Origin of the sequence: Actinomadura syzygii, assembly GCF_008085905.1 — a bacterium.
Classification (GTDB): Bacteria; Actinomycetota; Actinomycetes; order Streptosporangiales; family Streptosporangiaceae; genus Spirillospora; species Spirillospora syzygii.
This window is the reverse complement of sequence record NZ_VSFF01000001.1, coordinates 788,346-843,792: the sequence shown is the minus strand read 5'-3', so window position 1 is coordinate 843,792 and position 55,447 is coordinate 788,346. Positions and strand designations below refer to the sequence as shown.

General features: G+C 72.8%; 51 protein-coding genes, 1 tRNA gene, 1 pseudogene and 1 riboswitch (2 of these 54 only partly in view). Of the genes and pseudogenes, 23 read left to right on the top strand and 30 right to left on the bottom strand.

The annotated features are described in order from the left end of the window. Positions 1-908: the 5' portion of a glycosyltransferase 87 family protein gene (locus FXF65_RS04090; RefSeq protein ID WP_246198331.1), read on the bottom strand. It extends 427 nt beyond the left edge of the window; the window shows 908 of its 1,335 coding nt (coding positions 1-908); the start codon lies at positions 906-908; its stop codon lies off the left edge, out of view. 54 nt (positions 909-962) lie between these two features. On the opposite strand from FXF65_RS04090, the gene FXF65_RS45055 reads away from it, so the two are divergent. Beyond that, positions 963-3,218 carry a hypothetical protein gene (locus FXF65_RS45055; protein ID WP_246198330.1) on the top strand — a complete coding sequence of 752 codons (2,256 nt, stop codon included), beginning with the start codon at positions 963-965 and terminating at the stop codon, positions 3,216-3,218. 568 nt (positions 3,219-3,786) lie between these two features. On the opposite strand, the pseudogene mptB reads toward FXF65_RS45055, so the two are convergent. From mptB to FXF65_RS04070, 3 genes and pseudogenes are all read right to left on the bottom strand, one after another. Beyond that, a pseudogene (mptB, locus tag FXF65_RS45050) lies at positions 3,787-4,458 on the bottom strand (polyprenol phosphomannose-dependent alpha 1,6 mannosyltransferase MptB); the annotation flags it as partial. A 155-nt stretch (positions 4,459-4,613) separates the two neighbouring features. Then, a complete protein-coding gene (locus FXF65_RS04075) occupies positions 4,614-5,363 on the bottom strand; it encodes a glycosyltransferase family 2 protein (protein WP_148348284.1) in 750 nt (249 codons plus the stop codon). Positions 5,364-5,481: 118 nt separating this feature from the next. Continuing rightward, a complete protein-coding gene (locus tag FXF65_RS04070) occupies positions 5,482-5,817 on the bottom strand; it encodes an STAS domain-containing protein (protein ID WP_148348283.1) in 336 nt (111 codons plus the stop codon). Positions 5,818-6,039: 222 nt separating this feature from the next. Between FXF65_RS04070 and FXF65_RS04065 the strand changes: the two genes are divergently transcribed. After that, a complete protein-coding gene (locus FXF65_RS04065) occupies positions 6,040-6,417 on the top strand; it encodes a hypothetical protein (RefSeq protein ID WP_148348282.1) in 378 nt (125 codons plus the stop codon). A 30-nt stretch (positions 6,418-6,447) separates the two neighbouring features. Here the strand turns inward: FXF65_RS04065 and FXF65_RS04060 are convergent, their stop codons facing one another. Together FXF65_RS04060 and FXF65_RS04055 are read right to left on the bottom strand one after the other, a co-directional pair. Beyond that, positions 6,448-7,563, bottom strand: coding sequence for a sensor histidine kinase (locus tag FXF65_RS04060; protein ID WP_148348281.1), 1,116 nt, complete (start codon positions 7,561-7,563; stop codon positions 6,448-6,450). Further along, positions 7,560-8,351, bottom strand: a complete 792-nt coding sequence (locus FXF65_RS04055) for a response regulator (protein ID WP_281288864.1) — start codon at positions 8,349-8,351, stop codon at positions 7,560-7,562. The genes FXF65_RS04060 and FXF65_RS04055 overlap by 4 nt, the downstream gene beginning before the upstream one ends. Before the next feature lie 122 nt (positions 8,352-8,473). Here FXF65_RS04055 and FXF65_RS04050 point away from each other — a divergent pair, with 122 nt between their 5' ends. The 3 genes from FXF65_RS04050 (at position 8,474) to FXF65_RS04045 (ending at position 11,091) form a co-directional block, all read left to right on the top strand. Then, positions 8,474-9,214 (top strand): hypothetical protein, encoded by a 741-nt coding sequence (locus FXF65_RS04050; protein ID WP_148348280.1) that lies wholly within the window; start codon positions 8,474-8,476, stop codon positions 9,212-9,214. A gap of 62 nt (positions 9,215-9,276) precedes the next feature. Further along, entirely contained in the window at positions 9,277-9,447 is a 171-nt protein-coding gene (locus tag FXF65_RS43480) for a hypothetical protein (RefSeq protein WP_187412075.1), read from the top strand. 87 nt (positions 9,448-9,534) lie between these two features. Continuing rightward, positions 9,535-11,091 carry a long-chain-fatty-acid--CoA ligase gene (locus FXF65_RS04045; protein ID WP_148348279.1) on the top strand — a complete coding sequence of 519 codons (1,557 nt, stop codon included), beginning with the start codon at positions 9,535-9,537 and terminating at the stop codon, positions 11,089-11,091. A gap of 18 nt (positions 11,092-11,109) precedes the next feature. Here the strand turns inward: FXF65_RS04045 and FXF65_RS04040 are convergent, their stop codons facing one another. The 3 genes from FXF65_RS04040 to FXF65_RS04030 form a co-directional block, all read right to left on the bottom strand. Beyond that, positions 11,110-11,991 (bottom strand): endonuclease/exonuclease/phosphatase family protein, encoded by an 882-nt coding sequence (locus tag FXF65_RS04040; RefSeq protein WP_148348278.1) that lies wholly within the window; start codon positions 11,989-11,991, stop codon positions 11,110-11,112. Between the two features lie 222 nt (positions 11,992-12,213). Further along, positions 12,214-13,398, bottom strand: a complete 1,185-nt coding sequence (gene tuf, locus FXF65_RS04035; RefSeq protein ID WP_148348277.1) for an elongation factor Tu — start codon at positions 13,396-13,398, stop codon at positions 12,214-12,216. 236 nt (positions 13,399-13,634) lie between these two features. Next, positions 13,635-14,852 carry an MFS transporter gene (locus tag FXF65_RS04030; protein ID WP_187412074.1) on the bottom strand — a complete coding sequence of 406 codons (1,218 nt, stop codon included), beginning with the start codon at positions 14,850-14,852 and terminating at the stop codon, positions 13,635-13,637. Positions 14,853-14,906: 54 nt separating this feature from the next. On the opposite strand from FXF65_RS04030, the gene FXF65_RS04025 reads away from it, so the two are divergent. After that, entirely contained in the window at positions 14,907-16,133 is a 1,227-nt protein-coding gene (locus FXF65_RS04025) for an arginine deiminase (RefSeq protein WP_222868360.1), read from the top strand. 166 nt (positions 16,134-16,299) lie between these two features. Here FXF65_RS04025 and FXF65_RS04020 read toward each other — a convergent pair whose 3' ends face one another. The 4 genes from FXF65_RS04020 to FXF65_RS04005 all read right to left on the bottom strand — a co-directional run bounded on the left by FXF65_RS04020 (position 16,300) and on the right by FXF65_RS04005 (position 21,278). After that, positions 16,300-16,851, bottom strand: coding sequence for an ATP-binding protein (locus tag FXF65_RS04020; protein ID WP_246198329.1), 552 nt, complete (start codon positions 16,849-16,851; stop codon positions 16,300-16,302). Positions 16,852-17,260: 409 nt separating this feature from the next. Next, positions 17,261-19,282 carry a sensor histidine kinase gene (locus FXF65_RS04015; RefSeq protein WP_246198328.1) on the bottom strand — a complete coding sequence of 674 codons (2,022 nt, stop codon included), beginning with the start codon at positions 19,280-19,282 and terminating at the stop codon, positions 17,261-17,263. A gap of 93 nt (positions 19,283-19,375) precedes the next feature. Continuing rightward, positions 19,376-20,710 (bottom strand): purine-cytosine permease family protein, encoded by a 1,335-nt coding sequence (locus tag FXF65_RS04010; RefSeq protein ID WP_148348274.1) that lies wholly within the window; start codon positions 20,708-20,710, stop codon positions 19,376-19,378. Then, a riboswitch (TPP riboswitch) is annotated at positions 20,705-20,822 on the bottom strand. (Overlaps the previous gene by 6 nt.) 120 nt (positions 20,823-20,942) lie before the next feature. After that, complete coding sequence (locus FXF65_RS04005; RefSeq protein ID WP_148348273.1) at positions 20,943-21,278, bottom strand: rhodanese-like domain-containing protein; 336 nt, start codon at positions 21,276-21,278, stop codon at positions 20,943-20,945. Between the two features lie 46 nt (positions 21,279-21,324). On the opposite strand from FXF65_RS04005, the gene FXF65_RS04000 reads away from it, so the two are divergent. Then, positions 21,325-21,786 (top strand): SSI family serine proteinase inhibitor, encoded by a 462-nt coding sequence (locus FXF65_RS04000; protein WP_148348272.1) that lies wholly within the window; start codon positions 21,325-21,327, stop codon positions 21,784-21,786. A gap of 90 nt (positions 21,787-21,876) precedes the next feature. Here the strand turns inward: FXF65_RS04000 and FXF65_RS03995 are convergent, their stop codons facing one another. Beyond that, positions 21,877-22,746, bottom strand: a complete 870-nt coding sequence (locus FXF65_RS03995) for an LURP-one-related/scramblase family protein (RefSeq protein ID WP_148348271.1) — start codon at positions 22,744-22,746, stop codon at positions 21,877-21,879. Between the two features lie 109 nt (positions 22,747-22,855). Next, positions 22,856-23,719 (bottom strand): Fpg/Nei family DNA glycosylase, encoded by an 864-nt coding sequence (locus FXF65_RS03990; RefSeq protein WP_148348270.1) that lies wholly within the window; start codon positions 23,717-23,719, stop codon positions 22,856-22,858. A gap of 410 nt (positions 23,720-24,129) precedes the next feature. On the opposite strand from FXF65_RS03990, the gene FXF65_RS03985 reads away from it, so the two are divergent. The 3 genes from FXF65_RS03985 (at position 24,130) to FXF65_RS03975 (ending at position 27,736) form a co-directional block, all read left to right on the top strand. After that, positions 24,130-24,336, top strand: a complete 207-nt coding sequence (locus FXF65_RS03985) for a heavy-metal-associated domain-containing protein (protein ID WP_148348269.1) — start codon at positions 24,130-24,132, stop codon at positions 24,334-24,336. Positions 24,337-24,413: 77 nt separating this feature from the next. After that, on the top strand, positions 24,414-25,382 hold the full coding sequence (locus FXF65_RS03980; RefSeq protein WP_148348268.1) for a DUF4198 domain-containing protein: 969 nt from the start codon (positions 24,414-24,416) through the stop codon (positions 25,380-25,382). A 41-nt stretch (positions 25,383-25,423) separates the two neighbouring features. Next, the gene (locus FXF65_RS03975; protein ID WP_148348267.1) at positions 25,424-27,736 is read left to right on the top strand and encodes a heavy metal translocating P-type ATPase; all 2,313 of its coding nucleotides are present in this window, start codon (positions 25,424-25,426) and stop codon (positions 27,734-27,736) included. A 69-nt stretch (positions 27,737-27,805) separates the two neighbouring features. Here the strand turns inward: FXF65_RS03975 and FXF65_RS03970 are convergent, their stop codons facing one another. Beyond that, complete coding sequence (locus FXF65_RS03970) at positions 27,806-28,246, bottom strand: MarR family winged helix-turn-helix transcriptional regulator (RefSeq protein WP_148348266.1); 441 nt, start codon at positions 28,244-28,246, stop codon at positions 27,806-27,808. A gap of 103 nt (positions 28,247-28,349) precedes the next feature. Here FXF65_RS03970 and FXF65_RS03965 point away from each other — a divergent pair, with 103 nt between their 5' ends. Further along, positions 28,350-29,426: an alkene reductase gene (locus FXF65_RS03965; protein WP_148348265.1), complete on the top strand. Its 1,077-nt coding sequence runs from the start codon at positions 28,350-28,352 to the stop codon at positions 29,424-29,426. A 55-nt stretch (positions 29,427-29,481) separates the two neighbouring features. On the opposite strand, the gene FXF65_RS03960 is transcribed toward FXF65_RS03965, so the two are convergent. From FXF65_RS03960 to FXF65_RS43475, 4 genes are all read right to left on the bottom strand, one after another. Continuing rightward, positions 29,482-30,672 carry an MFS transporter gene (locus tag FXF65_RS03960; RefSeq protein WP_148348264.1) on the bottom strand — a complete coding sequence of 397 codons (1,191 nt, stop codon included), beginning with the start codon at positions 30,670-30,672 and terminating at the stop codon, positions 29,482-29,484. A gap of 71 nt (positions 30,673-30,743) precedes the next feature. After that, on the bottom strand, positions 30,744-31,346 hold the full coding sequence (locus tag FXF65_RS03955; RefSeq protein ID WP_148348263.1) for a TenA family protein: 603 nt from the start codon (positions 31,344-31,346) through the stop codon (positions 30,744-30,746). 178 nt (positions 31,347-31,524) lie between these two features. Continuing rightward, positions 31,525-33,741, bottom strand: a complete 2,217-nt coding sequence (locus tag FXF65_RS03950; protein WP_222868359.1) for a bifunctional polysaccharide deacetylase/glycosyltransferase family 2 protein — start codon at positions 33,739-33,741, stop codon at positions 31,525-31,527. Further along, on the bottom strand, positions 33,738-34,271 hold the full coding sequence (locus FXF65_RS43475) for a hypothetical protein (RefSeq protein WP_187412073.1): 534 nt from the start codon (positions 34,269-34,271) through the stop codon (positions 33,738-33,740). Before FXF65_RS43475 ends, FXF65_RS03950 begins: the two co-directional genes overlap by 4 nt. Before the next feature lie 126 nt (positions 34,272-34,397). On the opposite strand from FXF65_RS43475, the gene FXF65_RS03940 reads away from it, so the two are divergent. Together FXF65_RS03940 and FXF65_RS43470 are read left to right on the top strand one after the other, a co-directional pair. After that, positions 34,398-35,111, top strand: coding sequence for an RNA polymerase sigma factor (locus FXF65_RS03940; protein ID WP_148348262.1), 714 nt, complete (start codon positions 34,398-34,400; stop codon positions 35,109-35,111). After that, on the top strand, positions 35,108-35,818 hold the full coding sequence (locus FXF65_RS43470) for a hypothetical protein (RefSeq protein WP_187412072.1): 711 nt from the start codon (positions 35,108-35,110) through the stop codon (positions 35,816-35,818). The genes FXF65_RS03940 and FXF65_RS43470 overlap by 4 nt, the downstream gene beginning before the upstream one ends. Here the strand turns inward: FXF65_RS43470 and FXF65_RS03930 are convergent. The 4 genes from FXF65_RS03930 to FXF65_RS03915 form a co-directional block, all read right to left on the bottom strand. After that, the gene (locus FXF65_RS03930) at positions 35,815-36,777 is read right to left on the bottom strand and encodes a DUF5996 family protein (RefSeq protein ID WP_148348261.1); all 963 of its coding nucleotides are present in this window, start codon (positions 36,775-36,777) and stop codon (positions 35,815-35,817) included. The two genes, FXF65_RS43470 and FXF65_RS03930, sit on opposite strands and share 4 nt — an antisense overlap. A 68-nt stretch (positions 36,778-36,845) precedes the next feature. After that, positions 36,846-37,256, bottom strand: coding sequence for a phosphoribosyl-AMP cyclohydrolase (locus FXF65_RS03925; RefSeq protein ID WP_222868357.1), 411 nt, complete (start codon positions 37,254-37,256; stop codon positions 36,846-36,848). 60 nt (positions 37,257-37,316) lie between these two features. Then, positions 37,317-38,252, bottom strand: coding sequence for an AraC family transcriptional regulator (locus FXF65_RS03920; protein WP_148348259.1), 936 nt, complete (start codon positions 38,250-38,252; stop codon positions 37,317-37,319). Between the two features lie 45 nt (positions 38,253-38,297). After that, entirely contained in the window at positions 38,298-39,296 is a 999-nt protein-coding gene (locus FXF65_RS03915) for an NADPH:quinone oxidoreductase family protein (protein WP_148348258.1), read from the bottom strand. A 111-nt stretch (positions 39,297-39,407) separates the two neighbouring features. Here FXF65_RS03915 and FXF65_RS03910 point away from each other — a divergent pair, with 111 nt between their 5' ends. Both FXF65_RS03910 and FXF65_RS03905 read left to right on the top strand, forming a co-directional pair. Beyond that, on the top strand, positions 39,408-40,034 hold the full coding sequence (locus tag FXF65_RS03910) for a TetR/AcrR family transcriptional regulator (RefSeq protein WP_148348257.1): 627 nt from the start codon (positions 39,408-39,410) through the stop codon (positions 40,032-40,034). A gap of 79 nt (positions 40,035-40,113) precedes the next feature. Continuing rightward, positions 40,114-40,953 (top strand): NAD(P)H-binding protein, encoded by an 840-nt coding sequence (locus tag FXF65_RS03905; protein ID WP_148348256.1) that lies wholly within the window; start codon positions 40,114-40,116, stop codon positions 40,951-40,953. Positions 40,954-41,052: 99 nt separating this feature from the next. Here the strand turns inward: FXF65_RS03905 and FXF65_RS03900 are convergent, their stop codons facing one another. Then, a complete protein-coding gene (locus FXF65_RS03900) occupies positions 41,053-41,853 on the bottom strand; it encodes a helix-turn-helix domain-containing protein (protein ID WP_148348255.1) in 801 nt (266 codons plus the stop codon). Positions 41,854-41,940: 87 nt separating this feature from the next. Between FXF65_RS03900 and FXF65_RS03895 the strand changes: the two genes are divergently transcribed. From FXF65_RS03895 to FXF65_RS03885, 3 genes are all read left to right on the top strand, one after another. Continuing rightward, positions 41,941-42,375, top strand: a complete 435-nt coding sequence (locus FXF65_RS03895) for a TerD family protein (RefSeq protein WP_148348254.1) — start codon at positions 41,941-41,943, stop codon at positions 42,373-42,375. A gap of 76 nt (positions 42,376-42,451) precedes the next feature. Continuing rightward, positions 42,452-43,462 carry an MDR family NADP-dependent oxidoreductase gene (locus FXF65_RS03890; protein ID WP_148348253.1) on the top strand — a complete coding sequence of 337 codons (1,011 nt, stop codon included), beginning with the start codon at positions 42,452-42,454 and terminating at the stop codon, positions 43,460-43,462. Between the two features lie 36 nt (positions 43,463-43,498). Beyond that, positions 43,499-43,873 carry a MerR family transcriptional regulator gene (locus FXF65_RS03885; RefSeq protein ID WP_148348252.1) on the top strand — a complete coding sequence of 125 codons (375 nt, stop codon included), beginning with the start codon at positions 43,499-43,501 and terminating at the stop codon, positions 43,871-43,873. A 113-nt stretch (positions 43,874-43,986) separates the two neighbouring features. Here the strand turns inward: FXF65_RS03885 and FXF65_RS03880 are convergent, their stop codons facing one another. Continuing rightward, positions 43,987-45,033: a S1 family peptidase gene (locus FXF65_RS03880; RefSeq protein ID WP_187412071.1), complete on the bottom strand. Its 1,047-nt coding sequence runs from the start codon at positions 45,031-45,033 to the stop codon at positions 43,987-43,989. 207 nt (positions 45,034-45,240) lie between these two features. Here FXF65_RS03880 and FXF65_RS03875 point away from each other — a divergent pair, with 207 nt between their 5' ends. Next, positions 45,241-46,047: an ATP-grasp domain-containing protein gene (locus FXF65_RS03875; protein WP_148348250.1), complete on the top strand. Its 807-nt coding sequence runs from the start codon at positions 45,241-45,243 to the stop codon at positions 46,045-46,047. A 112-nt stretch (positions 46,048-46,159) separates the two neighbouring features. Continuing rightward, the gene (locus FXF65_RS03870) at positions 46,160-47,395 is read left to right on the top strand and encodes an APC family permease (protein WP_148348249.1); all 1,236 of its coding nucleotides are present in this window, start codon (positions 46,160-46,162) and stop codon (positions 47,393-47,395) included. A 66-nt stretch (positions 47,396-47,461) separates the two neighbouring features. Here the strand turns inward: FXF65_RS03870 and FXF65_RS03865 are convergent, their stop codons facing one another. Next, positions 47,462-49,207 carry an alpha/beta hydrolase gene (locus tag FXF65_RS03865; protein ID WP_222868356.1) on the bottom strand — a complete coding sequence of 582 codons (1,746 nt, stop codon included), beginning with the start codon at positions 49,205-49,207 and terminating at the stop codon, positions 47,462-47,464. A gap of 230 nt (positions 49,208-49,437) precedes the next feature. Continuing rightward, complete coding sequence (locus tag FXF65_RS03860) at positions 49,438-50,337, bottom strand: hypothetical protein (protein WP_148348247.1); 900 nt, start codon at positions 50,335-50,337, stop codon at positions 49,438-49,440. Between the two features lie 269 nt (positions 50,338-50,606). Here FXF65_RS03860 and FXF65_RS03855 point away from each other — a divergent pair, with 269 nt between their 5' ends. After that, on the top strand, positions 50,607-51,362 hold the full coding sequence (locus tag FXF65_RS03855) for a hypothetical protein (protein ID WP_148348246.1): 756 nt from the start codon (positions 50,607-50,609) through the stop codon (positions 51,360-51,362). Between the two features lie 62 nt (positions 51,363-51,424). On the opposite strand, the gene FXF65_RS03850 is transcribed toward FXF65_RS03855, so the two are convergent. Then, the gene (locus FXF65_RS03850; RefSeq protein ID WP_187412068.1) at positions 51,425-52,741 is read right to left on the bottom strand and encodes a pentapeptide repeat-containing protein; all 1,317 of its coding nucleotides are present in this window, start codon (positions 52,739-52,741) and stop codon (positions 51,425-51,427) included. A gap of 153 nt (positions 52,742-52,894) precedes the next feature. Between FXF65_RS03850 and FXF65_RS03845 the strand changes: the two genes are divergently transcribed. Continuing rightward, the gene (locus tag FXF65_RS03845; RefSeq protein ID WP_148348244.1) at positions 52,895-54,643 is read left to right on the top strand and encodes a DEDDh family exonuclease; all 1,749 of its coding nucleotides are present in this window, start codon (positions 52,895-52,897) and stop codon (positions 54,641-54,643) included. A 419-nt stretch (positions 54,644-55,062) separates the two neighbouring features. Here FXF65_RS03845 and FXF65_RS03840 read toward each other — a convergent pair. After that, positions 55,063-55,145: transfer RNA gene (locus tag FXF65_RS03840), tRNA-Leu, on the bottom strand. Positions 55,146-55,272: 127 nt separating this feature from the next. On the opposite strand from FXF65_RS03840, the gene FXF65_RS03835 reads away from it, so the two are divergent. Continuing rightward, positions 55,273-55,447 carry the 5' end (the start) of an FHA domain-containing protein gene (locus FXF65_RS03835; protein WP_067905231.1) on the top strand. Its footprint extends 581 nt past the window's final position, so 175 of the gene's 756 nt are visible here — the first part of the coding sequence; the start codon lies at positions 55,273-55,275; its stop codon lies off the right edge, out of view.

Below are 55,447 nucleotides of genomic sequence, written 5' to 3'. Positions count from 1 at the left end.
GCCCGCCGCGCCCACCGGAACCCGAGATACGCGACGGTCAGCGCCACCGCCAGCCACAGCAGCGTCCGCGCCGGGCCCTCGGGCAGCATCCGCGCGACGATCCCCTGGACGGCCTGGTTGGTCGTGCCGTCGACGGCGCCCGTCCGGTCGCCGCCCTGGAGCAGCGCCCCGAACCAGTAGTCGGACGAGTCGGACGGCAGCAGCGCGAACCCGCCGAGCGTCGCCGCCGCCGCGGTGAGCAGCGAGTTGACCAGGGCGTCCCGGCGTCCGGTGAGCAGGAAGTAGATCAGGAAGACGCCCGGCACCAGCTTGATCGCGACGGCGAGCCCGACGAGGACGCCGCGCGGCCAGCGGGGCTCGCGGGCGCAGCAGTCGGCCAGGCACATCGCGAGCAGGAACAGCCCGACCTGCCCGAAGCGGAACTGGTTGCGGACGGGGTCGAGCCACGCCATCGCCGCCACCAGCGCGCCCGTGGCGAGGGGCGCCCAGCGTCCGGTCCGGCGGATCAGGTCGCGGAAGGCGTACCAGACCGAGATGGCGAGCGCGACGCAGATCAGGCCCGTCCAGACGAACTGGGCCGCGCGCCACGGCAACACCGTGAACGGGACGGCCAGCGCCGCCGCGATCGGCGGATACGTGAACGGCAGCAACTGAGGCGGCTGCGTCAGGAAGTCGTAGAGCGGGGCCCCGCGCAGCACCGCGCGCCCGCCCTCCCGGTACACCTCGAGGTCGACGAGCCGTTGGTCGGGCTGGTTGCCGAGCCAGCGCGTCACGATCGGCGCCAGCGCCACCGCGGCGACCGCGATCCCGGCGAAGATGATCAGCCCCTGAACCCACGTCCCGCGCCGCGTGAGGGCGTGCGAGAACCCGGCCCCGGGCAGGGCTCGGCGCGCTTCGGGACCGTCCACAGCCCGCAGGATATTGCCACTCAGTGGTCGAAAGCCTCTTGTAACCTTTGCGCCATGACTTCGCGGGGGCGCAGGATCGCCATGTTCCTCGGCGTCCTGGGCACGGTCCTCGCCGGATTCGTGTGGCCCGCCGGCGCCCAGGCGGCCCCCGCACACGCCCCCGTGAACGCGCCCGTGCAGGCTCCCGCGCGGGGCGCGGTCGGCGGCCAGGTCGTGATCATCGGGGTGCCGGGCCTGATGTGGAGCGACATCGACAGGGAGAAGACGCCCGCGCTGTGGGGGCTGGCGGGCGCGGGCTCCACCGCGGGGCTCAGCGTCCGGACGACCCGTGTGAACACGTGCCCGACCGACGGCTGGCTGACGCTGTCGGCGGGGCAGCGGTCCCGGCTGCCGCACGGCGACTGCGCGCTCCCGGCCGCCCCGGTCCTGCCGGGCCAGCGGTCCCCCACCGTCCCGCCGGAGGGCGGGGCCGTCGCGGCGGGCTGGCCCGCCATCAAGAGCGACAACGCCGACACCAACTACCACGCGCAGATCGGGCTGCTCGGCGACGCCGTCCACGCGGCGGGCGGCTGCACGACGGCGGTCGGGCCCGGCGCGGTGTTCGGGGTCGGCAACGGCGGCGGGCAGGTCGACCACTACGTCGCCTCCCCCGACAAGGTCACCGCGGCCGACTGGGCGCGCTGCGCGCTCACCGCCGTCGACGTGGACGACCTCTTCCGCGCCTACATCAACGCCGGGGTCGACCCGAAGGGCGAGCAGGTCCCGCTGTCGGAGCACAAGCGCGCCGCCGCCGCGACCGCCGCCGACCGCCGGGTCGGGCAGGTCCTGAGCGGCCTTCCGGCCGGGACGACCGTCCTCGTCGCGGGCCTCTCCGACATCGGCGTCGACCCGCACCTGCGCGTCGCCATCGCCAAGGGCGCCGGATTCGGCCCCGGTTACATGCGCTCCAGCGCGACCCGGCAGGACGGCCTCGTCACGCTCACCGACCTGTCCGCGACGACGCTGAAACTGCTCGGCGTGCGGCAGCCCAAGCAGGCCGTCGGGTCGGCCTGGCGCGACCAGCCGTCCGGCGACTCGACGCAGGACCGGGTGGAGTCCCTCGAAGACCAGGACGTGGCGGCGCAGGCGATACGCAGCGTCCAGACGTCCTTCTACTGGGTGCTGTTCGCGACGCAGCTCGTCCTCTACGGGATCGCGGCGCTGGTGCTGCGGCGGCTCGGCGGCGACCGCCGGTCCCGGGCGCGGATCCTCGGCGGCACCCGCGTGATCGCGCTGCTCGGCGGCGCGGTGCCGGGCGCGTCGTTCCTCGCCGGGCTGATGCCGTGGTGGCGGGCCGAGCACGCGACGCCCGTGCTGATCTGCACCGTCCTCGGGTTCAGCGGGCTGCTGACCGGGGTGGCGCTCGCCGGTCCGTGGCGGCGCTCGGCGTTCGCCCCCGGCCTGGTGATCACCGGGGTGACCGCGCTGGTCCTCGCCCTGGACGTGATGACCGGCTCGCGCCTCCAGCTCAACACGCTGATGGGCTACACGGCGCTCGTCGCCGGACGCTTCTACGGCTTCGGCAACCAGGCGTTCTCGCTGTTCGCCGTCGCCGCGATCCTCACCGCCGCGTGGCTGACGGAGTTCCCGCTGCGCGCCGGACGCCGCACGGTCGCGGTCGGCGTCATCGCCGCGATCGGCGCGTTCGCGATCGCGATCGACGGGCTCCCGGCGTGGGGCAGCGACTTCGGCGGCGTCCTCGCGATGGTCCCGGCGTTCGCGATGCTCGGCCTGATGGTGACCGGACGCCGCGTCTCCCCGCTCAAGCTCGGCCTGTTCTGCCTGGCGGGCGCCGCGCTCGTGCTGATCATCTCGTACGTGAACTCGCGCAGCGCGAACCCGACGCACCTCGGCCGCTTCTGGCAGGACCTCATGGACGGCGACGCCTGGGGCGTCATCGTCCGCAAGTTCAACGCCATGCTGAACAGCCTCGGGTACTGGCCGTTCACGCTGCCGCTCGCCGCCGCGATCGGGTTCCTGTTCTTCGTCCTGGCGCGGCCGAACCGGTGGCGGGTGTCGCTGCTCCAGCGCGCCTACGAGCACTGCGTGACGATGCGTCCGGCCCTGCTGTGCGCGCTGACGGTCGGCGTCATCGGGATGCTGGTGAACGACTCCGGCGTGGTGATCCTGTCGGTGGCGTTCAGCCTGGCGACCCCGCTGATGCTCGCCGCGGGCGTCCGGGCGCTGGAGATCGACCTGAGGAACGAAGACTCTGGACCACCAGCGCCGTCACGATCGCCACGAGCGTCCACGGAATCACCGTCGGCCTGACGACGGTGAACAGCCAGGACAGGTCGTCCGGCAGGCCGATCCGGGCGGGCGCGCGGGCGGGCAGGTAGGCGAGGCTGAGCGCGGCGGTGTGCGCGAGCAGGATCCAGTCGACGCCGGTCAGCGGCAGCAGCGCCAGCAGCGCCCAGCCGAACCCGTCGTACCAGGGCAGCGCGTAGGGGGCGGCGAGCAGCCAGGCGAGGACGAGCGCGACCGTGACCCGGCGGCTCGCCGCGTCCGGGGCCTCGGGATCGTCCTTCGGCAGAGCGCGGACGAGCAGCGCGAACAGCGCGAGCCCGGCGAGCAGCGCGCCCGCCTTGATCACGTTGCGCTGCGAGCCGCGGCCGAGGCCCTCGTCGAGCAGGTGCCAGGGCGTCGCGAACGACACCATGTCGCTCGCCTCCCGGACCCGGTCGAGCGCGTGCGGCCCGGCGAACAGGTAGGACAGCGCGGCGACCGCCCCGGCGCCGGCGCCGAGCGCGGCCAGCGCGGCGAGCGGCCGGGCCGCCCGCTTCCACGACCCGCGTTTCCACGACCCGCGCTCCCGCCACGTGTCGCGCAGCAGCGCCCAGGCGGGCCCGCCCGCGACGAGCACGGCGGGCAGCTTGACGGCGGTGCCGACCCCGGCGAGGACCCCGGCAGCGAGCGCCCGCGCCCAGCCGGGCCGCGTCCGGCTCCCGAACACGGCGAGCGCGGCGACCACCGGCGCGATCGCGAGGACGTCGTTGTGCGCGCCCGAGATCAACTGGAACAGCACGAGCGGGTTGCACGTCCACAGCAGGGCCGTCCGCAGCCGCCGCTCCTCGCTCCGCGCCGTCCGATAGAGGATCAGCGCCGTCACCGCGAACGCGAGCGTGTTCACCACCGACAGGACGAACACCGTCAGCCGGACCGATCCATCGCCGATCCACGCCGCGACCGCCTGCTCGCCGGTGGCGATCGGCCCGTAGACGGACGGGGTCGTCCGCCATTCCTCGGGCGCCCCGGCGACCGGGTCCTGCGGCAGGTCGACGGCGCGGGTGGCGTACGGGTCGTGCCCGGTCGCCGCCATCCGCCCGTAGGACGCGTAGTTCAGGTGGTCGGTCGACCCGACCGGCGGCATCGCCATGAACGCGACGGCGGCGAGCAGCCCGGCCACGACGACCGGCAGCGCCCGCACCCGCCAGCCCCGCCGGACGGCGACGAAGCACAGCGCGAGGCCCGCCGTGCTCGCCAGCACGCCGGCCACGACGAGCCCGATCACGACGTACGGCGACGGGTGGACGCTCAGCGCGTACGGCGGCTCCGCGCGGGAGCCGTCCAGTTCGGGCTGGAACACCGACGGGCCGAGCAGCGCGGTGCCGAGGAAGCACGCGAGCCCGGCCCCGATCCCGCAGAGCCCGGCGAAGCCGAGTCGGGTCACCGGCGACCGCGCAGGCCGTCCAGCCGCCGGGTCGCCGCCTGGACCAGCGGGGTCACCGCGGGCTCGCGGCCGGCGAGCGCTCTCGCGACGTCCCGGAACTGGCGGGCGCGGTGCAGTTGGGCGCGCCAGTCGGTGCCGGTGGCGCGGTGCGCGAGCGGCACCTCCACCTCGGTCACCCGGAAGCCCTGGCGGAGCAGGTCGATGGTCAGCGCCGTCTCGACGCCGAACCCGGCGGCGAGCGGGAGCGCGGCGTCGAACGCGGCGCGGGTCAGGCAGCGCTGCCCGTTCAGCGGGGCGGTCGCCTCCCAGCCGGTGGCGCGGCGGATGCCGTCCCGGGACAGCTTCACGACGAACCCGTGCCCGCCGAGCTTCACCGTCGTCGTGAACACCGCGATCGTCATGTCGGCCTCGCCCGCCCGGACCGGCGCGACGAGCGGCGCGGCCTCGCGCGCGGTATCGGCGAGGTCGGCGTCCAGGAACAGCAGGTGGCGGGGTTGTTCGCGGCCCTCGTCCAGCAGCCGGACGGCCTCCGCGCCGCTCTCCATCGCGGCGCCCTTGCCGCGGTTGCGGGAGTGCCGGACGACCCGGGCCCCGGCGTCCCGGGCGACGCGCCCGGTGCCGTCGGACGAGCCGTCGTCGACCACCACGACGAGGTCGGCGCCGGGTAGCTCGTGCGCGGCCTTGACGGTCGCCGAGATGCGGTCGGCCTCGTCCTTGGCGGGGATGATCACCGCTACGTCCTGCATATCGGCGATCGTAGTCGGCGGCGGACGTGGAACGGGGCGAGCGGAGGGGAACGGTCTCAGCCGTTACCGCGGCGCCCGACGCACGACAGGCGCACGACAGGCGGCCGTCGGGTGGAGTTCAGCCGGCGTCCAGCGCGGGCGCGGCGTCGGTCACGGTGAACACGGTGTCGAGCCCGGTGACCTGGAGGATGCGCTTCACCGCGGGGCGCGGGGCGGCGAGGTCGAGCGCGCCGCCCTGCTCCTTGAGCCGCTTCATGGCCGCGAGCAGGACGTTCATGCCGGTCGAATCGCAGAACTCGACGCCGCTGAGGTCGACCGTGATCCGGTCGACCCGGTCGCGCAGCAGTCCCGCGAGGGCCGCCTGCAGCCTCGGCGCGGTGTAGAGGTCGAGCTCACCGGTCGCCGTGACGACGGCGTGACCCTCCTGAGACGCGGTCGAAACGTTTAGCTCCACGTCCGGCACACTATCTCGGGAACGGCCCGCGGGCCAGACAGTTCGCCAAGTCCCCTGCCGGACGGGCGTGTCGCCGTGCGGGCGGTCCCGTACGCTTTGTGAACTACGCACCGTGATGCCATTGTTCCGCGCCGGTCGGCGTCCGCGCCGCTCCTCCGCGTCCGGTTCGGCGATATCCCGGTTCCCGTCCCGTGAGACCGCCGATTAGGGGAGGCTGGACAGGTGCAACACCGGCATGGGCAAGAAGCCGATCCCAGAGAGACCCGGCTCCGCGAGCGCCTTGAGACGATCCGGTCACGTTCGGCGAAGTCGAGCCCGTGGCGGTCGTCCACCCAGTACCTGAGCCGCCTGGTGAACCAGAACGGCTTCGTTCCGGTCAAGACCCGCCTGTCCCGCGAGGACATCGCCTTCCTCGCGGGCGCGCGCGAGGACGTCCTCGCCTTCGCCGAGCTGAGCGTCCGGCTGCTCGACCTGCACCGGCCGCAGGAGGCGGGCGGCATCAGCAGCGACCCCGACAACCCGATCCGCCGCTGCCGCGCCTGCATGTCCCGCTGGCCCTGCCCCACCTTCCGCGCCATGGCCGAGACCCTCGACCCCTGATCTCCGGCCCGGTTCCTCCAGGGCCTCGAATCAGGCCATCAGGGGGAGGGTGATCTCGAAGCGGCAGCCGGGGCCGTCGTTGGCTACGCCGATGCGTCCGGCGTGGGCCTCGACGATGCCGCGGGCGATCGCGAGGCCGAGTCCGGCGCCGCCGCCGGGGGTGCGGGCCGCCTCGCCGCGGAACGCGACGTCGAACACGCGCGGCAGGTCGTCCTCGGGGATGCCGCCGCAGGCGTCCGCGACGGTCACCCGCGCCTCCCCGCCGAGGACCTCGCCGATGATCTCGACGGCGCCGTCGCTCGGCGTGTGCCGGATCGCGTTGACGACGAGGTTGCGCAGGGCGCGGCCGAGTTCGCCGGTGTCCACCTGGAGGGGCAGCCCCTCCCGGACGTCGCCGCGCAGCCGGACGCCCTTCGCCCGCGCCAGCGCCTCCGCGCCCGCCACCGCCTCCGCGACGAGGTCGGCGAGGCCGACGCGGCGCCGCGACAGCCGCAGCGCCCCGGCGTGGATGCGGGACAGCTCGAACAGGTCGTCCACCATCTCGGTCAGCCGCTCCGACTCGACGCGGATGCGCCCGTGGTACCGGCGGACGGTGTCCGCGTCGGAGACGACCTCGTCCTCCAGGGCCTCGGCCATGGCGCGCAGGCCCGCGAGCGGGGTGCGCAGGTCGTGGCTCACCCAGGCGACCAGCTCCCGGCGGCTCGCCTCCAGCGCCTGCTCGCGCTCGTGGGCGGCGGCGAGGCGCGCGTAGGCGGCCTCCAGCTCGCGCGACAGCTCGGCCAGCTCGGCGGGCAGCCGCGCGGTCGGCGGACGGAACCGGTCCGCGCGCACGGCCTCCACGAGCGTCCGGTTCGCGGCGACGAGACGCCGTCCGAGCAGCACCGACACCGCCATCGCGACCAGCCCGGCGGACGTCACCACGGCCAGCACCACCGACCGGTCGTGATCGTTCAGCAGCATCAGGAACGAGATCACGAGGATGCCGGAGATCGTCGCGAGCACGGTCGCCGCGCCCACCACGATGAGCTGGGTGGCGACCGACCGGCCGCGCAGCCCGTACAGCACGGCGAGCGCGACGGCCGCGACGGCGAGCGCCGCGAGGGCGGCGCAGAAGACGACGTAGAGCAGATCGTCGAAGGGGATCATGCGCCGTCCTCCGCCGGACTCGCGGGTTCGGGGGCCGCGGGGTCGGGGGCCGCGGGCTCGTAGCGGTAGCCGACGCCCCAGACGGTGACGATCCGGCGCGGGGCGGCCGGGTCGTCCTCGATCTTCTCGCGCAGGCGGCGGACGTGGACGGTGACCGTGGAGGCGTCGCCGAACGTCCACTCCCAGACCCGTTCGAGCAGCTCGTCGCGGGTGAACGCCTGGCGCGGGCGGCGCAGCAGGAACGCCAGCAGGTCGAACTCGCGGGACGTGAGCGCCAGCCGCCCGCCGCGCAGCCGCGCCTCGTGCGCGCCGACGTCCACGACGAGGTCGCCGTCGCGGAGCGGGGGCTCGGGCGCGGCGTCCGGGCGGGCGTCCGGCCGGGCGTCCCGGGACGGCTCCCGGTAGGCGCCGCGCGCCCGGCGGAGCACCGAGCGGACGCGCAGCGCCAGCTCGCGCGGGCTGAACGGCTTCGTGACGTAGTCGTCCGCGCCGGTCTCCAGCCCGACGAGCCGGTCGGTCTCCGCGCCGAGCGCCGTCAGCATCACGATCGGGACGGCCGAGGTCTCGCGGAGCCTGCGGCACACCTCCAGGCCGTCCATGCCGGGCAGCATCAGGTCGAGGACGACGAGGTCGGGCCGTTCGGCGCGGGCCCTGCGCAGCGCGGACGGGCCGTCCGCGACGCAGGTGACCGCGTGCCCGTCGCGGGCCAGGTAACGGGCGACGACGTCGGCCACGGTGGGGTCGTCGTCCACCACGAGGACGCGACCGGCATGGCTCACGGAGTTCACGCCCACACGCTACGGCCGGACGGGCGGCTTCCATCAGCCCCGTCATGACCCTGTAAGAAACGGCCTCGCCGCGCGCCGCGGCGGGTCTCGCGGGGCGGGACGATCATCGCTTTAATGTCCCGATGGCTCCTCCCCCTCCCGCGGCGGCCCGTCCCATGGGCGCCCGTCCCGCGACCTCGGCCTTCGGGGTGATCGCCCTCATCCTGGTCGGGGGCGCGGTCGCCACCGTCATCGGCGCGATCATGATGTACGCCCGCCTCTACGAGTCCCCCACGCTGATCGGGCTGCGGCAGTCCACCGCCTACTACGCGCTGCTGTGCGCGCTGGTCGGGCTCGTCACGGCGGCGGGGATCATGCTGACCCGCCCGCGCGGGCCGGTCGCGCCGATCTTCGCCGTGGTCGCCGGGTACGTCGCGCTGTACGTCGGCATCCGGATCGGCGTCCTCGGGTACGCGTTCGGCCACGGGTCGGTGCCGTTCCGGTTCGTCACCGAGCTGATGAAGCCGCGGTTCGAGGGGTGGCACCTGCTAGCGCCGTTCATGGCCGGGGCGGTCGCCGGGCTCCGGGTGCTGATGGTCGCGGGCGGCACCGCGCCGCGCCCGCCCGCCGGACAGCCCTTCGGCCAGCCGTTCGGCCAGCCGTCAGGGCAGGCGTTCGGGCAGCCGTTCGGGCAGCCCGGCGGGTACGCGCAGCCAGGCGCGTACGGTCCGGGCGGGCAGGGGCAGCCAGCCCCTCGGCTGCCCGCGCAGCCGCCCGTTCCGGGGCAGCCCGCGCCCTACCAGCGGCCTCCCGTCCCGGGGCCGGGTCAGGGTCCGCACCCGGGGCCGCCTCAGGGTGGACCTCGGCCGAACGGCGGGTTCTGACCAGGGTCAGGCTCGTCCCACAGGGTGATGACCGTCCCCGGACCAGCACATAGGTTGTACGCATGGGTAAGACAATCCTGACCGTTCTCGGCGTCATCCTCGCGATCTGGCTCGTGATGGCCGTCATCGGCTCGATCCTGTCGATGCTGAAGTTCTTCTTCTTCATCGGCCTCGTCGCCGTCGTGGTGGTGCTCGCCGTGACCGCGGTCTCCAAGATGACCAAAAGCCACTAGCCAAGGGGCATCCGCCTCTTGCCGGGCCCTCGCCGGTGACCGCATGATGCCTGGACAACCAGGCGGTCATCGGCGAAGGGACCAACCGTGCCGGGTCTGACGGAGACGCTGCGCGAGCGGGCGCGCTCGCATCCCGACCGTGTCGCGTACATCGCGGGCGACACCCAGCTCACCTTCCGTGACTTCGACCGGCGCGCAGACCGGGCGGCCGCCGCGCTCGCCGCCGCCGGCGTCGGCCGCGGCGACCGGGTCGCCGTTCTCGACAAGAACTCCCTCGAATACGCCGAGCAGCTCTTCGGCGCGGGACGCGTCGGCGCCGTCCAGGTCCCGGTCAACTACCGCCTGGCGCCCGACGAGGTCGCCTACATCGTCAACGACGCGAAGGCCAAGGTCTTCATCGTCGGGCCCGAGTTCCTGCCCGTCCTCGACGCGATCGCCGGGAGGCTCGAACACACCGCGCACCTGGTGGTCGTCAACGGCGTGGACCACCCGTACGAGGACTACGCGACCTGGGTCGAGGGGGCGTCCGGCGAGCCGCCCGCCTACGAGCCCGAGCCGTCGGACGTGTTCGTCCAGCTCTACTCGTCGGGCACCACGGGCCTGCCCAAGGGCGTCATGCTCACGCACGCCAACTACCTCGCCGCGCTGGGCGTGAGCACCGACGTGTGGGACCTCGACGAGTCGTCCGTCCTGATGGTCGCGATGCCGATGTACCACGTGGCGGGGAACGTCCTCGCGCTCAACGTGGTCTACAACGGCATCACCGGGGTCATCGCCCGCGAGCCCGATCCCGGCCTGATCGCGCGGGGCATCGAGCGGCACCGCGTCACGCACATCTTCCTCGTCCCGGTGCTGCTCCAGTTCATGCCGCTGATCCCGGAGGTCACGGCGTGCGACCTGTCCAGCCTGAAGCTGGTGCTGTACGGGGCGTCCCCGATCAGCGAGGACGTCCTGCGCGGCGCGATGGAGCTGCTGCCGACCACCGAGTTCATGCAGGTGTACGGGCTGACGGAGGTGACGGGCGCGATCACGATGCTGCCCGCCGCCGACCACGTCCTGAACGGCCCGAACGCGCACCGGCTGCGCAGCGCCGGGCTGCCCAACGGGTCCTGCGAGCTCAGGATCGTCGACCCGGCGACGCAGGAGGACCTGCCGCTCGGCGAGGTCGGCGAGATCCTCTGCCGAACGCCGCAGAACATGAAGGGCTACTGGGGCAACCCCGGAGCGACGGCGGCGGCCCTCTCCGACGACAACTGGTTCCGGACGGGCGACGCGGGCTACCTCGACGAGGACGGCTACCTCTACATCCACGACCGGGTCAAGGACATGATCATCTCGGGGGGCGAGAACATCTACCCGGCGGAGGTCGAGAACGTCCTGATGAGCCACCCGGACGTCACGGACTGCGCGGTCATCGGCGTCCCGGACGCGAAGTGGGGCGAGGTGCCGAAGGCGATCGTCGTGCTGTCCGCGGACGTCCCGGAGAAGGACGTCATCGAGTTCTGCCGGGCCCGGCTCGCGCACTTCAAGTGCCCGGCCTCGGTCGAGCGGCGGGACGCCGTCCCGCGCAACCCCACCGGCAAGATCCTCAAGCGGCAGCTCCGCGAGCCCTACTGGAAGGACCAGGACCGCAACGTCCACTAGCCCCGGGCGGCGGTCAGGTCACGGGAAGCGGACCACCGCCGAGAGCGGACGGTGGTCCGACGCCCTGATCCGGGACGCCGGGACGCTGCACGACACCGCGGCGGCCTTGGTGATGAACAGGTAGTCGGTCTTCTGCACGGCGGCGCCCGCCCAGTTCTGCCGGGTCGCGGCACCCGTGCGGGACGGCCCCGACTGGTCGCACTCGGCGAGACGCCGGTACAGCGGGTCGAGCGCGGGGCTCTCCGGGGTGTCCGCGAGGTCGCCGCCGAGCAGGACCCGTCCCGTCCCGGCGAGGGACGCGAGCGTCGTCGCCTGCTTGCGCCGCCAGGCGCCCTCGGCGGCGCTGAGCTTCGTCACGCAGACCCGGGCCGTCCAGGACGGGACGTCCGCGCACAGCGCGATCCGCGTCCGTCCGGCGGGCGCGGGGAGCTTCGTGCGCTCCGGGCGGTCGAGCCGCTGCGCCGTCCCGATGGCGACGCCGGAGCGGCCCTGGCCCGTGGCGCAGGACGCCTCGCCGGGGGACGCGGCGAACGCCCACGTCCACGTCGGCAGGCTCTTCTTGAACGCGCGGACGTGCCCCTCGCAGACGTCCTGGAGCAGGACGGCGTCCGTCCTGACCTTGCGTCCGCCGACCTCCGTGCCCTGGATCCGCTGCACGATCTGCTTCCCGAGCGCGTCCGGGGCCGCGCCGAGCGGGCAGCCGGGCCGGGCCGCGCCGCACACGCTCCAGGTCATCGCGTTGACCGTGACGGCGGCCGGGCGGGGCGCGGCGCCGTCGGCGTGCGCGGGACCGCCGCCTCCCGGCAGGCCCTCGATCGAGGCGCCGGTCGCCGCCGCGGCGACGACGGCCGCCGCGGCGGCGACCGAGAGGAGGGGGACGAGGGCGCGGGGGGCTCGCACACATTCTCCAGGTGGGGGGACATCAGCGGGGATTGATGCCGGAATCTCACCACATCAAGATCGCGTCCGCCAGTGGTTCACGACCAGTCGGCCGGTCACCGGACGGGGGGCGCGCACCGGACGGGGGGCGCGCACCGGACGGGGGGATCATCCGTCCTTGAAGGTTAGGGGGTCCGGCGGGTGTTCCGCCGGACCCCCGCAATCTCCGCGACTTCCGGGCCGTCAGTCGAGCAGCTCGGTCACGGTGCCCGCGCCGACCGTCCGGCCGCCCTCGCGGACGGCGAAGCCGAGGCCCTCGGTCATCGCGACCGGGCGGCCCAGCTCGACGGCCAGCTCGACCGAGTCGCCCGGCATCGCCATGGCGCCGTCCGCGCCGAGGTCGACGCCGCCGACCACGTCCGTGGTGCGGAAGTGGAACTGCGGACGGTAGCCGTGGAAGAACGGCCTGGTCCGCCCGCCCTCGGCGGCGGTCAGCACCCGGACCCGCGCCCGGAACCGCCGGTGCGGCCGGATCGCGCCCGGCAGGCTGACGACCTGGCCGCGCCGGACCTGGTCCCGCTTCACGCCGCGCAGCAGCATGGCAGTGTCGTCCCCGGCCTCGGCCCGGTCCATGGAGCGGCCGAACGTCTCCAGCCCGGTCGCGACCGTGCCGAACGACTCGCCGAGGCCGACGACCTCGACCGGGTCCCCGACCCGGACGACGCCCTGCGCGACGACGCCGGTCACGACCGTGCCGCGCCCGGTGATCGTCAGGACGCTCTCCACCGGCAGCAGGAACGGCCGGTCGAGCACCCGCTCCGGCACCGGCACGTAGGCGTCGATCGCGTCGAGCAGGTCGCCTACGCGGGCCGTCCAGTACGGGTCGCCCTCCAGCGCCCGCAGCCCGGACACCCGCACCACGGGCACCTCCTCGCCCGGGAACCCGTACTCGGACAGCAGCTCCCTGACCTCCAGCTCGACCAGGTCGAGGAGCTCGGCGTCCTCGACCATGTCGGCCTTGTTGAGCGCCACGACGACGTGCCGCACGCCGACCTGCCGCGCGAGGACGACGTGCTCCCGCGTCTGCGGCATCGCCCCGTCCTGCGCGGACACCACCAGCACGGCCCCGTCCACCTGCGCCGCGCCGGTGATCATGTTCTTCACGAAATCGGCGTGACCCGGCATGTCGACGTGGGCGTAGTGCCTGGTCGCGGTCGCGTACTCGACGTGCGCGACGTTGATCGTGATGCCCCGGTCGCGCTCCTCCGGGGCGCGGTCGATGCGGTCGAACGGCACCGCGGACGCCAGCCCGCGCGCGGCCAGCACCTTGGTGATCGCCGCGGTCAGGGTGGTCTTGCCGTGGTCGACGTGGCCCATCGTCCCGATGTTCAGGTGGGGCTTGTCGCGCTCGTACAACTGCTTGGCCATCGGTTCGTCCTCACTGGTGGATCCGGTGAGAACCCATGCGCGGCCTCTACGGGCACGCGCATGTCGTGGTCGACCCCCCTCCGCTGGTTCTCCGGAGGTGGGACGGAGAGGGGTCAGCGTCGCAGGCCGTCGATGACGGCCGCGTCTGCCGCTGCCGAGAAGGCAGCCGGCACCGCGCTCAGCAGGACGTGGCCCGCGAGCGTCTTGGTGCCGGCTGCGAAGAACATGCTCGCAGGTTACGTCGCGTCCTCGGCCGGGTCGACAGCTTTTTGACCTGCGGGAACGCGGAGGAGCAGCAGCCCCGCGGCGGCGCCCGCGAACTGGCACGAGGCGATCGCGAGGACGAGCCCGACCGGCCCGATCGCCGCCGCCGACGCGGCGGTCAGCCCGGCGCCGAGCGCGGACGCGCCGATCTTGAGGCTGCCCGCCGTCGTGTTGACCTGGCCTAGCCGGTCGGGCGGCGACTCGCGCTGGCGCAGCATCAGGGTCGCCGCGAACACCGGCCCCTCGCACACCCCGGCGAGGACGAACGCGACCGTCGCCCAGGCCAGCGACGGCGCGACCGCGAGCGAGGCCAGCGCCAGCCCGAACGCGACGAGACCCGCGATCATGACCGGTTCGCCGTGTTTCGGCGTCAGCCACCGGCTGGACGCGAGCGAGCCGAGCAGCGAGCCGACCGCCAGCGCGACGAGCAGCCGTCCGCCCGCGCTCGGCGGGGCGCCGACGTGCTCGGCGAGCAGCACGGCCGTGACGGCGACGCCGCCGAAACCCGTCCAGGCGAGGGTGGTCGCGGTGGTCAGGGCGCGCAGGACGCGGTTCTCCACCAGCACCCGCAGCCCGCCCGTGATCACCGAACGCGCGGCCCCGCCGCTCGCCGGAACCGCCGCCTCCGGGGCGGGGAACGGCAGCAGCGGCAGCGTCAGCAGCCCGAGGACGGCCGCGGCGACGATCGCGACGCCCGCGTACTGCCCGCCCGCGACACCCGCGATTCCGGCGGCGAGGCCCGGACCGGCGATCCCCGCGAGGTTGAAGCTGGACGCCTCCAGCCCGTACGCGCGCGACAGCCGCCCGGCCGGGACGAACCGGGGCAGCAGGCTCGTCAGCGCCACCACGATCGGCTCGGTGCAGCCGATCACGGCCGCGACGCACAGCGCGAGGACGAGCGGCGACCGTCCGGCCGTCACGAGCAGCACGGCGGTCGCGGCGGCGTAGCAGCAGGCCAGGACGACGGCGACGCGGCGGGGACGGCCCGTCCGGTCCAGCGTGTTCCCGATCACCGGCCCGCTCAGCACGTACGGGAGCGTCGTCGCGGTCTGGAGGTACCCGGCCATGGCGGCGTTCCCGGTCCGCGCCTGGACGGTCAGGACCAGCGCCGTCGCCACCCCTTCGGCCGACACCCGCAGCAGCGTCGCCGAAGTCAGGTGAGCCGGCAGCCCCGCCGCCCTGCTGATCATTCTTCGCATGGTGGCATAGCGAACGGACAAAACAGGCGGCCTAGACTGCGGAGTGTGACGGCAACGAGGACGGCACAGCCAGGGCGAACGGCGCACGAGCACCGGGTGACCAGCGAGGTCGGGCGGCTACGGACCGTGCTGCTGCACCGTCCGGGCGCGGAGTTGAAGCGGCTCACCCCGCGCAACAGCGACAAGCTGCTCTTCGACGCGATCCCGTGGGTCGGCCGGGCGCAGGAGGAGCACGACGCGTTCGCCGAGGCGCTCCGCTCGCGCGGCGTCGAGGTCCTGTACGTCACCGAGCTGCTGCAGGACGCCCTGGAGTACGAGGGCGCCCGCGAGCAGGCCATCGCGGACGCCATCGTCGATCTCCGCCTGGGCGACCAGCTCCGCCGCATCGTCGAGGGGTACCTGCGCGACCTCGACCCGGAGAACCTCGCGCACACCCTGATCGCGGGCCTCGCGCACGAGGAGTTGAAGGCGGGGCACGGCCTCGTCTACCGGCTGATGGACCGGCTCGACTTCATCGTCGACCCGCTGCCCGGTCTGCTGTTCACCCGCGACAACAGCACCTGGATCGGCGACCGCGTCGCGGTGACGAGCCTCGCGATGGAGGCCCGGCGCCGCGAGTCGGCGCTGACCGGCCTGATCTACGCGCACCACCCGCGGTTCGCCGGGACGGAGCCGGTGTACTCGCCGTCCCTGGAGCACCTTGAGGGCGGGGACGTCCTGCTCCTGCGTCCGGGCGTCGTCGCGGTCGGCACCGGCGAGCGGACGACCCCCGCCGGGGTGGAGCGGCTGGCCCGCCAGGTGTTCGACGCCGGGTTGGCCCGGACCGTGCTGGCCGTCCCGATCGCGCAGGAGCGGGCGACCATGCACCTCGACACCGTCTGCACGATGGTCGACGTCGACACCGTCGTCATGTATCCGCCGGTCGCGCACTCGCTGACCGCGTACACCGTCACCCAGGGGAACGGCGACCTGCGGGTGGACGGCCCCCGCCCCTTCCTGGACGCGGCCGCCGAGGCGATGGGACTCGACCGCCTCAAGGTGATCGACACGGGCCTCGACCCCGTCACCGCCGAGCGCGAGCAGTGGGACGACGGGAACAACACCCTCGCCGTGGCCCCGCGCGTGTGCGTCGCCTACGAGCGCAACATCGAGACGAACGCGCAACTGGAGGCGTCCGGCATCGAGGTCATCCGCATCAGCGGCAGCGAACTCGGCACGGGCCGGGGCGGTCCGCGCTGCATGTCCTGCCCCATCCTCCGAGACGGCATCTAGGGCGGATGGCCTCTGAGCAGGGCGGCGTCCGGGTGGACCCCCGGGAATAGAACAACTCGGGCGATGCCGACGGGGGCACGGCAACGCCCGAGCTGTGGAAGGACCATACAAGGGGAAGGGCCCGCATTTCTAGGCGGGGGCCCGTCAGGTCTGGGCGGGGGGCCCGTCAGGCGGGGTAGGCCCTGCTCGGAGCGGCCCCGTCGTACAGGTCGTCTTCGGGGTCGTCCATGAGGTCCGGGAAGTCGGCGAGGTCGGGCACGACCGCCTGCGGACCGGCCGTCGTGGGGATGCCGTTCCCGTGCGAAGGATGGCTCTCGCCGTTGGCGCGCGGCGCGCGCAGGACGGCCCAGACCGTGGTCGCGCCCTCTTCGTGGCGGACGCCCCAGCCGTCCGACAGCGCCTCGACGATGCCGAGCCCGCGGCCGCCGAGCGAGGACAGCGTGCCGGGCCCGCGGCGCGGCTCGGTCATCGCGCCGCCGTCGCTGACCTCCAGTTCGAGCAGGTCACCGCGGCGCAGCCAGCACACCCTGACCTGGCCGGACGGCAGCGGCCGCGCATGCCGGAGCGCGTTGCTGAGAAGCTCGCTGACGATGACGCTGGCGTCGTCCACGACCGATTCGTAGACGCCCGACCCGGCCAGCTCCGAGCTGAGGCGCCGGCGGGCGACCGCGACGCTGGACGGTGCGTGTGGGAGCAGTACGACGCTCGACGCCCTCACCTCCCCGTGGTTCCGTTCACTCGGACGAGTCCCGCCGTCGCTTTCCGGTACGACCGAAATGCCCTGTAGGTCTGGACCGGAAACCCGAACGGTTCAGTTTGCCACCTGCACAACGAGTCACCGGCCATCCGGTCACGGTGATCACCTCCGGATCGGAGTCTCGTCACGAACGGCGACCATCAAGGATCTATCCAGCCAACGGCGGATTTACTCCTCGCGCGCGCGTTTCGTCCATCACACCGCGCAGCCACAGCACTTTCCCACACGGGCCCAGCCTGCCATCCGTCGAGACCACGGAACGCCCTGGTCATGCCGGTCTCACCGCGCCGCGCACAAGCCCCTGTCGTCACGGTGAGTAACCAAAATGGCGCTCATGATCACGCTTGGGCGGAGTCGTCCCGGGGGTCCATCAGTCCGCCGCGCGGAGGACGAGCCGCATGCACGTCCCCTCTCCCGCACGCGCACCACCTGCGGGTCCGCGGCCGTGCGGGGAGCGCAGCAGCGCGCCCGCCCGGGACGCGCCCGGCTCTGGACCGGTCCCACCGCCCGGTCGCGACGCGCCTGTGTGAGATGCCTCACTTTTCCCGGCTCCGGCCGGGAGGGCGGAGATCGTCCCGCCCTGCGCCTCGGTCAACCGCTTCACGATGTAGAGGCCGAGCCCGATGCCGCCGAAGCGCCGCCGGTCCCCGGTCTCGCCCTGGACGAACCGCTCGAAGATCCGCTCGTGGTCGCCCGGCGGGATGCCGATTCCCTCGTCCGCGACCGTCACCACGATGTCGGCGCCCTCGCGCAGCGCCCGGACGGTGACCGTCCCGCCGTCCGGCGAGTACTTGAAGGCGTTCTCCAGCAACTGCCCGAGGACGATGTCGGTCGCCATCGCGTCGCCCCGGCATTCGGGCAGGTCGGGCGCGATCTCCAGCTCCACCCGGTGCAGCGGCGACAGCGACCTGAACCCCGCGACCACGCCCTCCACCACCCGCGACAGGTCGAACGACTCGATCGTGACGGTCAGCTCGTCCGCGCCCGCGCGGGAGCCGAGCAGCAGGTGCTCGACCAGCCGGCCGAGGGACTGGGCGCGCTCGGCGATCGTCGCGACGGCGGCGCGGCGGTCCTCGTCGGTCAGCTCGTCCCACCGGTTGACCAGCGTGGACGCGAACCCCTGCACGACCGTGATCGGCGTGCGCAGCTCGTGGCTCGTGGTGGCGAGGAACAGGTCCTTCGCCTCCTCCAGCGCCTTCGCCTCGGACACGTCGCGGAAGTCGACCACCAGCTCGCCCGTCTCCTCGATCTCGGCGGCGAGGACGTTCAGCCACGTCCCCGACTCCAGCCGGAACGTCAGCATCTCCCCGAGCGCGGGCATGTCGAACGGCAGCGGGCGGCCGATCGCGTCGCCCGGCGGGACGCCGGTCAGCGCGTGCGCCGCCGGGTTCCACTGCCGGACGACGAGGTCGTGGTCCAGCACCGCGATGCCGTCCGCGCTGGAGTCGATCACCGCGCGCTCGTGCGCCCGCTGCCGGACGACCTCCGCGTACGCGACGGCGTTGCCGACCGCGACGCCCGCGTGCCCGGCGAGCAGCTCCAGCAGCTCCAGCTCGGTGTGCCCGACCTTGCGCCCGGAGAACAGCGCGTACAGCGCGCCGTACGGCCGGTTCTGCAGGTACGACAGGCCGAGCGCGATCGTGTGCAGGCCGGGCAGCTCGGACCAGATCAGGTCGCCGAGCCGCCGCTGCCCGGTCGCGAGCTTGACCGTCTTGCCGGACCGCAGCAGCTCGCCGACCAGGCTGGTGCGCAGGTCGGCGGACCGTCCGCGCATGTGCTCGGGCAGCCCGGACATGTTCACCAGGCGCAGCCGGTCGCCCTCGATCCGGACGAAGCCGCCCGCGTCCGCGCCGGTCAGCTCGATCAGCGCGGCGGTGATCCGGTCGAGCACGACGGCGAGGTCGAGCTCGGCGTTCAGGTCGGCGACGATGTCGTTCAGCCGCCGGACGAGCCGCGCCCGCTCGGTCATGTGGTGCTGGACGATCTCGTCCTCGTCGACGGGGTGGTACACGCCGACCCAGCCGAGCGGCGTCCCGGCCGGGTCGCGCAGCAGGCTCGTGTCGATCCGGACGTCGATCAGCCGCCCGTCCCGGTGGAAGCGGCGGGTCGCGATCGAGATCTGCCCGCTCTCGGGGCCCTCGCCGGGTCCGTCGCCCGCGCGGCGGGTGAGCAGCCGTTCCTGGACGGCGTTGTGCTCGGCCGTCAGCTCGTCGGGGACGATCGGCGGCACCCGCCCGACCATCTCCTTGGCGGTCCAGCCGAACATGCGCTCGGCGGCCGGGTTCCACACGGTGACCCGGTGCCGCTGGTCCACGGCCACGATGGCGTCGGCGGCGCTCTCGATGACGGCCCGCGCGATCGGATCGTGGACGTGGTGGTGCACGCCTGTCATCGTGCCACCGGACTCCGTCCGAGCGCCGGGTAACTTACGCCGAAACTTTCCACGGCAACCCTGCACAAACGGAAACCTTACTTCTTGGTAAGGCTAGCGCCCGGTCAGTCGTCCGGCCAGAAGGGCCGCGAGCCCGGCGACCAGGAACGACAGCAGCGACGCGCTCATCCAGCTCTGCGCGGTGAAGTGCAGCGCGTCCTGGACGTCCCGCCAGAACCCGGCCCAACGCCCCACCGTGCCGGGGTTGATGAGCTGGTAGACGGCGAACCCGGCGGCCCACGCGGCGATCATGCTCCACCGGGACGGGGCCGTCCGGGACACGTCCCAGCCGTCCGTCCGGTGTCGGCGGCCGAGGAAGAAGTCGGCCGCGAGCACCCCGAGCATCGGCACGAACACCGACCCGATCAGTGTGAGGAAGCTCGCGTAGTCGTTGATGTCGAGGACGAGCGCGAGCACCGTGACGCCGACGCCGAGCGCGACGCTCAGCACCCGCCGGTCCGCGCGCGGCACGAGGTTCTGGATCGACACGGCCGTCGAGTAGGTGTCGGCGAACGACTGGTCCGCCTCCCGCAGCACGAAGATCGCGAAGAAGACCACGCCGAGCGACACGTTCAGGAACGGGTCGAAAGCCCGCGTCGGGTCTCCCGCGACCAGCGCCAGCGCCAGCAGCCCGAGGACGTAGGCGACGATCTGCGTGACCGAGTACCCGACCGCCGCGGCGCCGAACGCGGCGCGCTCCGTCCGGGAGTGGCGGGTGTAGTCGGCGGCGACCGGCACCCAGGAGATCGACACGGCGAGGGCCGCGTCCGCCCCGATCCAGAAGCCGCCCCACGAGCCCCGCGTCAGGTCGGGCAGCGGCTCGCGGAGGAGCTGTACGTAGAAGTACACGAGTGCTATCGCCACGGCGACCGTGACATATCGGCGCAGCAACCGGACGGAGCCGAGTGGCCAGACGGTCAGCACGGTCGTGATCGCGCCCGCCGCGATCACGTAGCCCCAGCGCGGGACGCCGTCCCACAGCTCGCGGGCGGCGTCCGCGATGACGATCAGTTCGAACGTCCCCCAGCCGATGAGCTGCGCGATGTTCAGCACGGTCGGCGCGTACGACAGCCGCGCCCCGAACAGGCCGCGGAGCAGCACCATCGCGGGCTGGCCGGTACGCGCGCCGGGCACGGCCGCGAGGCCGAGCATCAGCCCGCCGAGGGCCGTTCCCACCGACATCGCGACGATGCCCGCCGCGATCGAGAGGGTCGGGCGGCCCGCGCCGTCCGGCGCGAGGACGGTGTAGGCCCCGGAGAACGCCAGCAGGCTGACCCCGAGGTTCGCCCAGAAGGCGCCCTGGTCCCAGAAGCCGAGCACCTTGGGCGCGGGCTCGTCGAGAGTGAACGGAACCTCGGCGACGGGACGCTTTTCCACATCGGACGTCAAGCGAACGCACGCTCCCTACGCCGGCATTACCCGGACAGGTTCATGCGGTCGGCGACGCCGTGAAGGCCGCCCTCTCAGCCCGGCTCTGGCCCGAGCTCCCGCGGTTCATCGATACACGGCCGACCAGCCGGTCGACCGGCACCGATAGTACAACCGCCCGGCCATCACCAAAAGGGCATGGATCACTAAAGATCGGACATGCCGGGCCGGACGGGCGGGCGATCGGCGCGGGTCAGGCCACGTACGGGCGCCCCTCGCCGCCGCCCTCCATCGGACGTCCCGCCTCGGCCCAGCCCTTCATGCCGCCGTCGACGTTCCGGGCCAGCCACCCCGCCTGGTTCAGCGCCACCGTCACCTGCGCGGACCGCTGGCCCGACCGGCAGATCACGAAGACCTCCCGGTCCCGGGGGACCTCCCCGGCGCGGTCGCCGAGCTGCCCCATGGGGATGTGGACCGCCGAGGGCGCGTGACCCGCGTCCCACTCGCCCTGTTCCCGGACGTCCAGCAGGTAGCCGTCCTGCGGCACGTCGGCGGCCCCCACGGCCGGCACGTCTTCCCCGAAATTCATCACACCCCCATGGAACCGCGCGAAGCCCCCCTGCGTCGAATCACGCATGCGGTATCGGACGCTCCTTTACGCCGCGCCCGGGCTGACCTTGGTCCTGGCCCTCGGGGCCTGCGGCGACGAACAGGCAAACGGACCGTCCGCCGGCAAGCCCTCGGGCACCACGTCCGTGCAGCCCTCGGGCACGTCGGCGAACACCCTCACCGTGAAGGTGAAAGCCTCGAAGGAGGCACCCGCCAAGTCCTGGACGCTGAAGTGCGACCCGACGGGCGGCGACCTTCCCAAGGCCGCCGACGCCTGCGCGGCGATCGCCAAGGCCAAGGACCCGTTCAAACCCATTTCCAAGGACCAGGTGTGCACGCAGATCTACGGCGGTCCTGAGATCGCCACGGTCAAGGGCACCTGGAACGGCAAGGAGATCGACACCAAGTTCACCAGGGACAACGGCTGCGATCTCCATCGCTGGACGCAGATCGCGCCGCTCTTTGGGAACGTCCCGAAGGTCCGCTGAGCGAGCCTTCCCCGTTCTGGCTCGTCCAACGGAGAACCGACCAGGAAGCTCCCCACCGGCCCCGGCGGCGACGCCGGGGCCCTATCCGTTCTAGGTGAGGAAGCCGCCGAGGCTGCGGTTCTGCGAGACGGCCGTGTCGAAGGCGAGCGGGCAGGCCAGCACGAGGGTCCGCATCGGCTCCTGCAACTGGACGTGCATCCGGAGCACGTACCGGTCCGCGCCCGTGAACATCTGCGAGATGAACTCGCCCATCCCCGCGAAGCCGCGCTGGATGCGCGCGATCTCCTGCTGCTGCCAGTCGGTGATCCGTCCGCTCAGCAGTTCGTAGTAGCCGAGCTGCCGCTCGTACGGGTCGAGGATCTCCCAGCCGCGCATCGCCCGCTTGCGCAGGTGCCCGATCAGCCCGCCCTGCGGCGTCAGCACCTGCATCTTGGGCGTGCCCATGAACCCGTACGGCTTGTAGAACAGGAAGTACGGCATGCCGTCCGGACGGAGGATCGACAGCTTCCGCTCCGCCTTGGTCTGGCTGCCCTGGGCGACGACGCGCAGCGCCTTCTTGGCCCCGCTGACGCCCTCCTCCCGGACGTAGGCGGCGGGCTGACCCTGCGGGTGCCAGATCGTGTAGTTCGCCTCGGTCGAGAAGAACTGCGCGGGCTGGTCGTAGACGAGGATCGGAGACCCGTACAGGTCGACGTCCTGCTGCGGCTGCGGCGGCGCCTGCGCGGCCTGCGGCGCGGGATACCCGCCCTGCTGAGGCGGATACCCGGCCTGCTGGGGCGGGTAGCCGCTCTGCTGCGGCGGGTAGCCCTGCTGGGGCGGGTAACCCTGCTGCGGAACCGGAGGCGCGCCCTGCTGCGGGTAACCGTTCGGCGGGCCGTAGCCGGGGGCGGGCGGCGGGCCGTATCCAGGCGGGTAGGGGCCACCCGGACCGGGCTGCGCGGGAGGGGGCGGGTAGCCCATGGCGGCTCCTGGACGCGACGGAGAGCGTGATCTCCGCGTCACGATACGCCGCTTGATCACCCGGTCTCGCGTGCTTTCCGCCGAATTCCCGCGACCCGCCGAAGGGCCGCTACTTCAGCAGGCGGGACATGCGGCGGTCGGCGAGCGGCTTGCCGCCCGTCTGGCACGTCGGGCAGTACTGGAGGGACGAGTCCGCGAACGACACCTCGCGGACCGTGTCGCCGCACACCGGGCACTTCTCCCCGGTCTTCCCGTGCACCCGCAGGCCGGTCTTCTTCTCGCCCTTGAGGTCCTGCGCCTCCAACCCGTGCGACCGCTCCACCGCGGCGCGCAGCGTGCCGACGATGGCCTCGTGCAGGACGGCGACGTCGTCGTCCGTCAGCGTGGACGCGAGCTTGAACGGGGACATCTTCGCGACGTGCAGGACCTCGTCGGAGTAGGCGTTGCCGATCCCGGCGATCACCCGCTGGTCCCGCAGCAGGCCCTTGACCTGCGTGCGCTTGCCCTGGAGGAGCGCGCCGAGCGCCTCCGGGGTGAACGAGTCGTCCAGCGGGTCGGGCCCGAGCGACGCCACCCCCGGCACGTCCGCCGGGTCGCGGACGACGTACACCGCGAGGCCCTTCTTCGTCCCGGCCTCGGTGAGGTCGAAGCCGGAGCCGTCGTCCAGGTGGACGCGCACCGCGAGCGGGTTCTTGCCGCCGGGCCGGACGGGCCGCGCGGGGATCTCGTCCCGCCAGCGCAGCCAGCCCGCGCGGGCGAGGTGGATCACGAGGTGCACGCCGTCGACGTCGAGGTCGAGGAACTTGCCGTACCGGGCCGCGCCGGTGACGGTCAGCCCGCCGAGCGCAGTGATCGGCGGGTCGTAGGTCTTCAGCGCGGAGATGGCGAGAACATCGACGCGGGCGATCGCGTGTCCGACGACGCGCTCCCGCAGGAACCCCGCCAGCGCCTCCACCTCAGGAAGTTCGGGCATGACCTCAGTATCGGCGACGTTCCGGGGTGCCGGTGAGAGGGCCTCGAAGGTGGGTCGTATGCTCGTCCACAGGGCTGTGGAAGCCTGTGGAAAACCTTGTGCACAACGTCGGATCCGCCGGGGCGGCGGGCGTTTTCAGCGTCGATACCTCGACGAATCGCCACAGAACGCCGGGGCGGCGGGGGAACCGGCGGTCACACAGGGTGTGGATAACTTCCGCGTAACGACCCGCTGGTAATCGTCGCGGGGCGGTGCGCGCCATGCGGGACCCCACGTCCGGACGGATCCGGACATGTGACCCGGATCTCGAAATAACCCCTAGGGGGTAGGGGTTGCGAGAGTCGAGACGTTATGGCAGCATGACGGGCACGAGATACCCCCCAGGGGTACCAACGACAGGGAGACGCCAGATGAGCACCGCCACCTACACCGTCACCGGGATGACCTGCGGCCACTGCGTCAGCTCCGTCACGGAGGAGGTCGAGCAGATCGCGGGCGTGACCGGCGTCGACGTCGACCTGCCGACCGGCAAGGTCACCGTGACGAGCGACGCGCCCCTCGACGACGCCCAGGTCAAGGGCGCGGTCGAGGAAGCCGGATACCAGTTGACGTCCTGACCGGAGCGCGCCCCGCCGCCGTGCGGGGTGCACCCGGCCGAGCGGGTGCCCGCGGGCACCGAGTGGAGTGAAACGGAATGAACAGCGCGAGCAAGCTGGGGATCTACGCGGTGGGACTGGCCGTCGTCTTCGGCGGCGCCGCCGGGGTCGGCAAGATCGTCGGTCCGGTCGGGGCGTCCGCCGAGACGGCCTCGCACGACGGCGGCGGCCACGGCGGCGGGCAGGGTGGCGGGGACCACGGCGGGGGCGGTCACGGCGGCGGCGAGACCGCGCACGCGCCCGGCGGCCTCCAAGTCTCCGAGGACGGCTACACGCTCGTCCCGCGCGACACGAACGTGACCCCCGGCGAGAAGACCGACTTCCGCTTCACCATCAACGGCCCCGACGGCGAGCCCGTCACCGGGTTCAAGCCCCTGCACGGCAAGCGGCTGCACCTGATCATCGCGAGCCGCGACCTGTCCGGGTTCCAGCACGTGCATCCCACGGAGGCGGGCGGCGGCGTCTGGACGATCCCGATCACGCTCCCGAAGCCCGGCGTGTACCGGTTCTTCACCGACGTCCAGCCGGAGGGCGCGAAGCGGCAGCTCACGCTCGGCGCGGACGTGTTCGTCCAGGGCGACCTGCGGACGACGCCGCTCCCGAAGCCCGAGCGCGTCGCGAAGGTCGACGGCTACGAGGTGGCCCTGACCGGCGGCCTGGCCCCCGGCAAGTCGACCGAGCTGACCCTGACCGTGAACAAGGACGGCAAGCCGGTCACCGACCTGGAGCCCTACCTGGAGGCGTACGGCCACCTGGTCGCGCTGCGCCAGGGCGACCTCGCCTACCTGCACGTCCACCCGGACGGGGCGCCGGGCGACGGCAAGACGAAGCCGGGGCCGGAGATCACGTTCTTCGCCGAGGCGCCGAGTACCGGCGCGTACCGCCTCTACCTGGACTTCAAGCACGGCGGCAAGGTCCGCACGGCGGAGTTCACCGTGTACGCCGGGGACGCGCAGCCGCCCGCCCAGAACGGCGGCGGCCACGACGACACACCCCACACGCACTGAGACCGACGACCGAGACCGACGACCGAGGTAGAGGAGGAGCGATGAGCACGGACTCCGCGTCCGAGCGTGTCGAGCTGGCGATCGGCGGGATGACGTGCGCGTCGTGCGCCAACCGCATCGAGCGCAAGCTCAACAAGCTGGACGGCGTGACCGCCACGGTCAACTACGCGACGGAGAAGGCCCGCGTCGAGTACACCCCGGGGGTGTCGACGGACGAGCTGATCGCGGCCGTCGAGAAGGCCGGGTACTCCGCGGAGCTCCCGTCCCCGCCCAAGGGGCCCAAGGGGAACGCGGAGGCGGAGCCGGACGACGGGCTGCGCCCGGTGCGGCAGCGCCTGATCACCGCGATCGTGCTGTCGGTGCCGGTCATCGCGATGGCGATGGTCCCGGCCCTCCAGTTCGAGGCGTGGCAGTGGCTGTCGCTGACGCTGGCGGCACCGGTCGTCGTCTACGCGGGCTGGCCGTTCCACAAGGCGGCCGCGATCAACCTGCGGCACGGCGCGGCCACCATGGACACGCTGATCTCGCTCGGCACGATCGCGGCGTTCGCGTGGTCGCTGTGGGCGCTGTTCTTCGGCACGGCGGGCGAGCTGGGCGTCAAGCACGGGTTCGAGTTCTCGATGACCCGGTCCGACGGGTCGATGAACATCTACCTGGAGGCCGCGTCCGGGGTGATCATGTTCATCCTGGCCGGACGGTACTTCGAGACGCGGTCCAAGCGCCGGGCCGGGGCCGCGCTGCGGGCGCTGCTCGAACTGGGCGCGAAGGAGGTCTCGGTCGTCCGGGACGGCGGGCGCGAGGAGCGCGTCCCCGTCGACCAGCTGGCGGTGGACGACGTGTTCGTCGTCCGTCCGGGCGAGAAGGTCGCCACGGACGGGACGGTCGTGGAGGGCTCGTCGGCGGTCGACGCCTCCATGCTGACCGGCGAGTCCGTCCCGGTGGAGGTCGGGCCGGGCGACACGGTCGTCGGCGCGACGGTGAACGCGGGCGGGCGGCTGCTCGTCCGGGCGACGCGGATCGGGTCCGACACGCAGCTCGCGCAGATGGCGAAGCTGGTGGAGGACGCGCAGACCGGCAAGGCGCAGGCGCAGCGGCTCGCCGACCGGATCTCCGGGATCTTCGTCCCGGTGGTGATCGCGCTGGCGCTCGGCACGCTCGGCTTCTGGATCGGCACCGGCGAGCCGCTGGCCGGGGCGTTCACCGCCGCCGTGGCGGTGCTGATCATCGCCTGCCCGTGCGCGCTCGGCCTCGCGACCCCGACCGCCCTCATGGTCGGGACGGGCCGCGGCGCCCAGCTCGGCATCCTGATCAAGGGCCCGGAGGTGCTGGAGTCGACCCGGAGGATCGACACGATCGTGCTGGACAAGACCGGCACCGTCACCACCGGCCGGATGGCGCTGGTCGACGTGATCACCGCCGACGGCGTGGCCGAGGACGACGTGCTCCGGCTGGCGGGGGCGCTGGAGAACGCCTCCGAGCACCCGATCGCGCAGGCCATCGCCAAGGGCGCCACGGAGCGGGTCGGCGACCTCGGTACCGTCGAGGACTTCGCCAACGTCGAGGGCCTCGGCGTCCAGGGAGTCGTGGACGGGCACGGCGTGCTCGCCGGGCGTCCGCAGCTCCTGGCCGAGTGGTCGCAGCACCTGACGCCCGACCTCGAACGCGCCATGGCGGACGCGCAGGCCCAGGGCCGCACCGCCATCGCGGTCGGCTGGGACGGCGCCGCCCGCGCCGTGCTCACCGTCGCCGACCAGGTCAAGCCGACCTCGGCGGAGGCGATCGAGCAGTTCACGGCGCTCGGGCTGCGTCCGGTGCTGCTGACCGGCGACAACGAGACCGTGGCCCGCACGGTCGCGGACGCGGTCGGCATCGACGAGGTCATCGCCGACGTCCTCCCGCAGGACAAGGTGGACGTCGTCAAGCGCCTCCAGGCCGAGGGCGCGACGGTCGCGATGGTCGGCGACGGGGTCAACGACGCCGCCGCGCTCGCTCAGGCCGACCTCGGGCTCGCGATGGGCACCGGGACGGACGTGGCGATCGAGGCGTCCGACCTGACCCTGGTGCGCGGCGACCTGCGGGCCGCGGCGGACGCGATCCGGCTGTCCCGCCGCACGCTCGGCACGATCAAGGGGAACCTGTTCTGGGCGTTCGCCTACAACGTGCTGGCGCTGCCGCTGGCGGCGTCCGGGCTGCTCGTCCCGATGATCGCGGGCGGCGCGATGGCGTTCTCCTCGGTCTTCGTGGTGAGCAACAGCCTGCGGCTCCGCCGGTTCAAGCCGCTGAACGCGAACCGGGCGGACGCCGTCGGCCCGGCCGCGACGTCGGCCAAGGCCGAGGTCCCGGCGACCCGCTGACCGAACCGCGAAGCGCGGCCTCCGTGAGAACGGGGGCCGCGCTTTCCGCGTGTCTCAGGAGCGCGTGTCTCAGGGACGCAGACCGGCGAGGACGGGCGCGAGGGCCGGGTCGGCGGCGGCGGCTTCGAGGGCCTCGGTCAGCGTCCCGGCGTAGGTCGGGGACGCCTCCTCCTGGAGGGCGCGCCCCTCCTCGGTGATCACCGTGTAGACGCCGCGCCGGTCCTTCGGGCACATGTCGCGGCGGGTCAAGCCCGCGGCCTCCAGCCGGGCGACGAGGCGGCTGACCGAGCTCTGGTTGAGGCCGATGAGGTCGGCGAGCTCCTGCATGCGCAGCTCGCCCTCGGCGGCGCGGGACAGCCGGCACAGCGCCCGGTACTCCGACAGGCCGATGTTGTGCTCGCGCTGGAGCGCCTTGGCGAGCCGGTGCTCGACACGTCCGTGCAGGGTGACGACGCCGTCCCAGAGAAGGCCGTCCTTCGTCTCAGGACTCGTACCGGTTGCAGCGCCCATCTCCGCGCCTCCTTCTCTCTTGACGCCAGCTTACCTGAAATGACAACATCTGCATGTGCATGCATTCATTGTATGTGCATGCAAACTACTTTGGGAGGATCCGATGACCAGCCAGCTCCTGCTCCCCTACGACGGCCCGCGCCTGGCGCTGCGCAACCGGATCGCGATGGCGCCGATGACGCGCAACCGGGCGGACGACGCGACCGGCGTTCCGAGCCCGCTGACCGCGGAGTACTACGCGCAGCGCGCGACGGCCGGGCTGATCGTCAGCGAGGGGATCTGGCCGGACGCCCTCGGGAAGGGCGAGCCGGGCGTCCCCGGCCTGGTCACGGACGCGCAGGTGGCCGCCTGGCGCGAGGTCACGGGTGCCGTGCACGCCGAAGGCGGGACGATCTTCGCCCAGCTCTGGCACGTCGGACGCATGTCGCACCCGCGCACGCTGCCGGGCGGCGCGACGCCCGTCGCGCCCTCGGCGGTGCGGATCGAGTCCGAGACGATCCGCACGAACGAGGGCAAGGTCGCGCACGTCACGCCGCGCGCGCTGACGACCGCCGAGGTGGAGGCAGTGGTCGCGGCCTTCGCGGGGGCCGCGCGCAACGCCGTCCGCGCCGGGTTCGACGGGGTCGAGGTGCACGGCGCGAACGGCTACCTGATCCAGCAGTTCCTGGCCGAGAACACCAACCGGCGCACCGACCGGTACGGCGGCTCGCTCGCCGGACGCCTGCGCTTCGCGGTCGACGTGGTCGAGGCCGTCGCCGCCGAGGTCGGGCCGGAGCGCGTCGGGCTGCGCGTCTCCCCCGACAACCCGGAGAACGAGATCGCCGAGGTGGACCCGCAGGGCGCCTACCGGGCGCTCGTCGCCGCCCTCGACCCGCTCGGCCTCGCGTACCTGCACGTCATCGAGCGCGGCGAGTACGGGGCGCTGGCCGACCTGCGGCCGCGCTGGTCAGGGACGCTGATCGGCAACTTCAACGGCCCCGAGCCGACCTCCCGGACGGCGGGGGAGCAGGCCCTCGAAGCGGGCCTCGCGGACGTGTTCTCCTTCGGCCGCCTGTTCATCTCCAACCCCGACCTCCCGGCGCGGTTCGCGAGCGGCGCGCCGCTCAACGACTACGACAGCGCCCTGGTCCACGGCGGCGGGCACCAGGGCTACGTCGACTACCCGGCCCTCACGGGCTGACCGGCAGGTGGCGGCGTCAGGCGGTGGTCTCGGGTGGCGGCGTCAGGTGGCGGCGTCAGGTGGCGGCGGGGCCCGGTTCGCCGCCGCGCGCGACGGGCCGCAGCCCCGGCGCCAGCGCCAGCGTGGTCAGGAGCGAGGCCGCCGCCATCACCGCCATCGCCGTGCCGGGCGACGTCCACTCGGCGACCGTCCCGGAGAGCGCGGCGGCGACGGCCTGCATGGTCAGCATCCCGGACGAGTGGAGCCCGAGCGCCTGCCCGTGGACCTCGTCCGGGGTCAGGGTCATCAGCCGGTCCTGGAGCAGCAGCGTGGAGCCGTAGCCGATCGACGCGACCAGGACGACGACGGCCGCGACCGGCACCCCCGGCTGCACCGCGAAGACCAGGTAGGGCGCGGCGAGCACGACGCGGAGCGGGGCTTCGAGCCGGTGCCGCCAGCCGTGCGGGACGAACCGTCCCGCCGCGACGTCCCCCACCAGCATCCCGGCGGCGGCGAACGCGAGGAGGACGCCCGCGCGGTCCGGCGAGTACGGGACGAACACCGCCTCGCAGCCCACGATCAGCCCGTTCGGCAGCCACATCGCCAGGTAGACGTACCGGCGCGGACGCGACGACCACAGCAGCGCGTTCACCCGCCACGTCTCGGCCACCGACGGGCGCCCCGCAGCGCGCGGGGGACGGGACGTGAGCAACCGCCACGCCGCCAAGGCGGCGAGGACGTCGAGACCGGCCGCGACGAGGAGCGTTCCACGCGGCGACAGCACGGTCACGAGGACGCCGCCGCTCGCGAACCCGAGGATCTGCGTCAGCCCCGTCGACATGTTCAGGACGGAGCGTCCGATCAGGTAGCCCTCGCGCGGCAGGATCTGGCTGAGCAGCCCGTACCGGACGCCGCCGAGCACCGCGCCGATCAGGCCGAGCGCGAGCACGACGGCGAACAGCCCCCACACGGGCAGGCCGGGGACGGCGAGCACGGCCGTCCCGAGCCCGGTGACCAGCACCAGCGTGGCGAGCGCGGCGCGCGGCGGCAGCCGGTCCGCCGCCGACAGCAGGGCCATCGCCCCGACCATCTGGGTGAGGGACGCGCCGAACATGCTGAGCGCGGCGAGCAGCGGGGAGTCGGTGGCGGAGTAGACGAGGACGCCGAGCGCCAGCCCGCTGACCGTCATCGCGGCGCCCTGCACCGTGACGACCGCGAACAGGGGGCTGAACTCCGGCGAGCGAAACAGTTCCCGGTAGGTCCGCATGTGTCGCAATATGATCAACGCGGCCGCGGGCCCGGCAACCCCTTATTTCCCGGCTGCGCGCTCCGCGCGGGTCAGACGTCCCAGAAGGCCAGCTCGTGGCGCATGCCGTCCAGGAAGAGGCGTTCGGCGGTCGCCGGGTCGGCCCCGGACTCGTCGATCATCTGGGCGATGCGGGCGGTCAGCTCGGCGAAGCCGGGGTCGGCGTAGGTGTCGACCCAGCGGCGGTAGCGCGGCTCGGCCGGCGGGTCGTCGGCGAGCAGCCGTCCGAGCGTGGAGTAGCCCCACATGCAGGGGTAGAGGGCGGCGAGGCCGCCCGCGTAGTCGGCGGCGCTCTCCAGCAGGAAGGACGTGTACGCGGCGCAGGCCGGGCCCTTCGTCGCGCCGTCCAGGTCGGCGTCGAAGCTCGCGGACAGCGAACGGTGCAGGTCGAGCTCGCCGCGGTACGTCGCGTGGGCGAGGTCGACCAGGTCGCCGAGGTGGGCGGCGGGCGCCTTCCAGGCCAGCCGGGAGAACACGCGGGTGTAGTCGTGCAGGAAGAGGTAGTCCTGCTCAAGCCAGGAGCGGAAGACGGCCTCGTCCAGGTCCCCTTGGGCGATGCCCCGCACGGTGGGGTGTTCGAGCTGTTCGTCGACCAGCGGACGGCCGATCTTCTCCAGGTGCGCGGCGAGGCTCATGCCCGCAGTCTCGCATCGCGAAAGATCAGAGCCCCGCCCGGCCCTGAGGCCGCGCGGGGCTCTGATCAAAGACCGGTGTGTGGGGTCGCCTCTCGGCGAAATGCACAACACGGCTCCAGCCGGACGGTATTCCGTGAAGGCGAAAGGTGAGGCCCGGGGACACCAGGCACACCGGCTGTCATGTGTAACCGACGGGTCCCCGGGATTGTTCCCGGCCGCTGCCGAGGTCGGTGAAGGTGCCCGTCCGGCGGACGGTGTGCCACCCGAGCCGCGACCCGAGCAGCGCCGTGACCACCGACTGCACGACCACCAGGTACATGAGCTGCCGGTAGACGAACTGCTGGAGCGGAAGCGTCCACAGGGGGCGGATGGGCTCGCCGTCCAGCCAGAGGGCGTAGGCGCCCGCGGCGGTCTGGGCGGCGACGAAGACCGTCCAGGTGAGCAGGGGCGCGACCGGGTCGACGAAGACGACGCCGAGCAGCGCGAACAGGTCGATGGCGGGGGCGAACAGCGGCAGCAGCACCTGGAACACGGTCAGGTAGGGCAGGCAGCGGCGGCCGAACCGTCCGGACGCGCCGCCCTCGACGAGGGAGCGGCGGTGCTTCCACATCGCCTGCATCGTCCCGTAGCACCAGCGGTAGCGCTGCTTCCAGAGCTGGCCCAGCGAGGCGGGGGTCTCCGTCCAGGCGAGGGCCGTCTCCTCGTAGACGACGCGGAGGCCGGTGCGGCAGATCGCCATGGTGAGGTCGGTGTCCTCGGCGAGGGTGTCGCCGGGGACGCCCCCGACCCGCGCCAGCGCCGACCTGCGGAACGCCCCGATCGCGCCGGGGACGGTCGGCATGCACCGCAGGACGTCGTACATCCGCCGGTCGAGGTTGAAGCCGATCACGTACTCGATGTGCTGCCAGCGGCCGAGGACGCCGTCCCGGTTGGCGACCTTGGTGTTGCCGCTGACCGCGCCCACCGCCGGGTCGGCGAGCGGCGCGACGAGCCGCCGTATGGTGTCGCGCTGGAAGACCGTGTCGCCGTCCACCAGCACGAGGACGTCGGCGCCGGCGACCGCGATCCCCGCGTTCAGCGCGCTCGGCTTCCCGCCGTTCGGTTTCCGGACGAGCCGGACGTCGGGAATCCCCATCGCCTCGACGATCTCGGCGGTGCGGTCGGTGGAGCCGTCGTCCACCACGATCACCTCGACCGTGCCGGGGTAGTCGGTGTCGAGCAGCGAGGCGACCGCCGCGCCGATCCCCGCCTCCTCGTTGTACGCGGGGACGATCACCGACACGGGCGGGAACGGGTCGGGCGGCAGCTCGCCCTCGATCACTGGCGCGGGCGGCTCACCGCGGGGGCGGCGACGGCGACGGCGGCGGCCCGGCTCACGGGCGTGGCCCCGGACGCGCCGCACGTGGACGTGCGCGAACAGCAGCAGCGTCACGAGCCGCAGCACGTAGAGGATCCCGGCGACCGCGAACAGCGCCTCCATCGTCCCGGTGAGGGTGGACGCGGCGCGCTGCGCGGCGACGAGCGTCCAGCCGACGGCCCGCTCGCGGGCGGACACCCGGGCCTCGGCGGGCGGCAGGCCGAGCGCGGCGGTGAGCGTCGTGAAGCGGTAGCCGAGCGGCTGGAGCCGCTCGATGATCCGCTCGACCGCCGCGACGGTCTGCGACCGGTCGCCGCCCGAGTCGTGCAGCATCACGACCGCGCCCGCGCCGCGCGCGTCGCCGTCCAGCGCCGCCTGGACGATCTTCGCCGCGCCGGGCCGCCGCCAGTCCTCGGTGTCGCGGTCGGTGAGGACGACGACGTACCCCGCCTCCCCAGCCCGCTCCGCCGCGCGCCACTCCGCGCCGGTCAGGCCGTCCGGGCGGGACGAGTACGGCATCCGCACCAGCCGCGTGTGGACGCCCGCCGCGCCCGCCAGCGCGCGCTGAGTGAGGTCGAGTTCGAGGCGTCCCCGCCAGGTCGGGACGGTCGCGAGGTCGGCGTGCGTGTAGGTGTGCGAGCCGATCTCGTTGCCCTCGCGGAGGATGCGCCGGGTCAGCGCCGGATGCTCGGCGACGCGCGCGCCGACCGTGAAGAACGTGCCGTGCGCGCCGTGGCGGCGGAGGACGTCCAGGACGCGGGGCGTCCATTCGGGGTCGGGGCCGTCGTCGAAGGTCAGCGCGATGGTCTTCGGCGGCGTGCGGCGGGTGCGGGGCGCGCCGTCCACGACACTGACGACCGGGCCGCCGGACGTCACCGAGGACGGCACCGGCCCGCCGGTCGGCGCTGACTCGGCGCGCGGCGCCTCGCCGACCGCGCCGTTGGCGAAGCCGTCCAGGAGGAGGAGCACGGTGAGGACGAGACCGCCCAGCAGCAGCAGAACCCAGTGTCCTCTGGGCTCGGTGTGGCGCGCGGTCAACGCTTCTTCTTCTTGCGTCCCCAGGCGGGCGGGGACGCCTGCGACCTACCGGGACGCGCCGCGGTCGACGGGGACGGCCGAACCGCCGAGGGCCCGGTCGCCGACGGCGCGGGCGGCGGCGCGGCGGGGGCCGGGTCGTCCGTCGGGCGGGGCGTCCCGGGGCGGGCTCCCGTCCGCTGGTCGGACGGGCCCCCTGACGGGCTTCCCGTTTCGCTGACCTGCACCTTCGGCCGCGCGGACGGCTCGCCCCACGGCGTCAGCGGCACGCTCGGACCGGTCGCCATCCCGATGCCCAGCGCGCCGAGGAACACGACCAGCAGGGCTCCGGCCGCGAGGCCGAGCCGCCGTCCGAACCGGGCGCGCCAGCCGGACGCGTCGACGAACACCGCATCCGGCTCGACGGGCGTCGTCGTCCCCGCGTCGGACGGCTCGGTGACCGCCTCGGGGAGGGGCAGGGTGAGCGGCCCGGTGACCGGCGGGATTCCGGTGACGAGCAGCTCGTCGCGGTCGTGCGGGACGTTCCCGATCATCGCCGTCCATCGTTTCGGTGCGGGAGGGGCGCCCGCCCACGGGGCCGGCCGTGGGGGCTCACTGCTTCAGCGCGAACACCCGGGTACATGTCACACCGCGTCCGGAATCCCTGCACAATGGCCCGGATGGAACGGGCGGACGAGGAGCAGCTCGGCCGTGCCCTGCGGGCCGCGCAGGACGGCGACGAGGAGTCCTTCCGCATGCTCTACCGCGACGTCCAGCCCCGGCTGATCCGCTTCGCGGGCACGCTCGTCGGCGCGGACGCCGAGGACGTGACCTCCGAGGCGTGGCTGCAGATCGCCCGCGACCTGCCGTCCTTCCGCGGCGACCTGGACGGCTTCCGCGGCTGGACGGCGACGATCACCCGGCACCGCGCGCTCGACCACCTGCGCCGCAGGTCCCGGCGGCCCGGCTCGGACCTGCCGGTCGAGGAGCTGCTCACGATGGCCGCCGACGCCGACACCGAGGTCGACGCCCTGGACGGCATCGCCACGAAGGGCGCGCTGGGCCTGATCGCCGAGCTGCCCCGCGACCAGGCCGAGGCCGTGATGCTCCGGGTCGTCGTCGGGCTGGACGCGAAGTCGGCGGGCGAGGTCCTCGGCAAGCGTCCCGGCGCCGTCCGGACCGCGTCGTACCGGGGGCTGCGGCGGCTCGCCGAACGGCTGTCCGCATCCGGGAGGGAAGAGCAGGCGGGCGGGACGGGAGACGGCGGGACGGACAACGGGGGAGACGGCAGGGTAGCCGGGGCACCGGACGAGTCGGGAGAGGCGGCGCCGGGCGGCGTTCCCCTCGCCCAGAGTGACAAAACCGGCGGTCCGGGCGCTGAAGGGGTGTCATGAGCGACCATCACCAGGCCGGGCATCTCGACGGGCGGGCCGGGCCCCTGGACAGGCGGACCGCAGAGCGGCTGCTGCGCCGCGCGGGCCGCCCGTCCCCCGGCGCCGCCCCGCTGGACGCCCCGCTGGACGCGCTGCTCGCCGCCGCCGCCGCGCCCGCCCGGCCGGATGAGCTGGCGGGCGAGGACGCGGCCGTCGCCGCGTTCCGGGCCGCGCCGCGTCCAGCGCGCCAGTCCCGCGCCGCCGCGCTGCGCCGACTGCTGACGATCAAGGTCGTGGCGATCGTCGGCGGCTCGCTCGTCCTCACCGGCGGCGCCGCCTACGCGACGATCACCGGGCGGATCCCCGGGCACAGCCCGACGCCCCCGGCCAGCCCGTCCGACTACGACCGCGACGGCCACCGGTCGCCGCGCGTCCGGTACACGCCGAGCCCGCCGCCGTCCCGGTGGACGCCCACCCCGACGCCGACGCCGTCCGTCAAGGAGAAGCAGCACGGCAAGGCGAACGCGCCCGGCCAGCTCAAGAAGAAGACCAAGCAGCCGAACAAGCCGCATCCGACGCCGTCGCGCGGACCCGGCTACACGAAGAACCCGTCGAACGGGAACCAGGGCAACGGCAACCAGGGCAACGGCAACCAGGGCAACGGCATCGTCAAGGGCGACGAGCCGTCCAAGGTCAACCCCGGCAAGGGCAACATCGACCTCGGCTAGCCGCCCTGTTCTCCCGGCCCGGCATGCAGGGTCCTGTCGGCCCAGCGTGCCGGGTCGGCCTCCAGCGCGGGCCGGTCCCAGTGCGCGAGGTCCGCCGCCGCCTCGTAGGTGCCCTGGAGGAATTCGAGCAGCGCCCGGTCGGGGTCGGGGTCGGTCCGCACCGCCTCGTAGGGCAGCAGGAACTGGCCGTTCTCCCGGCTGTAGAACGCGGCGGACGGCCCCACCGGACGGTCGGCGAACCCGTCCGGCTCGGGGTAGGCGTAGGCGTAGAACGCGCCCTCGTCGCCGCCGCCCGGCCAGAACCCGCAGCTGTTCAGCTCCTTGGAGTAGCCCTCCTCCATCACCCAGTCGCCGCAGTTCGGCGCGCCGCCGGGGTGGACGGGCGCCTCGCGTCCGGAGAACCGCGTGCAGGCGAGGTCCATCGCGCCCCAGAAGAAGTGCACCGGGCTGACCTTGCCGACGAACCGGGACCTGAACTCGCCCATCACCCGCGCCGCCTGGAGCAGTTGCCGCCAGAACAGGTGGGCGGCGGCCGGGTCGTAGGCGGCGTGCCGGTCGTCCTCGGCGAACGGGATCGCCGGGTCGACCTCGTTCGGACGCGCCTGGATCGAGGTCTCGATCCCGAGTTCGGCCAAGGCGCGCATCGTCCGGTCGTAGAACTCCGCGACCGGCATCGGCGCCAGGTCGAACCCGCGGACGCCGCCGTCGCTCGCCCGAATCTGCAACCGGTGCTCGATGAAGTCGAACTCGACGTCGAACGCCCCCGCGCCGTACGGGACGGCCGACGTGGTCAGCCCGCGCGGGCTCACGTACAGCGTCACCTGCCACCAGTGGTTCACCAGCGGCGCGTGCACGAGCCTGACCTTGCCGACGATCTGCGTCCACATGTGCAGCGTGTCGCGGGTGTCGCGCCAGTCGTCGACGCGCAGCCGCGGCCATGCGCTCCGCTCAGGTTCCATGGCCCCTCCTCATCCGGACCCATATCCGCTGGACACGTCCGTCATGCGCGGATCGTTCGAGCGGGGACCTAGAGCTCTACGAACCCGAGCGTCCCGGTGTCCGTCACGGAGCGGTAGTAGCAGGTCGGACGCGCCTCCCCGGACGGCAGCGTCGTGTGGCAGGCGCCGCCGGTCGTCCGGTTGACGAGGTAGAGCAGCGAGTTCTGCTCGCAGTTCACGCGGACGTCGACCAGCGCGAGGACGTCCCCCGACGTCGCGCCCTTGCGCCACAGCTCGTTGCGGGACGTCGACCACAGCACGGCGATGCGCTCGTCCAGCGTCGCCTTGAGTGCCTGGTCGTTGGCGTAGCCGATGAACAGGACGTCGCCGCTCGCCGCGTCCTGCAGCACGACGGGGACGACCCGCGCCCCGGTCGCCGCGACGCCCGCGAGCTTGTCGAAGTCCAGAGTGAGCCGGGTGCCTTCTTCGAGTTCGTTCACCCTCACATCCTGCCCGCCCGCGGCCCCGGGCGTCGCACCGGGGACGCGCCGCCGCGCCGGTCAGCGGGTCCGGCGGCGCCATTCCGAGGGGCTGAGGCCGCGGGCGCGCTTGAACGCGACGCTGAACGCGAACGGGTCGGCGTAGCCGACCTGGCGGGCGACGGCGGCGACGGTCGCGTCGGTGTCGCGGAGCAGGTCGGCGCCGAGGCTCATCCGCCAGGCGGTCAGGTAGGTGAGCGGCGGCTCGCCGACGAGGCCGGTGAACCGCGCCGCGAACCCGGCGCGGGACATCCCGGCCTCGGCCGCGAGCGCGGCGACCGTCCAGCGCCGCGCCGGGTTGTCGTGCAGGACGCGCAGCGCGCCGCCGATCGCGGGGTCGGCGAGCGCCCGGTACCAGGCGGGCGCGTTCTCCGGCCGGGCGCACCAGGCCCGCAGCGCCAGCACGAGGACGAGGTCGAGCAGCCGCCCGAGGACGGCGTCCTGCCCCGGCTCGTCGCGCGAGGTCTCGGCGGCGAGCATGTCCAGCGCGGCGCGGGTGCGGGGCCCGGCGGGCACGACGGCGAGCGGCGGCAGCATGGCGAGCAGCCGTCCGGCGGCGTCGCCGCGCAGGTCGTAGACACCGCGGAGCATGACCGTCGCGCCGGGCAGCCCGTCGCCGTAGGTGCGGGGCCCGATGGGCAGGTCGCAGGCCGCCGGGTCGCCGCCGAGGCGGCGCTTGCCGTCCGCCTCCACCAGCATCAGCGGCGGGGTGGCCGGGTCGTCGCCGATCGTGTAGCCGCGCGTCCCGCTGACCAGCGCGATGTCGCCCGCCGCGAGCCGGACGGGCGCGGCGCCGGGCTCGTGCGAGCGGAGCCAGGCCAAGCCGCCGAGCGTCGCGGTGACCGTCAGCGGCGGGACGTCCGCGAACGCCATCGCCCACGGCGGACTCTGGATGAGCTGCTTGACCAGCGCGTTCCCGGCCCGCGCGCGGTGCAGCAGGTCGGTGAGGACGTCCACCCGTCCCACGCTAGACGATCACAAATGGTTTTCGACGGGGTCCGCTCAGGGAAGCAGGGCCAGCTTGCCGACCGTGGAACGGGCTTCGAGCTCCGCGAGCACCTTGGGGCCTTCCGCCAGATCGTGGGCGGTGGGCTCGCCGGGGCCGAGGACTCCGGCGCCGAAGAGCTCGAACAGCTCTTCCATGACCTCGCCGAAGACCTGCGGCACGGCCTGGATCAGGGCGCCGATGTTCAGGCCGATGATCTGGACCTGGTGCTTGTAGACCAGGTCCCAGTTGCTGATCGCGGCCTCGCCGCCGGCCAGGCCGAAGACCACGACCCGGCCGGTGACGCGCTTGGTCGCCGCGAGGCTGGCGTCGAACGCGGCGCCGCCCACGGACTCCAGGGTCAGGTCGACGCCCGCGCCATCGGTCAGCGCGAGGACCTCGGCGGCGATGTCGCCGCCACGGGAGTCGAGGACGTGGTCGGCGCCCAGAGCCCGCACCACCTCGTGCTTGTCCGGCGAAGCGGTGGCGATCACCGTCGCGCCGTAGTGCTTGGCCATCTTCACGGCGGCCTGGCCGGTGCCGCCTGCCGCGGCGTGGATCAGCACGGCCCGCCCCTCGGCGACGCCGCCCAGCGGCCTGAGCGCGGCGAGCGCGGTCGGCAGGTTCACGACCAGGCCGAGAGCCTGCTCGTCGGTCCAGCCCGGCGGCACCGGGACGGCTCCGGCCGCGAACAGCGGCATGTACTCGGCGAACGCGCCGCCCTGGACGCCGACGCCGATGACGTGGGCGCCGGGCTCCAGGCCGGTGACCCCTTCGCCGACGGCGACGACCTCGCCCGCGCCCTCGATGCCCGCGAGATAGGGCGGCCGCGGACCGTTCGCGAACGTGCCCCGGGACTGCGAGATGTCAACGAAGTTGACTCCGGCGGCGGTGACGCGGATCAGGACTTCGCCCGGCCCCGGGCTCGGCACCGGCGCGTCGGTGACCAGGCGCAGGTCTCGCGGGCCGTCCAGCGACGTCTGCCGCAGTGCGCGCATGGTGGAGGGGATGCTCATGAGGACCGACTCTCATTTGTTTGTCGAACGACCAAAAAAACGTAACAGGGCACTTCGGCGCAGGTCAAGGTAAAATTGAGCGATCGACAAACAAGTTCGGAGGGACGCCCGATGGCCGCTCGCGGCAGGCCGCGCACATTCGACCCGGACACCGCCCTGCGCCAGGCGCTGGACGTGTTCTGGGAACACGGCTACGAGGGCACCTCGCTCAGCGACCTGGCTCAGGCGATGGGCATCGCCTCGGCCAGCATCTACGCCTGCTTCGGCAGCAAGCAGGAGCTGTTCCGCAAGGTCATGCTGCTCTACGGCACCACCTCGGGCGGGCCGCCGCGGAGCGCGCTGAGCGAGCATCCGTCCACGCGCGCCGCGATCCACGCCATGCTGCGCGCCACCGCCGACCAGATCACCCGTTCCGACGCGCCGCACTACTGCATGCTCATCCTCGCCTCGCCCACCGGCGCCGTGGAGAACCACGACGTCCGGGAGTTCCTGGCCGACATCCGGCGCGGCCAACTCGCCGCCGTCAGGGACCGCCTCGCGCAGGGCGTCCGCGACGGCGACATCGACGCGCCGCCCGCCCGTCTCGACGCCGTCGCCCGCTACTACACGACCGTGGTGCAGGGCATGTCCGTGCAGGCCCGCGACGGCGCCACCGGCGCCGAACTGGAAGAGGTCATCACCTGCGCGATGGCCGCCTGGGACGCGCTCACCGCCACGCCTCCGCAACCGGTGCCCTAGCCTCCTGCTGGACGATCGCAAATGCCTTTGCGACGATCTCCCATGTATCGTCCGGCGGATCGGCGGTTCGCTGGACGGCATGAACACCTATCTCGTCCTCGGCGGCACCGGCAAGACCGGCCGCCGCGTCGCCGACCGCCTCCGCGCGGACGGCCGGACCGTGCGCATAGCGTCCCGGACGTCCGGCGACGTCCCCTTCGATCTGGCCGACCCCGGCACCTGGCCAGCCGCCCTGGACGGCGTCGAGGCCGTCTACGTCGTGGAGCCGAACCCCTATCCGGGCGGTGACCCGGACACGCGCGGGCGCGTCCCGAGGTTCGTGGCGGCGGCGGGCGCGGCGGGCGTCCGGCGGCTGGTGATGCTGTCCGCGCCCCTCGCGAGTGAGGCGGGAGGCCCGCTCGGGGACGCCGAAGAGGCCGTGCGCGCCACCGGCGCCGACTGGACGATCGTCCGCCCCACCTGGTTCTCGCAGAACTTCAGCGAGGCGTTCTTCCTGCCGGGCGTGCTCGGCGGGGAGCTGGCGCTGCCGACCGGCGACGGCCGCACACCGTTCGTCGACGCCGTGGACATCGCGGACGTCGCCGTGTCCGCGCTGACCGGCGCCGACCGGCACGCCGGGCAGGTCTACGACCTCACCGGACCGCGCGCGATCGGCTTCGGCGAGGCCGCCGACCTCATCGGCCGGGCCACCGGGCGCGACGTCCGGTATGTCGACGTCACGCCGGAGGCGTTCGTCGAGCAGCAGGTCGCGGCGGGTCTCCCGGCGAACGCCGCGCAACTGCTCGCGGGCCTGCTCACGTCCGTCCGGGACGGTGGCGCGGCCGCCGTCTCGGACGGCGTCGAGAAGGCCCTCGGACGCCCGCCCCGCAGGTTCGAGGACTACGTCACCGAAACTGCGGCGGCGGGCACTTGGACCTAGGCGCGCCTGGGCCGAGGCGCGCCTAGGCCCAGCCACGGGGGCCTGGAGGCGGGGGGCCTGGACGCGGGGGCTCAGCCGCGCGGGCCTGGCCGCGGGGGCCTAGGCGCGGGCGGCGTTCCGGTGCGCGAGGATCTCGGCGGTGGCCTCGTCGGCGGGCAGGAACGCTTCGAGGTGCAGCTCGGACACCGTGACGTCCACGGCGGTCGCGAACGACGTGAGCGTCGTGATCAGGCGCAGCTCGCCGTCCCGCGTCCGCAGCCGGAGCGGGACGGCGAACCCGAGATGGTCGGCGCGCGGCTCCATCGCCGGGAGGTAGCCGTCGAGTTCGGCGACGAACTCCTCCAGGACGGGCGACGGGCTCCGCCGCACCAGATCGCGCAGGTTGGACGTGACGTGCCGTCCCCACTCGGCCAGGTTCGCCACCCGCGGGCCCATCCCGTCCGGGTGGAGGACGAGGCGCAGCACGTTGACCGGCGGTTCCAGCAGCGCGGGCGCGGCGCCCTCGGCGAGGACGTCGAACGCCGCGTTCGCCGACACCATCTCCCCGTACGCCCGGACGACGACCGCCGGATAGGGCAGGTGCCCGTCGAGGATGCGGTCCAGCGCCTCGCGGACCGGGCCGAGTTCGGGCGCGTCCAACCCGGACTCGGCGTAGACCGGGGCGTATCCGGCGGTGAGCAGCAGGTCGTTCCGCTCCCGCAGCGACAGGTGGAGCGACTCGGCGAGCCGCACGACCATGGTCCGGCCGGGACGGGACCGGCCGCGTTCGAGGAAGCTCAGGTGCCGCTGCGTCGTGTCGGCCCTGATCGCCAGTTCGAGCTGGCTGACGCGGCGCCGCGTCCGCCAGCGCCGCAGCTCGCGTCCGAAATGGCCGGACGCGGGTTCGGTCGCCGTCGTCATCGCCCCATTCAAACCGGACGTCCGGCCGCTCCGCCATTCCCCGCAGGGAATCGCGGAGCGGCCGGGACGCGTCCGAGACTGCTCGGCATGAGCAACGCATTGGATCTGAAGGAGTTCGCCGACAAGTACGTCACCCTGTGGAACGAGCCCGATCCGGAGGCGCGCGGCGCGCTGGTGCGCGACTTGTGGGCGCCGGACGCCGTCCAGGTGCTGACCGATCCGCCGCAGGAGATGCGCGAGGCGGCGAAGGCGCTCGCCTTTCCCGCGCCGCCGCTTGAGGTGCGCGGCCACGCCGCCCTGGACGCCAGGGTGACCAGGGCGTACGAGATGTTCATCAAGGCGGGCGAGTACGCCTTCGTCTCGGGGGCTGAGCCGTACGAGCCGATGGCGGGCGTGGTCTGCCTCCGCTGGAAGATGCGCACGACGGGCACCGGAGAGGACGTCGGCGGGGGCTTCGACGTCATTTCCCTGGACGCCGACGGCCGCATCCGCTCCGACCACCAGTTCATCGAGATGAGCTGATTCCCGGCTTGACTTTGACGCGCGGGTCAGGGGTTAGCGTCGCGGGGCCGTTGCGGAACCGTCTTGGGAGTTGCCGATGCCCGAAACCTCGCGTGAAGTCCGGCTCGCCGTCCGGCCGGAGGGCCTGCCGGAGCCGGAGCATTTCGCCGTCGTCCAGGTGCCGGTACCGGTGCCCGGGGACGGCGAGGTGCTCGTCCGGAACCGCCTCTTCCACGTCTTCCCCGCCATCCGGACGCTCATGGCCGGGAGCGTGAAGGGCGCGCCGTTCCCGCCGCTGAACCCCGGCGACACCCTGTTCGGGAAGGCCGTCGGCGAGGTCGTGTCCGCGCCGGACGGCGGCGGGCTGCGCGCCGGGGACCTCGTCCAGCACTGGCAGGGCTGGCGGGAGTACGCGACCGTGCCCGCCGACCGGTGCGCGCCGCTCGACGACACGCTCCCCGACCCGGCGGCCCACCTCGGCCAGGGCGCGACCGCGTACGCGGCGCTGGTCCGGGACGCGCGGCTGCGCCCCGGCGAGACCGTGTTCGTGTCCGGCGGCGCGGGCGGCGTCGGCTCGGTCGCGGGACAGGTCGCGCGGCGGCTCGGCGCGGGCCGGGTCGTCGGCAGCACCGGCTCGCCGGAGAAGGCGAAACGGCTGGTCGCCGAGCTGGGCTACGACGCGGCCGTGCTGCGCGGCGAGGGGCCCTTCGGCGCGCGGCTCGCGGAGGCCGCGCCGGACGGCGTCGACGTGGTCGTGGACAACGTCGGCGGCGAGCAGCTCCAGGCCGCGATCTCGCTGGCCCGGCCGGGGGCGCGGGTCGTCCTCGTCGGGGCGCTCGCGGGGCAGCTCGCCGCGGACCGTCCCGGCAACACGTCCCCGGTCGAGCTGGACTCGTTCGAGCTGATCGTCAAGCACGTCGAGCTGCGCGGCTTCGGCGGCGCGGACCCGGCCCTGGACGCCGAGTGGACCCGTCGCCTCGGCGGCTGGCTGCGGTCCGGCGAGATCGTCCTGCCCGAGGTCCGGTTCGCGGGCATCGAGAGCGCCCCCCGCGCGTTGCACGAAGCGATCGGGGGACGGCACCTGGGGACCGTCATCGTGGAGCTGTAGGGCGGCGGTCCCCCGGCGGACGACACCGGAGGACTGATGCGGATCAGCGACGCCGCCGCGGCGGCCGGGACCACCCCGCGCGCACTGCGCTTCTACGAGCAGCGCGGACTGCTGCCGCCGCCGGACCGCACGGCGGGCGGGCAGCGCCGGTACGGTCAGGCGGAGGTGCGGCGCGTCCGGGTGATCCGGGTGCTCCTGTCGATGGGCCTGACCGTCGAGGACCTGCGCCTGTGCGCCGACATGCTCCACCTGCTGGACGAGAACGACGGCGTCCCGCCGTCGCCCAGGGCGTGCGGGCGCGGCTCCGGCGTCGCGCGGCGGCGGCTGGACGCGCTCGACGCCGAGATCGCCCGGCTCACCGGGCAGCGCGAGCGGCTCGCCGCCAGGGTCGGGCTGGTCCCGCAGGACTGACCGGCGGGACTGACCGGCGGGACTGACCGGCAAGAACTGACCGGCAAGAACTGACCGGCGGGGCTCCCGGCCTTTCCGGGAGCCCCGCCCGAATGCTCCGTTCGGTTGAGCTCTTATTTGAGGGTGAGGCCCTGGGACTGGAGCGCCTCGTCCAAGGGCTGGAAATAGGACTGGTAATTGGCCGTGCAGCCGCCCGTCCTGCCGCCGGACGTGATGCCGACGGCGGTGCTCCCGCTCTGCAGCGAGCCGCCGCTGTCGCCCGGCTGGGTGCACACGGTCGTCTCGATCAGCCCGGTGACCGTGCCCTCCTGGTAGTTGACCGTGCGGTCGTAGCCGACGATCTGCCCGGAGGTGGTGCCGGTGGTCGAGCCCTTCTTGATGACCTGCGACCCCGCGGGCGGTCTGCCGACCTCGGTCAGATTGTCGTTGGACAATTGCAGCGACCCGTTCGTCACACGAATCGTCCCGTAGTCATTGCCCGGGAAACTGCTCGCCTGCGTGGTGCCGATCTGCTCGCCGCCGGACGTCGACCACGTCGTGCCGATGCGGGTGCAGTGCCCGGCCGTCACGACGTAGTCGCCGCCACCGCCGGTCCCGATCGCGGCCACCGAGCAGCGCGACCCACCGGTCGTGATCGCGTCGCCGGGCCCGAGCATCGGCCGCACCGCGCCGTGCACGCGCCTGATCCGCACGGTGCCGCCGACCGCGCGAGCCCGCTTGACCAGCGCGTTCGTCGCCGCGTCATGGTCGCTCGCCGGGACGCTGACCACGACGGCGTTGGCGACCACGTCCACGCCCCAGGCCAGGCCGACCGCGCCGCGACCGCCCGCGAACCGGTCGAGCGCGCTCTTGGCCGCGTCGAGCCGCGCGATGCCGTACGCGACGACGCGGGGCGTCGCACCGGCGGCGGTCACCTGCCGCGCGGCGGCGGGGGTCGTGACGTTGACGACCAGGAGTCCGTCCCGGTCGACGTAGGCGCCCGCGGCCTGCGCGCCGAGCCGTCCGGTGAGCTGGTCCGCGAACGCGCCGAGCGCCTGCCCGGCCGGGGGGACGGGCTTCGCGCCGGCCGTCGCCGGAACGGTCCCGAACGCGGGCAGGACGGCCACGGCCGCGACGCCCAGCAGCGGGACCACACGTCTGAGGTGCACACCTCGGTTCACTGTCGCCACCTTTCGCCGCCGACCGGCTGGGAGCGGCGGCATCCTCGGGGGTTATGGCGGGTGCGCACGACACCTGGTGGTGAGGCGCCATGCGTGGCGACAACGTACGCCGCCCCCCAATCGCTAACCAGTTTTCGGCGCCAACAGAATTTCACCCGCCCCCTGAATAATCCCGGCTCGCCCACTCCGACCATTTACTCTTGGCCGATGCCGCTGCTCGTGCTTTCGCCGCGTTACACGCCCGACTCGAAGGCGTTGCGCGCCGCGTCCGGGAGGCTCGGCTGGGCGGCCGAGCGGCTGGGCGGCCGACGCGCCCCGGACCGCCTCCGCGGAAAGGACGTCGCGCTCTACGGCGAACCGACGTTCGTCGAGGCCGTCGCCGCGCAGGTCGGGGTGCGGCTGCTGGACGTCCCGCCCGGATGGCTGCCCGCGCTGCCCGACCGGCACCGCCGCCGCGACATCGCCGTCTCCGCCCTCGGCGACGTCCGGAGCGCTCTCACCGAGCCCACGTTCGTCAAACCGGCCGATGGACGGAAAGCGTTCGAGGGCAGGGTCTTCGCGGCTCCCGGCGAACTCCCCGGACGCGACGCCCTCCCCGACGAAACCCCGGTGCTCACCTGCGAGCCCGTGCGATGGGACGTCGAATTCCGCTGCCATGTGCTGGACGGTGAAGTCGTCGCCATGTCCCCTTATCTGCTGGACGGAGAACTCGCCCTCACGGCGGACGGGGAATGGCGCGCACCGGAGAGCGATGTCCGGGAGGCGGCGGAGTACGCGGCCGAAGTGCTCGGAGAAGTGCCCGTCCCGGCGGCGACCGTCCTCGACGTCGGACGCATCCGCGGCCGCGGCTGGGCGGTCGTCGAGGCCAACGCCGTCTGGGGCGCGGGCCTTTACGGATGCGACCCCGAGAAGGTCCTGACCGTGCTGGCGCGGGCCTGCGTCCGACCGGAGCGGCTGACGGCGGCCGACCGCGACTGGGCCACCGGAGAGGTCGCCGGCGGCGCGAACAGGTAGCCGATTCCAGAAAGGGCCGGTGGCCTCCGTCGGCGCGGATTCGGATACGGGTGTTCATCTCGGTGGGAAATGCTGTTCGCCGGATTCGCGGCGGGGTGGAGGGCGGTGGGGGATGACCGTGCTGGCACGGCGGCTCGGGGTGTCCGACGCGGTGGTGGTCGGGCTGGGGGCGATGATCGGGGCGGGGGTGTTCGCCGCGTTCGCGCCGGCGGCGCGGGCGGCCGGGTCCGGCCTGCTCTTCGGGCTCGGGACGGCCGCCGTCGTCGCCTACTGCAACGCGACGTCGTCGGCGCGGCTCGCCGCCCGGTACCCCGAGTCCGGCGGCACGTACGTCTACGGGCGGGAACGGCTGGGTCCGTTCTGGGGCCACCTCGCCGGGTGGGCGTTCGTGGTCGGCAAGACGGCGTCGTGCGCGGCGATGGCGCTGACCGTCGGGTCGTACGTGTGGCCGGGCCATCCGCACGTGGTCGCGGTCGCCGCGGTGGCGCTGCTGACCGGCGTGAACTACGCGGGGGTGGAGAAGTCGGCCTGGCTCACGCGGGTGATCGTCGCGGTGGTCCTGGCCGCGCTCGCCGCCGTGGTGGTCGCCTGCCTCACCTCGTCCGCCGCCGACGCCGGACGCCTGGACGTCGGCTCGGGCACGTCGCTCGGCGGCGTCCTCGAAGCGGCGGGCCTGCTGTTCTTCGCGTTCGCGGGGTACGCGCGCATCGCGACGCTCGGCGAGGAGGTGCGCGACCCGTCCCGGACGATCCCGCGCGCCATCCCGATCGCCCTCGCCATCGCGCTGGCCGTGTACGCCGCCGTGGCGGTCGCGGTGCTGTCCGTGCTGGGCGCCGGACGGCTGGCCGTCGCGGCGGCGCCGCTGGCGGACGCCGTCGACGCGGCCGGACTGCCGTCGCTGGGGTCCGCCGTCCGGGCCGCCGCCGCGGTCGCCGCGCTCGGCTCGCTGCTCGCGCTGATCCTCGGCGTCTCCCGCACCACGCTCGCCATGGCCCGCGACCGGCGGCTGCCGGGCGCGCTCGCGGCCGTCCACCCGCGGCGCCGGGTGCCGCACCGCGCGGAACTCGCGGTCGGCCTGGTCGTGGCGGTCCTCGCGGCGACGGTCGACCTGCGCGGCGCGATCGGTTTCTCGTCGTTCGGCGTGCTGGCCTACTACGCGATCGCCAACGCGTCCGCCTGGACGCTCGGCCCGGACGAGGGCCGTCCGCCCCGCGTGATCCCGGTCGCGGGCGCGGCGGGCTGCCTGGTCCTGGCGTTCGCGCTGCCGCTCACCTCGGTGCTGACCGGCGTCGCGGTGCTCGCCGTGGGCGCCGTCCTCTACCTCGGCCGCCGACGCGAACCTTCGTGAGGACGTCCAAAGCGAAACGCCGGGCAGGCCCTCCAACGGGCCCGCCCGGCGTCACGGTCAATCGGTTCAGCGCGTCCCGAGCAGGATGGACTTCGGAACCCGAACCGCCACCGGGGCCAGCTTCGGACCGCGAGCTTCGGTGCCCGCCTGGGCGGCCATCGCGCTCGCGTCCGCCGGTCCGCGGGTCGCGACGGCCGGACCGCCGTCGCCCTCGAACGGCTGGACGTCGCCGACGCACACCTTGCCCGCGGGCGGCAGCGTCCCGCTGACGAGGTAACCCTCGATCGCGTTGGTCACGCACGCCGACGTGCCGTAGGCGGTGTGCCCCCAACTGTTGCTGGACAGCAACCGGCTGTTGGGCAGCAGCTTGCTGGACGAGACGGCGTCGTCGTAGTTCGTGGCCGGGTCGTAGTAGTCGCCGACGAACAGGACGGGGGCGTTCGTCCGCCGGTTGAACGGCCCGGTGTAGGCGTCCTCGTCGCGGACCTTCCAGGCGTCACCGGCGCACTGGACGCTGCCCCAGTCCCACGCGCGCCCGAAGTAGGGCGCCCGCTTGTCGGACGCGGCCACGGCCGCGGGCCAGTTCCCCGCCTTCTTCGGGTGCAGGCCGTCGGTGCAGACGACGCTGCTGAAGGCGTCGAGCCCGTTGTCGTAGGGGAAGTCCTTCGCCGTGACCTTCTCCGCGGCGTTCTTCTGCCGCGCGACCTCGGCCCGGCGCTCCGCGATGCGCGCGGCGAGCGCCTTGCGCGCCGCCGTCGCCTGCGCGGCCGTCGAGGTGGACGACGTCGCCTTCCACAGGTCGGTGGCCATGGCGTCGATGAACAGGTAGCCGCTCGGGTCGTACAGGTTGCCGAGCGTCGCGCCGACGAAGTCGGCGTAGGTGACCTTCTCGCCCTGGATGTCGACGGGCTTCGTCTTCAGCCGCTGCGCCAGGACGTCGAAGTTCTTGGCCGGATCCCCGAACTGCGCGAACTGGCACTTCTCCTTGCCCGCCTTCGCGCAGCGGACGAGGATCTCCTTCAGCGCCTTGTACGCGCCGTCGGCGGAGCGGAGCCGGTCGTCCAGGATCTGGCCCGCGGTCTTCGGGGTCCCGGCCCAGGAGACGGGGTTGAGGACGCCGTCCACGACCACGGAGCGCAGCCGGTCCGGGAACATGTTCGCGTAGTACTGCCCGAGCGCCGTGCCATAGCTGAAGCCCAGGTAGGTCAGCTTCTTGTCGCCGACGGACCGGCGCAGGACCTCCATGTCGCGCGCCGCCTCGGCGGTGGACATCGCGCCCGCCAGCTTCTTCCCGGTCGTCGAGCAGCCCTTGCCGACCGCCGTCGCCGACTTGATGTAGGCGGCCTCCTCCTTCGCGCCCATCGGGAACGCCACGTTCAGACCGGCCATCGCGAGCGTCTGGTCCTTTGTGGACTTGAAGCACGCCACGTTGGAGCTGAACCCGATGCCGCGCGGGTCGAACCCGACGACGTCGAACCGGTCGAGTACGTCCGCACCGAGGAACTGGCCCGCCTGGTAGGCGAGGGCGGTGCCCTGCCCGCCGGGCCCGCCCGGGTTGACGAACAGGCTGCCGATCCTCTTCTTAGCGTTCCGCGCCTTGACTCTCAGGACGGCGATCTCGGTGGTCGCGCCCTTGGGGTCGTCATAGTCCAGAGGCAGCCGGACGGTCGCGCATTCCGCGATCTCGTAGCACTTGTACCAGGCGAGCTTCGGGGTGGGCACACTGTCGACGCGCTTCTTCTCGACCGGGCTGGTCGTGTCGCCTGCCCGGACGCCGGGGTCGGCGAGGGCGGTGACCGCTAACGCGGGCACGAGCGCAACACCCGCAACGCCGGCCGCGAGGATCCTGTGTCTGAGGCGCATACGGTTCCCTTCGTGGGGATCGATGCCTTTTCCGCGCAAGGCGCGGATTGGTCCACCGATTCTCGTTCGCCCCACTGGTCCCCGTGATCCACCACCGGACCAGACCTCCCCTCCGCAAGATCACCCACAAGACCGATTGACGCCTCCCCTACGCATGGCGTAGCGCGTCGCGCCGGAGATCAGGCGCAGGTGGGTTCGAGTTTTCGCTGCATGACATAACCGGAGATGTTCCGAGTGGGGACGGTGCCGTAGTAGCGATAGCGGTGCGGGTCATGTTTCGCCGGGACCTCCCGGAAGAAGATGTCACCGCGGACCACCTGTCCGATCACGTCGCCGGTTTCGTTGAGGACGTCGCCCACCTCCTCGACCTTGTATTGGTTCGGCCGGCAGTCGGCGGTCGGGGCGGGACGGTCAGGAGTCGCCGAAGACATTGGCCGCCGGCGCGGTGAGAAATTCGACGGCTCTGCTCCAGATCCCTGAAGAGCGGGAATGGGCGCTCGCGGCGAAGGCGTGGGTGAAGGTCCAAGGGATGAAGTCGCGGGGGACGGGCTGGGGGTGCCGAGAGCGGTGGACGATTCGCGGTGGCCCGACGCGGCGACTTCTGGCGACGATCGAGCGCTGTGCCGCAACACCGCCGTGACGACCAACGCGGTGACCAGGGCCGCGACGATCGAGGCTAAGCCGACGAGGACGGCCCCCCGTCGCGCCTGCGCCTGCGGCGTCTTCGCAGGTCGCGGCGTCCGAGGCGGGCGCGTGAGATCGGACTCTTCACCTGGCAGGTTCGCGGCGGCGGCCTGATCCTGGCTGCCGACCTCGGGTTTCTCAGGGCTTTCGGGCGCCGGATCGTCGGGTGGGGAGACGGTCTCGGGAGAGTGTTGATCGTTGTCCGCGGTGTCGCCCTGGTCCGTCGGGGTCTTCGCGTAGGCGGCCAGGAACTCGTCCCGCTCGCCCGGCCGCCAGAGACCTTGCCCGTCGGCCGCGGCGACCATTGCCTCCAGGTTCTTCGCTGATATTTGCTTCCCCTGCAAATAACGCCCCAATGCGGACTTCGACACATCGAGCGCGTTCGCCTGCGTCACCAGGGTCCTTTTCCCGGTCCGCTCGACCAGTTGCCGCATCAACCTTTCGCGCCGCTCGCCATCAGCCGAGTCCGATGAGTGTGTCCCCGTCATTTCTCGTCATCCCCTTCTGCCTCGGGTTCAGTGGGAAACAGCAGGTCAGGAGCGGTGGCCTCTGGGATGGGAATTCCCACTCCCGGTGAGGCGCCTACCGCCTCCGCGCTTCTGCCAATCTTTGCTCACCGGGCGCCGGGGAGGCGCCGGAACACCGAACAGAGGATTTCTTCACAATGATCATTGGCCCTGTGCGCTTCGGCCGTTTCGCGGTCAAGGCCGGAACCGGACTCATGCTCGCGCTCGCACTCGCGATGGGCGGGGCCGCCGCCCCGGCATCGGCGTCCCCCGGCGCGCCCGCCGCCCCGGCGGCCGAGCCCAAGGTCCACTACACCAACAGCACCCTGGTCAAGAGGGACTGCAAGGTCTTCTTCAACCACCCCGGCAAGCACCGCAAGGACGCGAGTTGGCCCGCCGGTCCGTCAACGTCCTCCAAGGAGGTCGGAGTCCGCTACACGGCGGCCGGCTACGCCATGGTCCGCGACCCGCAGCGGCAGAAGGCGGGCGCCGCACCGTGGTGGGGCTGGATCAACACCAAGTGCCTCGTCGACCCGGTCGCGCGCAAGTTCCCACGGGTACGGGCGCCGCGTGACCTGACCGACCGTCCCGACCCGAACGGCTACGCTCCCGCGCTGCCCGACCGGCACGCCACTCGCGGCAACAACAGCGTCACCGTCGTGGACATCACGCCTCCCGCCAGGCCCTTGCACGGGCACGTGACGGTCACGACGCCGGGCACCCTGCGCAACGGAGCCAACAAGTACGCGATCGGCGGCGTCGACAGAGGCTGGACCTTCCGCATCACCCGCAAGCACTGCCGCCGCCAGGACGGCCGACCCTACGGCCCCAAGCAGTGGGTCTACGGCTACTCCTCCAACGCCGGCCGCTTCGGATGGGTGCAAGCGAACCACATGCCGGCCTGCACCCACTGACCCAGCCGGACGTGTCGCGTGAGGCCGCCGCCACCAGCGGCGGCCTCGTCTGGTCGCCCTGATCAGGGGGAGTCGGCGTGGAAGCGGCAGCGGTCCAGGCCCGACCGTTCGCGGTCATCGGGCGAGGCGTGGCGGGTCAGGCGCGCGTCCGCGAAGACCGCCGGGCCGTGGAAGGTCGCGCGGCCATCGGACGAGCCGGGCAGGCAGAAGTCGGCACGCTCGAAGACCGCGCCCGTGAAGTCGGTCTTGCCGTAGAACTGGGCACCGCAGAAATCGCCGTAGGCAACCGACACACCGCTGAAATCCAAATCAACGAGCGTCGCGCCCGACAAATGCAGTGACAAATCCGCCCAGCCACCGGGACGAGCGCGGGCGGCGAGCGTCTCCTGCGCGGCCCGGCGCGCCCGCAGTTCGGCGGCCTGCAACGGCGTCAGGGACCCGGTGACGGCGAAGGACAACGGCACCCGCAGGTACTCGCACAATGCACGAACCACCCCCGCACGGACCGTGGGCTCGGCATCACCGACCGAGGCAAGCAGCTCGACACCCGCCAAACGCGCGAGCGGATCATTGCCAGCCAGTCCACCCCACCCGGAGTCGGCGACCATCTCCCCATCGTCCAGACGCCAGCCGAAGGGCCACTCATGCTCGGCAGCCTCAGCACGGGCACCCGTCAGCTCAGCCGTGGGGGCCACAAGGTGGACGGGGCCGCCGAAGGACACACCGGTGAAGTCCGCGGAGTCGCCGAACCGGGCCTTGCCGAACCAGGCGTCCGCGGCGAACTCGGCGCCCCGGAAGGTGGCCGGACCGGCGAAGCGGGCGCCGTCACCGCCCTCGATCCAGTCCTGGTAGTCGAAGTCCAGCACGGCGAGCGGCCAGTGCGGATCGTCCTCGTTGGGCTCCTGCCAGGCGGGCGTGACAGCGTCCTCGACCTCGTCCCAGGCGGGATCCTCCTCCGACAGCCCGTCCTCACCGCGCCCGAACCACGCCAGATCGGCGAACCGCGCCCCCGCGAACCCGGCCGCGCCCCGGAACCGGGCACGCCCGAACACCGCAACCTCCGCGAAAGCGGCCCCGCCGAACTCCGCGTCTCCCTCGCACAGAATCCGCTGGAACACCGCCTCCCCGTCGAACCGCGCCCCCGCAAAGTCCACATCTCCAACGAACCGCACGTCAGAGAAATCGACCGCGCCGAAAGAACAGCCAGCGAACCGTCCGTCCACCACCACCGCACCGCGCAGGACGACCTCCAGGCCGTCTTCCGTGCGCAGCAACTCCGCGAGCACCCGCCCGCACTCCCGCAGCGCGTCGAGATCCTCGCCCCCGGCCTGCCGCCACCACTGACACAGCGAGTCCACCGCACCCTGACCGCCGCCCACACCGTCCCCCAACCTTCCGCTCACCGTTGCCCCGTGAAAACGCGAGGTCGATGGCCGGAAGGGGCAACTCTACGATCTAGCTGCGAGCCGAACCACATGGCTAGCATTCGGTGCTCAGACACCCGACAGTGACCGTTTGGACACACGCCTGCCATGCTGGGTTACCCCTCCGACTGGGCCTTGGTCGACGTGGAGACCTCCGGGTTCCGGCCTTCCGAGCACCGCATACTGTCCATCGCCCTGATGGCGATCAACGCCGACGGGCGGGTGACGGGCCAGTTCTCCTCCCTGCTGAATCCGGGCTGCGACCCCGGCCCCGTTCACGTCCACGGGCTGACCAGGGAACGTCTCGTCGGCTCCCCCAGCTTCGAGCAGGTCGGCCCTCAGGTCGCCGCCCTGCTCCACGGCCGCGTGATGGTCGCCCACAACGCGCGCTTCGACTACGACTTCCTGGCCCACGAGTTCGCCCGTGCCGGACTCAACCTGCCGGTCGACCAGCGACTGTGCACCCTCGCCCTCAACCGCCGCCTGTCCCCGCCCACGCCCAACATGCGGTTGGGGACGCTTGCGGCGCACTACGGCGTCGTCCAGACCAAGGCGCACGACGCGGTGGACGACACCCGCGTCCTGGCCGGAGTGCTGCACGGCTCGCTGACGGCGGCGGCCCGACTCGGCCTCAGCCTGCCCTTGGTGCCCTGCCCACCCCGCCAGACCGCCGTCCGCCCCCGGCCTCCCGCCGGTTCCCGCAAGATCCCCTGCGCCTACCGCAACCCCGGACGCCTCGCCGCCGGCGGCCCACTCGTCCAGGGAATGAAGGTCGCGATCACCGGCGACACCCGAACGCCCCGCACCGACCTGACGGCCAAGGCGACGGCGACCGGACTGAACATGATGTCCACGGTCAGCCGCCACACCAGCGCCCTGGTGGCCAACGACCCAGACCTTCCCACCGCCAAAGCCGAACGTGCCACCGCCGAGGGCATCCCCATCATCGACGAGCCCACCTTCCTGCGCTTACTCCAGGACGTCCGCCCCGGCACGCCCCACAAGGCCGCACCGCCTCAGGATCGACCCACCACACCCCCAGCACACCACGTCACACTCCCCGTCAAAGGCTTGACCGGACGGCGCGTACTCGTCTTGGGCGGCTCCCATGACCAGGCCGCAGCGACGAGGGTTCGCGTCACCGAACTCGGCGGCTCCGCCGCGGTCAACCTCTCGGGCAGCGTCACCGACGTCGTCGTCCTTCCAGGCGGAGACACCGACCGGCGCATGAGCCGGGTCCACTCCCTCGGCCTGCCAGTGCATGACGAGAATTGGCTGCGGACGCTGAGCACATCCCCACCCCCTGGCGGCATCAGAGTGGAACCGAAGCAGCCCGCAATCCCCGTCCTGCCACGCGGCGGCGCAATCGACCTGGTCACGTCTCACACAATCCCCTGGACCGTAGCCGCGACGTGGGCCCACCAGACGACCTGCGAGATCGACGTCGTAGCCTTCGCCCTGGACGCCGACGAACAGGTCTCCTGCGACGACGACTTCGTGTTCTACGGCGCGACCGAAACGCCCGACGGAACCATCACCCTGTCCGCGGACGGCCCAGCCGAACAGTCGATCATCATCGACACGGCGAGCCTCTCCCCAGCGGTGCACAGGGTCGTCATCGCCGCCGCCATCGACGGCACCACGACCTTCGGCGCGGTAGGCGCCATCGAGATCACGATCGGCAGCGAGGCGCCGCTGGCACAGGCGACCCTCGACGCCGGCACGACCGAACGCACCATGCTCCTGGCCGAGATCTACCGCCGAGGCCCGTCCTGGCGCCTACGCGCGATCGGCCAAGGCTACGACCACGCCCTAGCCGACCTGGCCCGCAACTACGGCGTAGACATCACCGACTGACCACCCCCTAAGCCCAGGCCCCCAAGCCGAGCAAAACGCCTGCCCACACGATTAAGACGACCGCAACCCCAGGCAGGCACCAACCGCAACCGCCGGGAACGCAAGAACCGCACCCACCGGGGAAGCACCACCCGCACCGCCAACGACACACCAACCACAACAGGACGATGCACGAGCCACAATCGGCAGGGGAAGCCCCAACCGCAACGCCCAGGCGCATCAACCGCAACTGCCAGGGCGCCGAGAGGGACGCAGACAATCATCAGCACGCCCCGCAGCCGCGCAAGAACCGCAACCGGCAGGGGGGCGTGGGGGGCGGAGCCCCCCACATCGGGGGTCTGGGGGTCGCCCCCCAGACAAACAGAAAGAGGGAGTGGCGACCCGCGCTCTCCGCGGGTATACCACTCCCAACTCCATCGTGGGCGAGGAGGGATTTGAACCCTCACATCCTTTCGGACACACGGACCTGAACCGTGCGCGTCTGCCGTTCCGCCACCCGCCCGTGGGTGTCGACCCGTTTCGGGTCGCTGAAAAGGCTAGCACGGTCCTAGCAGTGGTTAGGTATCCAGGTACTCCGAGCGAACCTTCGCACCGATACGATCGTCTACCAGTGGGGAAGGGAGGTGCCCGTGGGCGTCATTCAGCGCTTCGAGCGACGGCTGGAGGGCATGGTCGAAGGAGCCTTCGCCCGTGCCTTCAAGTCGGAGCTGCAGCCGGTCGAGGTGGCCAGTGCTGTGCAGCGCGAGATGGACGATCGGGCGGCGATCGTGGCACAGGGCCGCACGCTCGTTCCGAACGACTTCG

What these genes read in the sequence shown, in the direction of transcription:
- FXF65_RS45055 (WP_246198330.1), top strand. Translation starts at nt 963, where the DNA reads ATGACTTCGCGGGGGCGCAGGATCGCCATGTTCCTCGGCGTCCTGGGC.
- FXF65_RS04075 (WP_148348284.1), bottom strand. Translation starts at nt 5,363, where the DNA reads ATGCAGGACGTAGCGGTGATCATCCCCGCCAAGGACGAGGCCGACCGC.
- FXF65_RS04060 (WP_148348281.1), bottom strand. Translation starts at nt 7,563, where the DNA reads ATGATCCCCTTCGACGATCTGCTCTACGTCGTCTTCTGCGCCGCCCTC.
- FXF65_RS04050 (WP_148348280.1), top strand. Translation starts at nt 8,474, where the DNA reads ATGGCTCCTCCCCCTCCCGCGGCGGCCCGTCCCATGGGCGCCCGTCCC.
- FXF65_RS43480 (WP_187412075.1), top strand. Translation starts at nt 9,277, where the DNA reads ATGGGTAAGACAATCCTGACCGTTCTCGGCGTCATCCTCGCGATCTGG.
- tuf (WP_148348277.1), bottom strand. Translation starts at nt 13,398, where the DNA reads ATGGCCAAGCAGTTGTACGAGCGCGACAAGCCCCACCTGAACATCGGG.
- FXF65_RS04030 (WP_187412074.1), bottom strand. Translation starts at nt 14,852, where the DNA reads ATGATCAGCAGGGCGGCGGGGCTGCCGGCTCACCTGACTTCGGCGACG.
- FXF65_RS04015 (WP_246198328.1), bottom strand. Translation starts at nt 19,282, where the DNA reads ATGACAGGCGTGCACCACCACGTCCACGATCCGATCGCGCGGGCCGTC.
- FXF65_RS04005 (WP_148348273.1), bottom strand. Translation starts at nt 21,278, where the DNA reads ATGAATTTCGGGGAAGACGTGCCGGCCGTGGGGGCCGCCGACGTGCCG.
- FXF65_RS04000 (WP_148348272.1), top strand. Translation starts at nt 21,325, where the DNA reads ATGCGGTATCGGACGCTCCTTTACGCCGCGCCCGGGCTGACCTTGGTC.
- FXF65_RS03995 (WP_148348271.1), bottom strand. Translation starts at nt 22,746, where the DNA reads ATGGGCTACCCGCCCCCTCCCGCGCAGCCCGGTCCGGGTGGCCCCTAC.
- FXF65_RS03990 (WP_148348270.1), bottom strand. Translation starts at nt 23,719, where the DNA reads ATGCCCGAACTTCCTGAGGTGGAGGCGCTGGCGGGGTTCCTGCGGGAG.
- FXF65_RS03985 (WP_148348269.1), top strand. Translation starts at nt 24,130, where the DNA reads ATGAGCACCGCCACCTACACCGTCACCGGGATGACCTGCGGCCACTGC.
- FXF65_RS03980 (WP_148348268.1), top strand. Translation starts at nt 24,414, where the DNA reads ATGAACAGCGCGAGCAAGCTGGGGATCTACGCGGTGGGACTGGCCGTC.
- FXF65_RS03975 (WP_148348267.1), top strand. Translation starts at nt 25,424, where the DNA reads ATGAGCACGGACTCCGCGTCCGAGCGTGTCGAGCTGGCGATCGGCGGG.
- FXF65_RS03970 (WP_148348266.1), bottom strand. Translation starts at nt 28,246, where the DNA reads ATGGGCGCTGCAACCGGTACGAGTCCTGAGACGAAGGACGGCCTTCTC.
- FXF65_RS03965 (WP_148348265.1), top strand. Translation starts at nt 28,350, where the DNA reads ATGACCAGCCAGCTCCTGCTCCCCTACGACGGCCCGCGCCTGGCGCTG.
- FXF65_RS03960 (WP_148348264.1), bottom strand. Translation starts at nt 30,672, where the DNA reads ATGCGGACCTACCGGGAACTGTTTCGCTCGCCGGAGTTCAGCCCCCTG.
- FXF65_RS03955 (WP_148348263.1), bottom strand. Translation starts at nt 31,346, where the DNA reads ATGAGCCTCGCCGCGCACCTGGAGAAGATCGGCCGTCCGCTGGTCGAC.
- FXF65_RS43475 (WP_187412073.1), bottom strand. Translation starts at nt 34,271, where the DNA reads ATGATCGGGAACGTCCCGCACGACCGCGACGAGCTGCTCGTCACCGGA.
- FXF65_RS03940 (WP_148348262.1), top strand. Translation starts at nt 34,398, where the DNA reads ATGGAACGGGCGGACGAGGAGCAGCTCGGCCGTGCCCTGCGGGCCGCG.
- FXF65_RS43470 (WP_187412072.1), top strand. Translation starts at nt 35,108, where the DNA reads ATGAGCGACCATCACCAGGCCGGGCATCTCGACGGGCGGGCCGGGCCC.
- FXF65_RS03930 (WP_148348261.1), bottom strand. Translation starts at nt 36,777, where the DNA reads ATGGAACCTGAGCGGAGCGCATGGCCGCGGCTGCGCGTCGACGACTGG.
- FXF65_RS03915 (WP_148348258.1), bottom strand. Translation starts at nt 39,296, where the DNA reads ATGAGCATCCCCTCCACCATGCGCGCACTGCGGCAGACGTCGCTGGAC.
- FXF65_RS03910 (WP_148348257.1), top strand. Translation starts at nt 39,408, where the DNA reads ATGGCCGCTCGCGGCAGGCCGCGCACATTCGACCCGGACACCGCCCTG.
- FXF65_RS03905 (WP_148348256.1), top strand. Translation starts at nt 40,114, where the DNA reads ATGAACACCTATCTCGTCCTCGGCGGCACCGGCAAGACCGGCCGCCGC.
- FXF65_RS03900 (WP_148348255.1), bottom strand. Translation starts at nt 41,853, where the DNA reads ATGACGACGGCGACCGAACCCGCGTCCGGCCATTTCGGACGCGAGCTG.
- FXF65_RS03895 (WP_148348254.1), top strand. Translation starts at nt 41,941, where the DNA reads ATGAGCAACGCATTGGATCTGAAGGAGTTCGCCGACAAGTACGTCACC.
- FXF65_RS03890 (WP_148348253.1), top strand. Translation starts at nt 42,452, where the DNA reads ATGCCCGAAACCTCGCGTGAAGTCCGGCTCGCCGTCCGGCCGGAGGGC.
- FXF65_RS03885 (WP_148348252.1), top strand. Translation starts at nt 43,499, where the DNA reads ATGCGGATCAGCGACGCCGCCGCGGCGGCCGGGACCACCCCGCGCGCA.
- FXF65_RS03875 (WP_148348250.1), top strand. Translation starts at nt 45,241, where the DNA reads ATGCCGCTGCTCGTGCTTTCGCCGCGTTACACGCCCGACTCGAAGGCG.
- FXF65_RS03870 (WP_148348249.1), top strand. Translation starts at nt 46,160, where the DNA reads ATGACCGTGCTGGCACGGCGGCTCGGGGTGTCCGACGCGGTGGTGGTC.
- FXF65_RS03855 (WP_148348246.1), top strand. Translation starts at nt 50,607, where the DNA reads ATGATCATTGGCCCTGTGCGCTTCGGCCGTTTCGCGGTCAAGGCCGGA.
- FXF65_RS03845 (WP_148348244.1), top strand. Translation starts at nt 52,895, where the DNA reads ATGCTGGGTTACCCCTCCGACTGGGCCTTGGTCGACGTGGAGACCTCC.